Source organism: Pseudonocardia asaccharolytica DSM 44247 = NBRC 16224 (assembly GCF_000423625.1).
Lineage (GTDB): Bacteria > Actinomycetota > Actinomycetes > Mycobacteriales > Pseudonocardiaceae > Pseudonocardia > Pseudonocardia asaccharolytica.
Genome location: NZ_AUII01000020.1, coordinates 1 through 56,949 on the forward strand (window position 1 = coordinate 1; position 56,949 = coordinate 56,949).

Consider the following 56,949-nt stretch of genomic DNA (forward strand, 5'->3'; position numbering starts at 1 on the left):
GAGGACCAGGCCTGGATCGAGACCCTGTTCGGCCACGTCAAGGGCGAGTGGCCACACCTGGAGAAGATCAGAGACCCCGGCGAGCTCGAGCGCGAGCTCGACCGCCGCCGGGCCGAGTACAACTCCGTGCGGTTGCACGCCGGCGTCGGGTATGTCACGCCCGACGACGAACACGAAGGCCGCGGCGAAGGCATCCGCCAAGCCCGCCGCGACGGGCTCGCCGCGGCCCGCGAGGCACGGATCAACTACCGTCGAAACACGAGCAAGGACCACCGATGATCACTACCCGCTCGTGGTCGGGTATTCCATCGCCCGGCTGCTTCATTAACTCGGACACACCTCACCCTCAGACCGTAGAGGCTTGAACTTGGCGGAATTGTGGGGTAGATCGGGCCGTCGAGCGGGTCGGGATGGGTCATCGGGGGCGTCCGGGGTTCGCCGTGCGCCGGGTGTGGGTTTCATACATGCGTGTGGCCACGACGAGGCCGGAGGTGGCGCTGAGGGCGGCGGCGAGCCAGACCGCGGCACGCAGGCCCCACAGGTCGGCCACGATTCCGGCCATGAGTGCGCCGACGGCGTAGCCGGCGTCGCGCCAGACCCGGTAGACCCCGACGGCCCGGCCCCGCCATGCCGGATGGGCGACATCGCCGATCACGGCGAGCAGGGTCGGGTAGACCATGGCGGTGCCGGCGCCCAGCAGCATCGCCGCCGCCGCCCACAGCGCGAACGTGTCGGCGACCGCGATGATCGCGAGCGCGGTCGCCTGGGTGAGCATCCCGGCGGTGATGAGGTGCTTTCGGCCCCACCGATCGGACAACCCGCCGGTGAGCAGTTGCCCGATTCCCCACACGGCGGGGTAGAGGGCGAACAGGACACCGATCTGGTCCACGGCCAGGCCGGAGGTGGCGAACAGGAGGGGGAACAGTCCCCAGGACAGGCCGAAGTTGAGGTTGTTGACCAGCCCGGCCTGGCTCGCCGAGGACAGGGCGGGTTCCCGGAAGCTGGTGTGGGTGAGGATCTGCCGGGTGCTGAGGTCGGCGTGCAGGTGGTCGTGGCGCCCGTCGGCACGCCCGACGTGCTTGGCCGCTTCCAGGCGGGCGTGGTCGCGGGTCTCGCGCACGAGCAGGCCGGACAGGCCCAACCCGAGCGCGGCATAGGACAGGCCGAGCAGGAACGGGGCGGGCCGCAGCCCGTAGTGCGCCGCGAGGTAGCCGGCGAGCAGTGAGGTGAGCGCGACCGCGCCGTACCCGGCCGCCTCGTTGAGCCCCATGGCCAGACCGCGCTGCTTCGGCCCGACGAGGTCGATCTTCATGATGACGGTGGTGGACCAGGTCAGGCCCTGGTTGAGCCCGAGCAGCACGTTCGCCGCCACCACCCAGCCCCAGCTGGGCGCCCAGATCAGCAGCAGCGGCACCGGCACCGCGATCAGCCACCCGACGACCAGTACCGGCTTGCGCCCGAACCGATCCGACCAGGTGCCGGCGAAGTAGTTCGCGGCGGCCTTGGTGGCCCCGAAGGCGACCACGTAGGTGAACAGGAACGTGTATCCGGTCAGGCCGAACTCGCGCTCGGCCAGCAGCGGCAACACCGTCTGTTCCTGCCCGACCATGCCGCCGACCAGGGCGTTGACCGCGACGAGCAGGCTGAACTGGGCGAGGTTCGCACCCAGTCCCAGGGTGATCGGACGACCACCGGTGGACGGGCTCTCGCCGGCAGGGGAACTCATGAACCCACCTGCAGCTTCTCGCCGGTGGCCTGGGCCCAGTCGTCGGGACCGCCGGCCAGGACGGTGAGGTCGCGGTGCCCGGCCCGCTCGAGCAGGCTGGCTGCGCTCATCGCCCGCTCGCCGTGCCCGCACATCAGCACTGTCGGCTCATCCGGAAGGTCGCGGGCGGCCTGTGCCAGCGCGCCGAGTTCGATGTGCACGGCGCCAGGCAGGTGCCCCGTGGTGAACTCGGGGTCCTGACGGATGTCGAGCACGCGGCGGCGCTCGTCGATCTCACCGGGGCCGACCAGGCGGGTGCTGGCGGTGGGCTGCCCGGCGGCGGCCCAGGCGTCGATGCCGCCCGCCAGTTCGCCGACGAGGCGCTCGACGCCGATGTTCATCGCCTGCCAGGCCAGCTCGGCGAGGTCCTGGTCGGGGTTACCTACCACGACGATGGGGGCATCGGGCGGGACCAGCCAGCCGAGCCAGGTGGCGAACTGGGCGCGCAACGGGATCGACAGCGACCCCGGGATGTGGGTGCGGGCGTAGTCGGGCACCGGTCGGACGTCCACCAGGACCGCGCCGGCCTCGTGCAGTTCCCGCACCGCGGACACCCGCAGCTGCGCGAGCAGCCCGGTCGTGGCGGGGTCGAGCACCGCGGGCCCGCGCCGGTTCACCTCCGCCAGGCGCAGGAAGTAGGGCGGGTAGCTACCCAGCGAACCCAGCAGCCGCTCGACGAACCGGGTCTCGTCCTCGATGCCCAGCAGCGGGTTCGTGGTCAGCTCCTGGCCGATGGTCGAGGTGCGCGCCGCCCCGGGCGGCGCGGAACAGAACGAACCCGCCCCGTGGGTGGGCCACACCGCCGTCTCCGTGGGCAGCGCGGACAGCCGCCGCAGCGACGCGAACTGAGCGCGGGCCAGCTCCTCGGCGCGGTCAGCACCCAGGAGATCGGTCCGCGCCGCCGAGCCCACGATGAGCGACCCGCCGGTGAACACGCCGACCGAGCGGTCCCCGTCGCGCAGGAGGAACGACAGATGCTCATCGGTATGCCCGGGCGTGGCCAGCGCCGTCAACCTCAGCCCGCCGAGGTCAACCTCATCACCCTCGGCCAGGCCACGATGTTCGAACCGGCGGCGACCGGTAGCCGAGGCCAGCACCACCGCGCCGTCGTCGTGGGCCAACTGCGCCGCGCCGGAGAGGAAGTCAGCGTGCAGATGAGTGTCCGCGGCGAACCGAATCCGCAGACCGGCCTCCTCCGTCGCCGCGCGCACCGCGCGCAGGTCCCGCGGCGGGTCGACCAGCAGCGCCGACCCGTCACCGAGGTCGACCAGGTAGCAGGAGTTGCCCAGGCCCTCGTCCACGACCGCCGTCACCTCGACACCACCGCCCGCGCGGGCCGCCGCTGTCTCGCTCATGCCGTCCCTCCCACGCATACCTGGACTGGCGTCGTCACCAATCAGCTCCTACACTATTCCATGAAAGGTTGGAGGATGGCGATGGGTGATGCGCTACTGAAGGCCGAACTGTTCGAGCAACTGGCGCGGGTGGGCAAGGCGTTGGGCAGCGGCAAGCGGTTGGAGCTGCTAGACCTGCTCAGCCAGGGCCCGCGCAGCGTCGCCGACCTCGCTGCTACCGCTGGCCTCGGACTGACCACCGCATCCATGCACCTCAAGACGCTCCGCGAGGCTGGTCTGGTCGCCACCACACGGAAGGGCACCACGATCCGTTATCGGCTCGCCGGCGAGGACGTCGCCGCGCTGTTCGCGCAGCTGCGGGCCGTGGCCGCAGCGCATCTGGCCGACGTCGACGTCGCACGGACTCGCTACCTGAGAACGCAGGACGGCGAGGACACCGAGCAGATCGGGCGTGACGAGCTACTGCGTCGAGCCCAGGCCGGCGAGGCCGTCGTGCTGGACGTGCGGCCGGTCCCGGAGTTCGCGGCTGGGCACATCCCGGGGGCGGTCTCCATCCCCCTCGACGAGCTCCCCGACCGCCTGTCTGAGCTTCCGGCCGACGTCGAGATCGTGGCCTACTGTCGCGGCGCCTACTGCGTGCTCGCCCACGACGCGGTCCGGCTGCTCACCGCCCACGGCCGGCGCGCCGTGCGCCTGGCCGAGGGCATGCTCGAGTGGCGCCTGGCCAACCAGCCCGTCACCGCCACCGCGTCCTGACACCGCCGCGGCCGGGCAGACCCGCGAGAGGCTTACAGGGACAGAGAGCAAACGAAGGTCTGGCGGCAGATCTGGAGCAACGATCCCAGCGAGCGTACCGGGCGGGCGCCGCACTGTTGTGGGCCGCGGCGTAGCGCCCGGTGGCATCGATGGCCGCGTCGACCATCCGCCGTGTCCACCTGCAGGGGCGGCACGCGCACGGAGTCCGGGTGTGCACCGCGGCCGGTGCCGTGCGCGGTGTCGGCGACGAGCAGCACCGCCGGTTCACGTCCCTGCCGGCGGAGCAGGCTGCCGACGTGGTCGGCGCCAGAACGGCGGGCCGGAGACGTCGGTCATGGCCTGGGCAGCTCCGACCGCCCCGTTCCGCGCAGCCCCTCCGCTCGTCGCGGCGGGGCGATCGTCAGGTCCTGGCCTGGGTATCGGGACTGGCCGGGTTGCCCGGTTCGGCCGCCTCCGGAGCGGTCCCGGACCGCTGGCTGCGCACCCCCTGCTCGATCCGGTCGCCGAGGTCCTTGTCCACGTTGCGCCAGTACTCGAAGGCGCGGACCAGCACCGGCTCGCTGACTCCCTTGAGCAGGTGGCCGACGATGTTGCTCACCAGGCGGTCGCGGGCGGCGTCATCGAGCACGTGGCGGACCATCGTGCCGGCCTGTCCCCAGTCGTCGTCGTCTCGGCGCAGCGTGTACGCCGAGCGGACCATCTCGCCGTCGGCGTACCACAGCGGCTCGGCGACCCGGCTCGGATCGGCCTGCGGGCCGCCCTGGGAGTTCGGTGCATACACCGGGTCGGCGGCGTTGCGCACCCGCATCTCGCCGTCCTTGGAGTAGGCGTGCACCTCGACCGTGGGCGAGTTGACCGGGATCTGTTTGTAGTTCACTCCGAGCCGGGCGCGGTGCGCGTCGGCGTAGGAGAACCCGCGGGCCAGCAGCATCTTGTCCGGGGACAACCCGGTGCCGGGGACCAGGTTGTTCGGCTCGAACGCGGCCTGCTCCATCTCGGTGTGGTAGTCGGCGACGTTGCGGTTCAACGTCATCTTCCCCACCTCGTGCAGCGGGTAGTCGCCGTGCGGCCATACCTTGGTCAGGTCGAACGGGTTGAACCGATAGGTCTTCGCCTCCTCGAACGGCATGATCTGCACCTTCAGCGTCCAGCTCGGGTGCTCCCCACGCTCGATCGCCGAGTACAGGTCGCGCTGGTGGGCATCGCCGTCGATGCCAGCCATCTCGTCACCCTCGGCCTGGGTCAGGAACTCGATCCCCTGGTCGGTGAGGAAGTGGTATTTCACCCAGAAGATCTCCCCGGCGGCGTTGATCCAGCTGTAGGTGTGGCTGGAGTAGCCGTTCATGTGCCGCCAGTCCTTCGGGATGCCCCGGTCCCCCATCAGCCAGGTGACCTGGTGCGCCGACTCCGGCGAGAGCGTCCAGAAGTCCCACTGCATGTCGTGGTCGCGCAGGTTGTTGCTCAGCCGGCGCTTCTGGCTGCGGATGAAGTGCTGGAACTTCATCGGGTCCCGCATGAAGAAGATCGGCGTGTTGTTGCAGACCAGATCGAAGTTGCCCTCGGAGGTGTAGAACTTCAGCGCGAACCCGCGCGGGTCACGCCACGTGTCCGGGCTGCCCCGCTCGCCGGCGACGGTGGAGAACCGGGCCAGCATGTCCGTCCTCGTTCCGGGCCGGAACGCCGCGGCCCTGGTGTACGCGGTGACGTCCTGGGTCACCTCGAAGACGCCGAACGCGCCGCCGCCCTTGGCGTGCGGCTGGCGCTCCGGGATGCGCTCCCGGTTGAAATTGGCCATCTGCTCGATCAGGTAGTGGTCGTTCAGCACGATCGGGCCGTCGGGCCCGACGGTCAGCGATAGCTCGTCACTGGCAACCGGGATCCCTGCGTCCGTTGTCGTCGGCCGTGAGTGGGTGGTCATACCGTGCCTCCTGAGCGGGACAAGGAACGGGCTCGACCCGCTCCACTCTCGCCCTCGGCGGGGATGGCGTCCAGACCCTGGCGACGATCCGCAGCCCGCTTCCATTGCTGAAGCCGAACTCTTGATGGCGCTGGCTTGGTCACGGCATTTCGATGATCAGTCCGGTCTCGGCGAGGCAGCCGTCGAGCAGGTGCGGCCGGTGCCCGGGTTGGAAACACCGCACACCGGCCACCCGAGACCCGGCCCCGGCCGCCGCCACGCACGGGGATCACGGGTGTCTGGCCGCGCACCGCCCAGGTACGTCCCTTCGGCGGCCTGAGCTCCTGCCCCGCCTCGTCCTCGAAGCAGATGTAGGCGCCCCGGTCCGCCGCGGTGCTTTTATCCGCGGTCACACCTGCTCCTTCCACACCCGAGCGCCGCCTCGTCGCGCGCGACCGCCCGGTGGGCGAGCACCTGCGCGGACCAGCCATGGCGGCGCAGCAGTTTCCACACGCCCTACACGGTGTAGCCGATGTGGAACATTCGGTCGATCAACGTCTTGATCCGCACCAGGGTCCAGCCCTGGCCCTCCTCCCAGCCGTGCGCCGACGGCCCCGCCCAGCTCCCGTTTCAGGCGTTCCCACTGCGCGGGCGAGAGCCGCTCCACCGACACCGGCCCCTGGACCGCAACGCGTCCAGGCCGCCGTCGCGCCAGGCCCGCCGCCACTTCTCCACCTGCCGCCGGCCCATCCGCAGGCCAGCGGCGATCTCGGCGGTCGTCTGGCCCGCTCGGACCGCGCGCCGGCCTCCAACCGCACCCGCTCCCTGGCCTGCTGCTCCTTCGGTGTCAGCCCGCCGCCCTGCGCGTACCTCATCCACCGGGCATACCGCAGGGATCACGAAACGTCACGCCCACCGCCATCACGAGTTCAACTTCGGTAGTCGGGACCGTCGCCGCCTCCTCCAGCCCGAGCGCGCGGCGGCCACCTTTGCCGCACGCAGCAGCGCATCGTCGATGTACACCGTGGTCTTCTTCCGGGCCATAGCTGCCATCTTGACAAAGAACGGCAATATGGTGCCGTGTCGCGTTGGCCTCGCCGAGATGCTGGCCCAGCCGGACGTCCGGCCAGGGCGGAGAGCGAACTCGATGATCGTGGACCTGGCTGCCAAGGGAGCAATCGACCGGACGCCGACGGGGAACCGGGCGGGCCATCGGCCTCACGCTCACCGAGCACGGCCACACCCTGCTCGCCAAGGCCGAGCCGTAGGCCCTCGGCGTCGAGAAGGAGATCCTCGGGTCGCTCGACCCGGCGGAGGTCGCCGGAATGCAGGTCACCCTGCGCAAGATCCTCGATTCGGCGTGATGCCGGTTCCCTCGTTGCTGCAGGCGACATTTGTCCCCGATGACGCCGACTTCGCGCGGGCGTCTCCTGCGGTGGGGCGTCGATCCCTCGGCCCGGTGGCCGGCCCAGACGTTCGTGCGCCGGCTGGTGGAGGCCGCCAGGGTCTACGCGCCGATCCGGGCTGCGCTCCGCGAGCAGCGAACGACCTCGGTGCGGCTCACCGCCACCGAGGCGGCCGATTTCCTTGCCGCCGGCGCCGCCGCACTGGCGGAAGCGGGGGTCGAGGTCCGGCTCGCGGACGAACTCGTGGCACACCGCCTACGGGCGTCCGACGGCGCCGCATTCCGGTGCGAGGCCATGGCGGGCGAGCACAGCCTCACCCGGGAGGATGCGGAGCGGCTCGCCGCGGTGGGAAGGCCTCTCATGCGCTGGAACGGGGCGTGGATCCTGATCGATCCGGCCATCGCGCCGGGCATCGCCGCGATGGCCGAGAAAGAGGTGTCCCTGCCCGAGGCCCAGGTGTTTGCCGGTGCGTTGTCCGGTGAGCGGGAGACCCGGGAGCTGGGCGCGGTCGAGGTGATCGCGGAGGGTTGGACGGCCGCGGTCGCCGGCGAGCTGCGCCATGTGGGCCGCGACCGCGAACCTCAGCTGTGTGGGAGCGGAGGAAGGCGGCCTCGGCCGCGGCGCTGGCCCGGGTGGACAGGAAGTAGCAGACCTCGGTCACGACGAACGGTGTGATGAGCGCGGGTTCGCGCAGGCTGCCGAGCGCGGCTCGGCAGGTGGCGTGGTGGGTGTCGCGGGTGGAGGCGGCGGCGACGATCGGGCCGGTGTCGACCAGGATCACTGGTCGCCGAGCTCGGCTCTCATGACGGAGCGAGCGTTGGTGGCGAGGTTCTCGTCGGTGACGATCGACCCGACCCATGTCGGCGGCCAGGGTTCGTGCCGGGTGGGCTCGGTGTCGGTGGACCGGCCGCCGTCGATGACCTCGAAGCGGACGCGGTCACCCGCGTGCAGGGGGACGCCGAGTCGTTCGGCGACCTCGGCCAGCTCGGGCGCGACGACGAACTCGCGGGCACCCTCGGCGGGCACGCTCATTCGCAGGTCACCTCCCACGGCAGATCCTCCACCGTGAGAGTACCGGGCAAAGCGAGAGTGCCGGAGCCGTCGGTGGCCCGGGCTCGATCGTGAACGGCTCCGCCTCCGGCCCACAGGCCACAGATACCCGCCGGGTCCGGCGACGCACGGCCGTACTCATAGGAGCGAACGACCGTTCCCCGTCGTGGGCTCCGTTGCGATCGGGCAGGCGTCGGAAGTGCCAGGCTTGCACCGTATCGCCGGCGCACGATTGGTGCCTCGTCGATTCCCATGGTCCCGTGTCGGAGGCGTCTGGTAGCGCTGACTGCCATGATCCGTGAGTGGATGACGAGGTCCGCAGCGCAGCGACCGGCGATGCTCAGGCGTGGGGTCGTCATGGGTCGACGTTGACGACGTCGGAAGGTGCCGTGTTGCGGCGTGACGAGGTGCTCCGGATCCTTGCCGGGCATCCGGGCGGTCTGACCGACGCGCAAGTCGTCGGGGAGCCTCGGCGCGCTCATCCCGAAGGTCGTGCATCAGACGGTGAATGCGCTCTGCCGTGCCTCGCTGCGGACTGCTGGTCGTCCGAGACGCGGCGGGCGGGCGATCGTGAACCGGCTGGCCGGCGCCGTCGGTCCGGTCGAGGCGGCGGACGCCCCGGTGGCGACTTCGGTCCGGGCGTGGCTGTGGGAGAGCGCGGTCCAGCGTGCGGTCGTCGATGGCCTGATCTCGCGGGGCGCCCGCATCGAGTCGCAGGCCGACACCGCCCGTCGCGAGCGTGGGACGGACGTCGTCGCCGTGCTGGACGGGCGGCGCGTGCACGTGGAGGTCAAGGGCTGGCCGGGGCGGGAGTACGCGGATCCGCGTCAGCGGGGAAGACGAAGCGGGCCGCGCCGACGCTACAGGCCGCACCACAGGTCAGCGGTGGTGCCCCCGGCAGGATTCGAACCTGCGACACACGGTTTAGGAAACCGTTGCTCTATCCCCTGAGCTACGAGGGCGTGCCTGAGCGATCCTAGCTGCGTGGCAGGGGGTCCCCGCCTCGGCCTCCATGCCCTGGCGAGCCGCGGGCACGGAGGCCGTTTCACGATGGTTCCGCGTTGCCCGTGGTTCGCGGTCCCGCCGCCGCCCCGCACTTCCGCTGATCTCCGAGCGGTGCCGGGTCCGGGCGGAACCCGGGTCGTTCGTCGACCAGCGTGCTCGACAGCAGTAGTGTCATGCGGGCCATGGGTAGAGGGCGAGCGAAGGCGAAGGCACAGCGTGGAGACGGCCCAGATGACGGGCGCGCTGGTGTCCGTGAGCCGCGGGTTCCGCTGCCGTCTGATCTGAGCGGTGGCGGACACAGGTCGCTACCCGACGACGATGCCTCGAATCCCGATGATGGTGAGGCGTCGGCGTGAGGGCGCGACCGCCGTGCCCGCCGGCCGCGCGCCGCCGGAGGCGGCGCCTTGACTCGAGGCAGTGGCGGATCTGCAATGCTTCGTCCGTGAGAACCGCAGGTGGAGATGGCTGCGACCGCGGCACCGACGGCGTTGCCCTCAGGTCGGCGCGCTTGGCCCATGCCCACTGGTTCTTCGGGAACCTCTACGAGGAGATCGTGCGGATGCCGGATCGGCTGGCGGACGACCGGGAGGCCGGGCGGCGCGAGGGACTGCTGACCGGCGGCAGCCCGGTTCACTACTACCTTCCGGCCGCGCCGCTTCTGCTCGCGTCGACAGGTGCCGCCGTCGCCGGCAGGTGGCACAGGAGCGAGGCTCGTCGCGCGCTCCTTGCCGGCGCTGTCTGCTCGGCGGCCGGCGTCGTCATGACCGGCTACCTCATACCAACCGTGAACCACCGCCTCCTCGTCGGTCCGAAGCTGCCGGAACAGGAGCGACAGCAACTCGTCAAGCGGTGGCATCGGATCAATCGTGCTCGGCTCATGCTTGCCGCCGGTGCGTCCGTGGCGTTCCGGCTAGCGGCGCGCTGACGATCTTCCGACGGTTCGCGACGCTCTATTCCCTGAGCTACGAGAGCGTGCCTGGTCGCAGGCCTGCTCTACACGCTGGTGTCGCCGCAGGTGGCGTTCGGCTACCTGGCTGCCTGGATGGGTGTGGCGCTGGCAGCGCTGGTGTGGGCGGCGCCGGCCGCGACCCGCGCCCGGCCGGGCGCGGGTCGGGACAGGCCATGGGGGAGCGGACGCCGAGGCGCCTAGCGCGGAAGGTCGGACTTCTTCGTGCCGATGATCGCCTTGTAGTGCAGCGGCTCACCGGTGGTCGCGATGCGGTGCTGGTAGGTCTCCGACGCGTGCACCTCGAGGCGGCCATCGCTGATCGCGGACTTGATCAGGCCGCTGAAGCCGGACGGGTCCCGGTCGGAAAGGAAGCTGTCCTTGATCGTGAACGCGATCCAGCCGCCGTCCTCGACGAGGTTGAACGACTCACGGAACGCGTCCGGCGGGGCATCACCGAAGCCGAGCGCGGCGACCGAGGTCATTCCGGTGAACCGGTGCCGGGCAAGCGCGGCGTGCTCGGATTCGGTCAGCGCGGCCATGTCGACCACGTGGTAGTCCTGGTAGACGTCCGGGCGGTCACGCAGCGCCGCGTCGCGCGCCTCGGAGAGGATGTCCACGCCGACAACGCTGGACACACCCGCCTTGACTAGCTCCTCGGCCATGATGCCGTTGCCGCCACCGAAGTCCAGCACCCGCAACTGGCTGATGTCGGCGCCGGCGCGGTTCATCGCGCCGACGAGCAGCTCGCGGACGGTGGACGGCGAGGAGCACTGCAGTATCTCGTAGAACACCCGCTCGTAGAGGCCGGTGACCGTGTAGAGCTCGGCGTAGTCGTGGAAGCGGATCTCCCGCCAGCCGTCTTTCCCATCGACCAGACACCACTCCAGGTCTTGTTCATACCGCATCGAGTTCTCAGGGAGCGCGATGCGAATCCGATCGGTCGCAGCAGCGGTCACGAGAGGTCCTCCTCGGCGTTCAACTGCGCACCGGACCATCTGGTGCACAGGCGTTGGCGGTGGCACCGGCGACAGCCCAACCACCTTGAATCGGGCCGAATCTTGCGATCGCGACGCCACCCTTGGCGGACCAATGATCCCATGACCCACACCTCGTGGGCCGGTTCGGCGGGCTCGCCCGGCCCCGCGCAGGCGGTTTCGACCTGCCCCGGAATCCGGGCCCAATACCCAATTGACCAGCCAATATCCTCGGCCGACCGGGGGAAGGATCGGGTGGATCAGCGTTGCGGCATATTCCCCCGTCTGGAGCAACGTCGCGCGCGCGTATCAGGCCTCTCAGCCGACTCTCATACCCCCGGGCCAGACTGGCCGCATGCGAATCCTCGTCGTCGACGACGATCGGGCGGTGCGCGAGTCGCTTCGCCGCTCGCTCGCCTTCAACGGCTACCAGGTGGACCTGGCCAGTGACGGGCGGGCCGCGCTGGAGGCGGTCGCGACGTCGCGTCCCGACGCGATGGTGCTGGACGTGATGATGCCGCGGCTGGACGGCCTGGAGGTGTGTCGACGGCTGCGAGGCAGCGGCGACGAGCTGCCGATCCTCGTGCTCACCGCCCGCGATGCGGTGTCCGACCGGGTCGCGGGCCTCGACGCGGGCGCCGACGACTACCTGCCCAAACCGTTCGCCCTGGAGGAGCTGCTGGCCCGGCTGCGGGCGTTGCTGCGCAGGCGGACCCCCGAGGCCGGCTCGTCGACCGCGACGGGAGCCGGCAAGCCGCTGGTGTTCGCCGACCTCTCGCTGGACCCGGAGACCCGCGAGGTGCGCCGCGGGGATCGCGAGATCAGGCTGACCCGGACCGAGTTCTCGCTGCTGGAACTGCTGCTCGCGCATCCGCGCCGGGTGCTGACCCGGGCCCAGATCCTCGAACAGGTGTGGGGGTACGACTTCCCGACCACGGGCAACGCGCTCGAGGTCTACATCGGCTACCTGCGGCGCAAGACCGAGGCGGAGGGTGAGCCGCGACTGATCCACACCGTGCGCGGCGTCGGATACGTGCTGCGGGAATCCCCGCCGTGATCCGTCCAGGGGTCGCCCACCTGCCCGCTGCGAGGTCGCGGGGGGCTCCCGGGAGGCACGGTCACGACCAGGTGCTCGACCGCGTCTCGCTGCGCACCCGAATCGGGATCCTGGCCGCGCTGGTGGCGGCTGGCGCGGTCGTGCTCGTCTCGCTCGCGGCGTTCTTCACCGTGCGCACCAGCATTCTGGCCACCCTCGACGACAACCTGCTGCAGCGCGCCTACGCGGCGGCGCAGAGCCGGCTGGCCGATCCGGCGCAGCTGGCGACCATCCCGCCGGACGTGCTCGGGGCCGGGGACATCCGGATCGCGTTGCTGCAGGCCAACGCGGTGGCCCGGTCGGCGGAGGGCGCCGCGTCCGCACCCCCGCTCGGCGATGACGAGCTCGCCGTTGCCCGCGGCCTCGAGCCCTACTCGACGCGCACCGCGAGCTCCCCGGACGGCCCGTACCGCGTGGTCGCCGTGCAGGCCGGGTCCGGACGCGCGCTCGTCATCGGCCAGCGCCTCGAACCCACCCAGAAGGTGCTGACCACCCTCGGGACGGCGCTGCCGATCGTCGGCGGGATCGGGGTGCTGCTGGCGGCGCTGGCCGGGCTCGCGGTCGCACGCGCCGGGCTACGGCCGGTGCAGCGGCTCACGGCGGCCACCGAGCGGGTCGCGGCGACCGGTGACCTGCGTCCGATCCCGGTCAGCGGCTCCGACGAGCTGGCGCGGCTCACCCACAGCTTCAACGAGATGCTCGGCGCGCTGGCCACGTCGCAGGAACAGCAGCGACGCCTCGTCGCCGACGCCGGACACGAGTTGCGCACCCCGCTGACCTCGCTGCGGACCAACCTGGAGTTGCTCGCCGCCGCCGACCGGCCGGGTGCCCCGACGCTCCCCGAGTCCGATCGGGCCGAGATCCTCGACGACGTGCGGGCCCAGATCGCGGAGCTGTCCCAGCTCGTCGGAGACCTGGTCGAGCTGGCCCGCGACGACCCGCCGGTGGTGCTGCATGAACCGGTGGAGCTCACCGACGTCGTCGAGCGTGCGGCGGAGCGGGCGCGGCGCCGCACCGGAGACGTCGAGTTCGACGTGCGGCTCATCCCGTGGACGCTGATCGGCGATGCCACGGCGCTGGAACGGGCGGTGCTCAACCTGCTGGACAACGCCGCGAAGTGGAGCCCACCGGGGGGCACGGCGCGGGTGCAGATGATCCAGGTCGACGACTGGACGGTGGTGATCGAGGTGGCCGATACGGGGCCGGGTATCGCGGAGCAGGACCTGCCCCGGGTGTTCGACCGCTTCTACCGGGCGGACGGCGCTCGGACCATGCCCGGATCGGGGTTGGGGCTCGCGATCGTCAAGCAGGTCGCGGGGCGGCACGGCGGCGCGGTGTGGGCCGGCCGGGCGCCCGAGGGCGGCGCGCTGCTGGTTCTGCGGCTGCCCGGCAGGCGGCCCGTCGGCTGATCACGGGTGCCTGCATCCGTCGGCGCCGGACTCTTACGCTCGTAGGTGCAGCGATCCCTCGGACTCGGTGAGGTCATGGCGAACAACGATCCCGGCGACCCCGGTCAGCGCATGCCCGAGGGAACCGGTGGCGGGCCGACGAGCCCGTATCCCTTCCCGGGCCACCCGACGGGAGCGGGTCCGTACGGCGGCTACGCCTCACCGCAGATGCCCACGATCCCCGCCGGTCCGCCGCAACGGCGCCGCGGCACCGGCACCCTCGTCGCGCTCACCCTGCTCGCGGCGGTGCTCGGGGGTGGAGTCGGCGGCGGGGTCGGCTACTCGCTGGCCGACCGCGGCGGTAGCGGCGGATCCACCGGCGTGCTCAGCCGGCCGCTCCCCCCGGTCGACGAGGCCGCGACGCCGGTCGGCTCGGTCGAGGTCGTGGCGCAGAAGGTGCTGCCCAGCGTCGTGCAGCTGCGGGTCGCGGGCCAGCGGACGGCGGGGGAGGGCTCGGGCATGCTGCTCAGCTCGGACGGGCTGATCCTCACCAACAACCACGTCGTCGAGTCAGCGGCGAACGGCGGGAGCGTTGTCGCGGTCTTCCAGGACGGGATCACGGCCCAGGCCCGTATCGTCGGCCGAGACCCTTCCTCCGACCTGGCCGTGCTCCGCGCCCGGAATGTCTCGGAGCTCGTCCCGGTCGAGCTCGGCAACTCCGACAGCCTGCGGGTCGGCCAGCAGGTGGTGGCGTTCGGGTCCCCGCTGGGGCTGGGTGGCACGGTGACCACCGGCATCGTCAGTGCGCTCGACCGAGCGGTGAGCGTGGGCGGCGAGTCCGGCGCCAGCGAGGCGACCGTGCTGAACGCCGTGCAGACCGACGCCGCGATCAACCCGGGCAACTCGGGCGGCCCACTCGTCGACATGCAGGGCCGGGTCGTCGGCATCAACTCCGCGATCGCGACGACCGGCACCCGGGGCGGTTCGATCGGCGTCGGCTTCGCCATCCCGGTCACCCAGGCCAAGCGGATCGCCGAGGAGCTGGAACGAACCGGCAAGGCCAGCCGGGCCGTGCTGGGCGTCGGGGTGACCGACGATCCATCGGCCACCGGTGCCCGAATCCAGAGCGTGACACCCGGCGGGCCCGCGGAGACGGCGGGTATCAAGCAGGGAGATATCGTCGTCCGGCTCGGTGACCAGCGGGTGACCAGCGGCGTCGACCTCCAGGCCGCGGTCCGGTCGCAGGTCCCCGGCGAGGTCGTCAAGGTGGAGCTCAGCGACCGGACCGTCAAGGTCACGCTCGGGACGGCGACCGGCTAACGGCCCAGGGCATTCATCCACCGTCCATGGCGGCCGGTCGGCGATGTTTCGTTGACGCGATTCCTGGGTACATGCTGGTCTCTACGGTCTCGGCCCGCGGTGCCCCGCGACCGGGATGGAGGTCGCGCCGGCGCTTGCCCCCTCCCCGCGTCGGCGCGACCGCTCCCAAGGCAGTGCGCCGCCGACGAGCGTGGTCCCGCTACGGTGAGCGCATGGAGATGGCGCCACCCCAGATCGGCCGGGCCCTCGTGGTGATCGTGGACGATCGGGTGAGCCACGGTGAACGTGCAGATACAACGGGCCCGCTGGTCCGGGAGCTCCTCGAGGAGGCCCGCTTCGTCGTCGACGCGGTGGTCGTGGTCCCCGGCGAGTCCGTGGCGATCCGCAATGCGCTGAACACCGCCGTGATCGGCGGGGTCGATCTGGTCGTCACCGTCGGAGGTACCGGGGTGTCACCGCGCGACGTCACCGCCGACGCCACCGCGGGTGTTCTCGACCGCCCGATCCCCGGCATCGCCGAAGCCATCAGGGCATCCGGGCTCGCCGCGGGCGCGGTGGACGCCGGGCTGTCCCGCGGGCTCGTCGGGGTTTCCGGCAGCACGCTGGTGGTCAACCTCGCGTCGTCGCGTGCTGCCGTGCGCGACGGGATGGCGACGGTGACGCCCCTCGTCTCGCACGTCATCGCCGAGCTGTCCGGGCTGGGCTCGGCCTGAGCCCAGCCCAACCCGGCCGGTTCACCGGTTCTTCGGCTCGTCCTGCGGGGCGGCGCCGGTCGCCGGCGGTACCGTGCCGGTGGCGCGATCGCGTCCCAGAGCCCGCTCGGCCCGCTGCCGGGCCTTCTCCGCGTACGGGGTGGCCTTCTGCCTGGCCGTGTCCAGGTACGGGCCGGTCTTCTGCTTGGCCTTCTCGGCGTAGGGCGTCGCCTTCTGCTTGGCGACGCCGGCGAGCTCCTTGACCTTCTCCACGATGTCCACGTTCGCCCCCGCTCGTCGCCGGGCGCCCTCGTGGCGTCCGGTGAACGCCATCGTGGCACCGCGGGAACGGTCTTCGCAGCGTGGCACGATGGGGACGTGGCAGATCTCCCGTACGACGTGCGCCGTCGGCTCGACGAGATCTTCGGTGACGTGCTCCCCGCGGTGACCCGCGACGAGGTGCCCGAGGCGGAGCCTGCCGCGCACACCGACGGCACCCCGGCCGTCGAGCAGTGGCTGCGGGACAACCGGCCACCGCATCACGACCGGGGCTGACGGGCCTATCGCAGGGTGAGGGCGACCGGCTGGGCCAGCGACGCCGCGGCGACCCGGGTCGCGATCGGGTGCGGAAGCGCGACGAGCACCAGCCGTCCGCGGGCCGCGCCCGCCCCGATGCCCGGATCGGCGTCGGCGGGTAACACCGCGAGCACGACCGCACCGCTGGCCAGGACGAGCGGTTCGTCGGCCGTCGGGCCCGTGGTGACGACGTCGACCGCACGTCCCGGGGCGAGCAGCCCGGCGACGCCGGGATCGGCCAGGCGCACGGGGACGCTGACGGCGTCGGAGGTTCCGACCGCCCGCGCGGCCAGAGCGGGGCCGGCCAGGCGAAGATCGGTGAGCGGTTCGCCGGCGCGGGCGGCCCCGGCCAGCACGCGACCGTCGGCGGCGGCCGGGGCGCGCAGGGCGCCCGCGGGGACCAGGTCGGCCGGCCAGTTCCGGATGGCCAGGTCGGCGGGGGCGAGTGTCGCGCCAGGGCCGAGGTCGCGTGCGGCGACGAGGACCGTGGTCCCGCTCGGGGCGGCCCGTGGGATCAGGGCGAGAACCAGCGCGAACCCGGCGAGCACGGCCGCCGCGGCGCGGCGGAGCAGGAGCATGCGCCGCCAGCCCGGCCCGTGGACCAGGTCGGCGAGCCGGTGCCAGAGGCGAGGCCCGAGCGCGCGCGACCCGCGGGACGGTCCGTTGGTGTCCGCCATGCCCGCCTCCCGTCGCTCTGATGAGTTCCGGAAGCGACGGTAGGAGCCTCGGCCTGCCCGGGGGACCCGGTGACGTCAACCTGTGGACAACCGTGCGGACCTGTGGACAACCGGGGTCGTGGCGGGCCTTCTCGCGGAGCGGGTGTGCGAGTGTCGACCCGAGGCGTCAGGAGGCGGCGGCGGCCGGGGCGCTGCTCGACGAGCTCGTCGACGTGCTCGACCCCGAGTCGGCGGAGGTCGTCGAGGTGGACGCGGCCGCGGGCTCCTTGCTCCCGTTCGTCGACGTCGTGCCGCCGTTGGAAACCGAGTTGGAGCCGGACCGGCTGTCGGTCCGGTAGAAGCCGCTGCCCTTGAACACGATCCCGACCGAGGAGAAGACCTTGCGCAGCTTCCCCTGGCATTCCGGGCAGTCGGTCAGCGCCGCGTCGGAGAAGGACTGAACGGCGTCGAACCTGTGGTCGCAGGTGGTGCAGGCGTACTGGTAGGTCGGCAAGGGGTCCTCCGCGATTGGCACTCCGACACTCTGAGTGCCAGTTTAACGCGCAGCGTTCAGCGGGCGTTGCCCAGCAACGTCACACCGGTGGCCGGGCGAACCACGGCGCTGACCCGGACGTCGTGCGGCTCAGCGGGCAGCTCGTCGACGAGCTCGTCGTCATGCAGTATCGCGGCCAGCACGACACCGGCCCGGGCCAGGGGAAGTGTGCGGTCGTAGTAGCCGCCGCCGCGCCCCAGCCGCACGCCGCGCCGATCGACGGCCAGCGCCGGGATGAGCACCAAACGGGCCTTGGTGATTGCCATCACACCCTGTCGCTCTCCGGTGGGTTCGCGCAGCCCCAGCGGGCCGTCGGCCAGCGACCCCCGTCCCTCGTAGCGGGCCCAATCCAGCGGTCCGGCGACCGCCGGAACCACCGGGAGCAGTACCTCGTGGCCCGCGGCGCGCAGCGCGTCGAGCCCGGCGGCCGAACCCGGTTCGCTGCCGATGGGCAGGTAGGCGCAGACCGGTCCGCCGGTCTGTTCGGCGAGTCTCACCGTCGCCATGGCGAGCGCCGCGGCCCATTCGGCGCGTTGTTGCGGCGACACCGCTCTTCGCGCGGCGCTCAGCCGCCGTCGCAGCTCGCCCTTGGCTGCGGTCGCGGAAGAGCCGCTATCGTCCGAACGGGGGGGGTCCGCGGTAGCCGTCACACACGCACGCTACCGACGTCGTTAGGCTCGCCAACCATGAGCGTGCCTGCGAGCGAACCATCGGCGCGGCCTGGGCCGCTGCCGTTCCGCTCCGCCGTGGTGCCGGCCGCCGGCCTGGGCACTCGGTTCCTGCCGACGACCAAGACGGTGCCGAAAGAACTGCTTCCGGTGATCGACACCCCCGGCATCGAGCTGGTCGCCGCCGAGGCGGCGGCGGCCGGGGCCCGGCAGTTGCTCATCGTCACCTCCCCGGACAAGGACGCGGTGGCCGCGCATTTCGCGCCGCAGCCCGAGCTCGAGGCGACCCTGAAGGAGCGCGGCAAGGATGCGCTTCTGGCGAAGGTGCGCCGCGCCTCGGAGCTGATCGAGGTCCGGACCGTCACCCAGGCCGAGCCGAGGGGGCTCGGCCACGCCGTGGGCTGTGCTGCGGGTGCGCTCGCCGACGACGAGCAGGCCTTCGCCGTGCTGCTGCCCGACGACCTGGTGCTGCCCACCGGGGTGCTCTCCCGGATGGCCGAGGTTCGCGCCGAACACGGTGGCAGCGTGCTGTGCGCGTTCGACATCCCCGGTCCGGAGATCTCCGCCTACGGTGTGTTCGAGGTCGCCGACACCGACGATCCGGACGTCAAACGGGTACACGGGATGGTGGAGAAGCCGCCGCCCGACCAGGCGCCGTCCAGCTTCGCAGCCGCGGGGCGTTACATCCTCGACCGCGCGATCTTCGACGCGCTCGAGCGCGTCACCCCGGGCGCAGGCGGTGAGCTGCAGCTCACCGACGCCGTCGCGTTGTTGATCTCCGAGGGGCACCCGGTGCACGTGGTCGTGCACCGCGGCGAGCGTCACGACCTGGGTAACCCCGGGGGATATGTGCGCGCGTTCGTCGACTTCGCGCTGCGCGACCCCGATTACGGCGACGAGCTGCGCGCCTGGTTGGCCGCGCGGCTGGAGGGCTAGGCGGACGTGCGGTCGGTCGACGAGCAGCTGGGGCGCGTCCTGGAGGCAGCGGTTCGGCCGGCCCCGGTGCGGGTGGCCCTCTCCGATGCCCATGGTCTGCGCTCCGCCGAGGAGGTCATCGCGTCGCGCCCGCTGCCGGGCTTCGACCAGGCGGCGATCGACGGCTACGCGGTGCGTAGCGTCGACCTGCTGGGGGCGAGCGAGACCGAGCCGCTCTCGCTGCCGGTGGTCGGGGAGATCCCGGCCGGCTCCCGGCAGCCGCTGCGGCTACAGCCGGGTCAGGCGGTCCGGGTGGTGGCCGGGGCGCCGCTACCCACCCTCGCCGACGCCGTCGTGCCCGTCGATCACACCGACGGTGGCGCCGCCCGGCTGCAGGTCCATCGCGGGGTGCTCTCGGCGGCATTCGTGCGCCGGGTCGGTGAGGACGTGCAGCCCGGTGACGTCGCGTTGCGCTCCGAGGCAGTGATCGGCGCCGCCCAGGTCGGGCTGCTCGCCGCGGTCGGCCGGGACAAGGTGCTCGTGCACCCGCGCCCGCGGGTCTCGGTGGTGTCCGCGGGTGACGAGCTCGTCGACGTCTCCCGGGGCAGCGGCGCCGGGCAGGTCCCCGACGTCTGCACACACGCGCTGGCCGCCGCCGCCCGGGAAGCCGGCGCGGAGGCGTCACGGACCCGGCTGGTCCGCGCGGACGCGCGGGAACTGCGCGCGGCCGTCGAGGACCTGCTGCCGGTCAGCGAGGTCCTCGTGGTCTGCGGAGCGGTGACCGGCCGGGCCGGCGCCGAGATCCAGGCGGCGTTCACCGGCCTCGGCGAGCTAGACGCCACTCCCGTCGCGATGCATCCCGGTTCGACGCAGGCGTTCGGCAGGCTCGGTCCCGACGGCGTGCCGACCTTCGTGTTTCCCTCGCACCCCGGCACCGCGCTCATGCTGTTCGAGGTGCTCATCCGGCCCCTGATCCGGGTCGGGCTCGCCAGGCCCGACCCGTTCCGGCGGATGCTCGCCGCCCGGCTGACCTCACCGGTGTCCTCGGCCAAGGACCATCGCGGGTACATCCGGGGCCGGTTGCTGCGCGAACAGGCCACCGGCGATTTCCTGGTGCAGCCGCTCGGCACGTCCGGCACGCACCTGCTGTCCTCGATGACCGACGCAAACGGGATCATCGTGCTCCCGGAGGATGTCACCGACGCGACCGTCGACGAGCAGGTCTCGGTCGCGTTCTTGCCCACCCGTGCCTGACCGCGCCGCCGAGATGGCCCACGCCTATCCCGCGCGGGGCGGCCGTCGCCCCGGATGGCCCGCGCGGCTCGGGGCGCTGCGCGTGATCGTCGGCCGCGTCGAGCTGCGGCCGGTGCGGCTGCTCGACGGCGCGGCCTGGTCGAAGATCAGGATCCGGGACGAGTACCACCTCGCGCCGTGGGAGCCCAGCGCGCCGGGCACCTGGGCACAGCGGCACTCCGTCGCCGAATGGCCCGGACGGTGGGCGATGCTGCGCTCGGCTGCTCGTCGCGGGGCCGCGCTGCCGTTCGCGATCACCGTCGACGGCAGGCTGGCCGGACACGTGCTGGTCGGCAACGTCGTGCGCGAACCGCTGCTCTCGGCCTACGTCGGCTACTGGTGCGACTCCCGGATCAACGGGGCCGGGGTGACGACCGCCGCGGTCGCCCTGGTCCTCGACCACTGCTTCACCGCGGTGGGGCTGCATCGCATCGAGGCGACCGTCCGGCCGGAGAACGGGGCCAGCATGCGGGTGCTGGAGAAACTCGGGTTCCGCCGGGAGGGTCTGTTCACCCGGTACCTGGACGTCGACGGGGCGTGGCGGGACCACCTCTGCTACGCCCTGACCGTCGAGGAGCTTCCCGCGGGAGGCCTGGCCGCGCAGCTGGTGGCGCGCGGCCGCGCGGAGCGCGGCTGACCGCTCGCGGCGGCGAACACGAACGAACTACCCCGACACGGCGCGTCGCTTCGGGCATCCCCGGGCCTGGCTGACTACCTTGGACAGGCGGCGCGATCTTGGCTGGGGAGACCAGGACCGTGCCCGACTGCGCCGTACGGGGGAAGGAGCAGCCGTGCCGAGCTCGTTGATCTTCGCGGGCCTGGTGGCGATCTGGTTGCTGCTCCTCGTTCCTGCGGTCGCCCGGCGCCAGCAGGAGGTCGCGCGGCCGAGCGCCGCCGCGCTCTCCGGCCGGGTGCTCGAGCGGCCGAACCAGCGGCGCCGGATCCAGGAGGTGGGGCAGGTGGAACAGGCGGAACAGTCGCGGTCCGCGGCGATCCGGAGCGAGGATGCCGAGCCGGAGGTGCAGGTTCCGGCTGCACGGACGGCAGAGGCCCGTGCCGAGGAGCACGTGCCGGCCGGAGCCGACGACGCTCCCTGGGAACGGCCGCAGCCCCGGTACCGGCCGGGTCGCGGTGGGTTCGACCCGGAGGCGGCCGCGCTGGCCGCCAGGGCGCGCCACGTGGTCCGGCAGCGCGTCGTGCTCGCGCTCCTCGCCGCCATGGTGATCACCGCGCTCCTCGCCCTCCTCACGACCCCGGGGATGTGGTGGCTGCACGTCGCGATCGACCTGGGGCTCGTCGGTTACCTCGTCTACCTGCGCAGGCAGGTACGCCTGGAGGAGGCGATCCGGGAGCGGCGCGCCGCGCGGATGGCCGGCACCCGCCGTCCGCCCGCCGCCGAGGACCCCGAGCTGGACGAGTGGGCCCGCCGCGGACGCGATGCCGCCCTCGGCGATGCCGACCTGCCCCCGGCGGGAGATCCCGGCGAGGTCGATGAGGTCGAGGAGGCCGATGACGTCGGTGAACTCGACGACGAGGCCGGCCAGGATGACGGCGACCTCACCGCCGACGACGACGATCCGGAGCGGGTCAAAGGCACCGGTGAGCCACTGGGGGTGCTGCCTGCCAAATGCCGCACGGTGCGTCCGGCAGAAGACGAGGACGAGGCCGAGCCCGAGTCCGCGCTGCCTCGTCTGGAGCCGGCCCCGCCGCCCCCGTTGCCCGCGGGAACGACGCTGGTCGAGGTGGACGAGGAGGAACTCGAGCTGAGCGAGCTGGGCACGCCGGCCCGTCCCGCCTACCGGCGTGCAGCGGGCGAATAGTCGGCTGGTAGGGTGCCTCTGGTCCGCCTGGGACGGCGGTCTGGGGCTGTAGCGCAGTTGGTAGCGCGTCTCGTTCGCATCGAGAAGGTCAGGGGTTCGATTCCCCTCAGCTCCACTCCACGCGTCTTACTCGGACACCCGACATCGGAAACGGTGCCGGAGGTTGGAGTAAGGCGCGTGTTGACATGTACTGGCTCTCCGAGCCTCCGCCGCTGCGGACAACCTCCCGCCAGATGCCGATGTGCACAAGCTGTGTGAGCCCGGGGAACAAAGGCTCTGCGTGAGGCGATAAGGGCGGCGGCGTTGTCACCCTCACGATCACGTGCTGCGTTCACGGGCTTCCCGCCGACCCTCGCCGAGCAGTCGCTCGGTGACCTGGCGGTGCAGTTCGGGCTCCGGTTGCGGGAGACCGAGCAGCGCGGCGAGGAACAGCCCGTCGCCGACGAGACGCACGATCTCCGCCTGCACCGGGTCTGCGATCTCCCTGCGCAGACCCTCGTCCCAGGACCGCATCACCTCGATCAGGGCATGCTGCACCTCGGTGTGCCGGCCGTCGGCCGAGCGCAGCGCCGCGATCGCAGAACGGAACAAGGCAAAGCTCTCCTCGTCGGAGTCGTCGTAGGCCTGTAGATAGAAGTCCGCGACGCTGGTCCCGCCGACCATGGCGTCGGCGAGCTGGGCATCCGCCCGTTCCCCGAACCGGCGTACCAGGGCGGCGAGCAGAGCCTCCTTGCTCCGGAAGTGGTGTAGCAGACCGCCCTTCGACACCCCTGCTCGCGCGGCGACGCTCTCCAGCGAGATCTGCGCCGTACCGACGTCGGCCAGCAACTGCTCCAGCGCGTCGAGGATGCGGTCGCGGGTGGAGATCTCACTCATACTCCCACTGTACCGTCCGGACGGTCGGGCATAGTGGGCAAGGACCGTCCGGACGGTCGGTAGTGGAGGAGGGTAAGGGGAATGACCCGGGACACCACCCCCACACGTACCTCGCCGGCCCGCGCTGGTGTCCGCGAGTGGGCCGGTTTGGGCGTGCTGGCCATGGCCGTGTTGCTCATCGCGGTGGATGCGACGGTGCTCGACGTCGCGGTGCCGTTCATCAGCGAATCCCTGCGCCCCACCAGCAGCCAGCTGCTGTGGATCATCGACGTCTACTCGTTCGTGCTCGCCGGGCTGCTGGTGACCATGGGCACCCTCGGGGACCGGATCGGCCGCCGCCGGTTGCTGCTGCTCGGCGCCGCCGGTTTCGGGGCGGCCTCGGTACTGGCGGCATTCTCGACCGGCCCCGGCATGCTGATCGCCGCCCGGGTGCTGCAGGGCGTGGCGGGGGCGACACTGATGCCGGCGACCCTGGCCTCGATCCGGTCGATGTTCTGTGACACCCGGCAGCGCATGACCGCCATCGGGATCTGGGGCGCGATGTGGGGTGGTGGTGCCGCCGTCGGGCCGGTGCTCGGCGGTTGGCTCCTCGAGTACTTCTGGTGGGGCTCGGTCTTCCTGGTCAACGTCCCGATCATGCTGCTGCTGCTGGCGACCGCGCCGCAGGTGATTCCCGAGTCCCGGGATCCGCAGCCGGGCCGGTTCGACCTGGTCAGCGCCGGGCTGTCGATTCCGGCCGTACTGGCGGTGGTGTACGCCATCAAGGAATTGACCACGGATGGACCATCCTGGCGGCTGGCCGTTCTCGGAGTGCTGGGGGTTGTCGCGGGCTGGGTGTTCGTCCGGCGGCAGCGCACCTTGGACGATCCACTGATCGACGTGCGGTTGTTCCGGGTGCCGTCCTTCTCCACAGCGATCGTGGCCAACGCGCTGTCGGTATTCGCCCTGGCCGGGGTACTTTTCTTCGGCTCCCAGTTCATTCAGTTGGTACTGGGCTACCGGCCGCTGCCCACCGGGCTGCTGATGCTTCCCGGCACGCTGGCGAGCGTCGTGGGATCGTTGCTCGCGGCGCCGCTGGCGCGCTGGTGGGGGGTGCGGCTCGCGCTGGGGGTGCCGCTCATGGCGACCGCACTCGGCGCGGTGTCGATGGTCGGCCTCTCCACGGACGGCAGGGCCGTCCTGTACGCCGCAGCCTTCACGCTGATCGGGTTGGGCGCCGGGGTGGCGCTGACACTCACCTCGGCAATGGTCGTCGAGGCAGTGGAGCCCGAGCGTGCCGGTGCCGCCTCCGCCGTCTCGGAGACGTCCTATGAACTCGGCGGAGCCGCAGGGGTCGCGGTGCTGGGCAGCGTGCTGATGGCGGTGTTCCGCGGCCGGCTCGATACCGCGGCGCTCGCTGACGGCGATGCGCAGGCGGCACGCGAAACGCTCGGCGGTGCGATCGCCACCGCAGAACGGCTCGACCCGGGCGTCGGGGCCGACCTGGTTCGCTCGGCACACGAGGCATTCGTCACCGGAATCCACGTCGCCGCCACCGCGACCGCCGTCCTCCTCCTCGTGACGGCCATCCTGGCGATGATCCTGCTGCGGCCCACCCGGAGGTAGCCCTTTCGTGTGCTGAAACCCAGGGGAACGCTGCCATATCGTCACGTCATGACGGCCGTGACAGGCGTTCGGGAGCAGATCGTCGCGGCACTGACCCATGAGGTGATTGCGGCGTTGCGCGGCTCGGAGCCCGCCGCGTTCGTCGTCACCGACCCGGCCGGTATCGGTAAGACCTGGCTGCTCGGGAGAACCCACGATGCGGCGCTCGTGGCCAACGCGGAATGCGCGTGGGTGACGGCCGACAAGCTGTCCGGCCGGACCCCGCTGTCCACCGTGTCCCGCCTGCTCGGCGGGGACACCGCGGTATGCGTGCCGTGCGGCCATACCCACGGTGCTCGGCACCCCGCCGGTGCGGGTCCGTTCCGCGATGGGGAACGAACCCGCCCCCGTGACCCGGATGCCCGTAGCGTGGTCTGGCACCCTGACCTCGGGAGGACGACATGCCGTTGGTGGAGGTGACCCTTGTCGAGGGGCGCACCCCGGAGCAGATACGGGCGCTGATCAGTGAGCTGACCAAGGCGGTCGAACGCTCCGTGGCCGCTCCCCTGGAGAGCATCCGGGTCGTTGTCCGCGAGGTGCCCACGTCCCACTTTGCCGCCGGCGACGTGACGATCGCCGAACGCCGGGCTGGCCAGGACGAAGAAAGGCAAGGCTGATGGAGTTCATCGGGCACGTGATCGACGGGGCCGAGACCGAGGCCGCCGACGGTCGCCGGTTCGACAGCGTGGACCCGTGGACCCGCGAGCCGTGGGCGCAGGTGGCGCTGGGTGGGCAGGCCGACGCGGACCGGGCGGTGGCGGCCGCCCGGCAGGCGTTCGACGAGGGACCGTGGCCGCGGATGGGTTCGCCGAGCGCGGCGCGATCCTGCACTGGCTCGCCGACCTGATGATCGAGCACGCCGACGAACTGGCGATCGCGGACACCTGCGACATGGGCAAGCCGATATGGACACCGGGCACCACGCCTACACCCGGTTCGAGCCGGCCGGGGTCGCCGCGGCGATCGCCCCGTGGAACTTCCCGCTGATGCTCGAGACCTGGAAGATCGCCCCGGCGCTGGCCTGGGTAACACGGTGGTGCTCAAGCCCGCGGAGGACACGCCGGTTTCAGCGACCCTGCTGGCCCGGCTCGCGCTCGAGGCCGGCATGCCGGCGGGCGTGCTCAACGTGGTGCACGGCTATGGCCCCGACTCGGCGGGCCAGGCGCTCACCGAGCACGCAGGCGTCGACCGGATCACGTTCACCGGCGAGTCGGGCACCGGCAGGGTGATCTCCCGCGCCGCCTCGGCGAACCTCACCCCGGTGTCACTGGAGCTCGGCGGCAAGGGTGCCAACCTGGTGTTCGCCGCCGCCGCCCTGGACAACGCGGTCGACTGGTCGATCCGCGCGATCTTCACCAACGCCGGGCAGGTGTGCCTGGCGGGATCGCGGCTGTTCGTGCAGCGGGAGGTCTACGACGAGTTCCTGGCCCGGTTCGTCGCCGCGGCCGAGGCCATGCGGATCGGCGACCCGAAGGACCCGCCCACCGAGCTCGGCCCGCTGGCCTCCCAGGAGCACCACCGGAAGGTGCGGGGCTACCTCGACGGCGTCGAGGCCGACGGCGGGAAGATCCTCACCGGTGGCCTCGGCGACTCCGGCGTCGGCCGGGATGGCGGCAACTTCTCCCGCGAGTTCTTCACCGAGCCGAAGGCCGTGGTCATGCAGATCTCCTGATCGGGCCCTGCGACGATGGCGCCCGAGACCATGCCATCCGGGACGGGAGAGCGTCGTGCGCACACGGTTCGGAATCGGAGCCGTGCTGGTGTTGGTGATCGGTCTGTGGGTGGCCGTCGCCGGGATCGGCGGCCAGAAGATCGGTCAACTCTCCTCCGTCCAGACCAACGACGCGGCCTCCTACCTGCCCACCGGCGCGGAGTCCGTGCGGGCCGCCGAGGTGGCCGCGCAGTTCGACTCCGGCAATGCGCTGCCGGCTTTCGTGGTGTTCTCCGCTCCGCAGGTCGCGTCGCCGGAGCAGCTGAGGAACTGGTCGGAGTTCGCCGCGAGGGTCCCTTCGGTCGGCTTCACCGGCGACAGCGGGGCCACCGCCGTCGTCGGCGACTACCTCGCCGGCCCGGTGATCCCGGTCGGATCCGAGGACGGCAGGGCGACTCTGCTGGTGGTGAACCTCGACCTCGCCAAGGTCACCGCGATGACCGAGGCGGGGGAGTCGGTGCTCCCGGCGATCGTCGACGCGCTGCGTGGAGCGGCCGCGACGGCGGACGCGGGCGGCTCGTCCCACGTGGCAGGCCCGGCAGGTCTGGCCGCCGACCTCGTCGAGGCGTTCACCGGCATCGACGGCCTGCTGTTGCTGGTGGCGCTCGGCGTGGTGCTGGTGATCCTGCTGCTCGTCTACCGAGCCCTGGTGCTGCCCCTGATGGTGCTGTCCTCCTCGGTGTGCTGCCTGGCCCTGGCGGGTTGGCTGGTATACCTGCTGGCCGACGCCGGCAGCATCACCCTCAGCGGCCAGAGCCAGGGAATCCTGTTCATCCTCGTGATCGGCGCCGCCACGGACTATGGCCTGCTGCTCACGGCCCGCTATCGGGAGGAGCTGACCGGCACCGAGGACGCTGTGACGGCCATCCGGCGGGCCTGGCGGGCGTGCCTGGCACCGATCGCGGCCAGCGCCGGAACGGTGATCGCCGGGCTGCTCTGCCTGCTGCTGTCGGACCTGAACTCCAACAGCTCCCTCGGACCGATCGGGGCCATCGGCATCGGTGCGGCGTTCGTCGGGTCGCTGACCCTGCTTCCCGCCATGCTCGCCACCGGCCGGTGGATGTTCTGGCCCCGTCGCCCGCGGGTCGAGGTGGCCGGTACCGATATCGGGGCCGGCGGCGAGGACGCCGACGCCCGGGCCGAACGCGAGGCCAGACACCACCGGGTGTGGGGTGCGGTGGCCGCGATGGTCGGACGGCATCCACGGCGGGTCTGGGTCGTCACCGCGATCGCCCTGCTGGCGATGTGCGCCGGACTGCCGACGTTCAAGGCCTCGGGCACCAAGCAGACCGACGTGTTCCTCGGTGGCGCGGACTCGGTGGCGGGTCAGGCGGCGCTCGAGGAGCACTACCCCGGCGGCACCGGCAGCCCGGTCGTCGTGATCGTCCCGGAACGGGCGGCCGACCGGGTCGGCGCCGCGATCGCCGACGTGCCCGGCATCACCGGACGACCCGTCGTCCACGGCGAGCCCGGCGGGCCGGCGAAGGTCGTCGACGGCAACGTTCAGCTGCGGGCCACCCTGGCGGCGGCGTCCGACAGCGCCGAGGCGAAGTCGACGGTCCGGCAGGTCCGCGAGGTGGTGCACGGGATGGACCTCGACGGCACGGTGCTGGTGGGTGGGACGACCGCTGAGCAGGTGGACACCGCCGACACCTCCGACCGGGACCTGCGGGTGATCATCCCGAGCATTCTGCTGTCCGTGCTGCTCATCCTCATGGCGCTGCTGCGGTCGATCGTGGCGCCGCTGGTCCTGGTGGCCGCAACGGTGTTGTCCTTCGGAAGCGCGCTGGGTGTCTCGGCGCTGGTGTTCAATCATCTCTTCGACTTCCCGGGCGCCGACCCGGCGGTGCCGCTGTTCGCCTTCGTGTTCCTGGTGGCGCTCGGTGTCGACTACTCGATCTTCCTGATGTCCCGGGCCAGGGAGGAAGCCCTGCGGGTGGGGCCCACCCGGGGTATCGCCACTGCGCTGGTCTCGACCGGGGGTGTGATCACCAGCGCCGGGGTCGTGCTGGCGGCGACGTTTGCTGCCCTCGGTGTGCTCCCGATCCTGTTCCTGGCCCAGATCGCCTTCATCGTCGCCTTCGGTGTGCTGCTGGACACGCTCGTGGTACGCACCCTGCTGGTCCCCGGGATCGCCGAAGACCTCGGCCGCCGTGTGTGGTGGCCGAGCGGGCTCGGCGCGCCGACCCCGCCCGACCGGCGCCCGAGGAGTTCGTCCCGGCGAGCTGACGCGGGCCGCTCGGGCGGGGTCGGCGCGCCGCCGTGATCATGAACGATCATGAGGGCGGATCGTCCGGTACAGAGGAACGGGGGTGGCAGGTTGACCGGCGCCCTCGATGCCCTCGACCGCCGGATCGTCGGCGCGCTGCAGATCGACGGCCGGGCCTCGTGGGCGCGGATCGCACAGGTACTCGGCGAGCCCGAGGGCGTCGTCGCCCACCGGGGACAGGCCCTGCTCGCGGCCGGGACTGTCCGGGTCACCGGGCTGCCCGCGCCCACCGCGGGCACGATCGTCGCGCTGCGCTGCACACCCGGCCAGGAGCGGCTCGCCGCGCTGGCGCTGGCCAACCGGAGCGACACGCGCTACGCCCACGTGCTCGCCGGCCCGCTCAGCTGCCTCGCCGAGATCGACTGCGCGCCGTCGCGGCTGTCCGGCCTGCTCGCCGACGAGCTGCCGCGGCTGCCCGGGCTGGTCGAGGTCCACCCCTGGACGGTGCTGCGTTACGTGCGGACCTCGGTGCAGTGGCAGCCGGGGCTGCTCAGCGCCGAGGAGCGCGAGGCGCTCAGCGACTTCGACCCGCCGCCGCAGTACGCGCCGTTCGGCGAGGTCAAGCAGTCCAACCGGCTCGACCGGATGCTGCTCGTGGCGCTGGCCCGCGACGCCCGGCGCAGCGCGGCGGAACTGGCCGCGGTCACCGGTCTGTCGACCACCGCCGTGCACCGGCGGGTGGAGCGGCTGCGCCGGGAGGGCAGGCTGCTGGTCCGCGCGATCGTCGACCCCGCCCGGTTCGGCTTCGACGTGCGGGCGGTTGTGTCGGTGCGCTGCGCCCCCCACGACGTCGATGCCGTGGCCGCCGGGCTGCGCCGGGAGCCGTGGGTGCGCTACGCGAGCTGCGTGTCCGGCGACCGCCAGCTCGTCGTCGAGGTCGCGGCGCCCGGCGTCGACGCCCTGCACGACTTCCTCACTGCCGCCCCGTGGCTGGCCAAGGTCGCGGCGGTGGAGTCGGCGCTGATCGTCGGGACCGTCAAACGGGGCGGGCTGTTCACCCTCCCCGCGGAGCATTGATCAACGCCAGGACGGCAGCCAGAGCTGGGCCTGCCACTCGTCCTGAGTGATCGGCAGGCCATTGAGAATCGGCCACAACCAGGCGAAGTTGGCCACCACCAGCCCCACCCACAGGGCCACCACGAACAGCCCGGTCTGCCTGCGCTCCCGCGCCATCCCGGCCCGGCCGAGGACCTCGCCCATCACCAGCACGGTGGCCATCACCAGAAACGGCGCCACCGGCGTCATATAGAAGAAGTACATCTGGCGATCGACGTTGACGAACCACGGCAGCACGCCGGCGGCATAGCCGACCAGGACCGCCGCATAGCGCCAGTCGAACCGGGTGACGATCTGCCACAGTCCCCAGGCCAGCACCACGAGCGCAGGCCACCACAGCGCCGGGCTGCCGATGAGCATCACCGCGCTCACGCAGTCCGTCGAACCGCAGCCGGTGACGTTCTCGCCCGAGGTGTAGTAGTAGAGCATCGGGCGCAGCCCCATCGGCCACGTCCACGGTTTCGACTCCCATGGGTGCGGGCTGCCGGGCGGGGTGTTGAGGCCCTCGTGGAAGGCCAGCACCCGGCCGCTGTAGTACCAGAGCGAACGCAGCGCGTCCGGGAGGAACGACCACGGCCCGCCGGTGCCGACCGCGCTGCCCACGGCGTGCCGGTCGATCGCGGTCTCGCTGCCGAACCAGGCCCACCAGGCGGTGAGATAGGCCAGCACCGGCACCGCCGCGAGCGCCCAGAGCGCCGGGGCCACGTCGCGGCGCAGCGTCCCGGCCCACGGCCGCGCGACCCCGGCCGCGCGCCGGGCCGTGGCGTCCCAGACGAGCATGAGCAGGGCGAAGGCCACGAGCCAGTACACGCCCGACCACTTGACCGCGCAGCCGAGCCCGAGGATCACCCCGGTCGCGAGCCGCCACCAGCGCACGCCCAGCCTGGGACCGTAGGGGGTGTCGCCGATCCGGCCCTCGGCGATCACGAGGGCCATCCGTTCCCGGACGTCGTCGCGGTCGCGGACCATGGTGGCGAACGCGGCCAGCACGAACAGCGCGGAGAAGATGTCGAGCATGCCCATCCGCGACTGCACGTGGCTGAGCCCGTCACAGATGAGCAGTACCCCGGCGATGCCGCCCAGCAGCGTCGAGCGAGTCAGCCTGCGGGTGATGCGGACGACCAGCAGGATGCACAGGGTCCCGGCCAGCGCCGCCGCGGCGCGCCAGCCGACGCCGTCGTAGCCGAAGACGAGCTCGCCGAGCGCGATCAGCTGCTTGCCCAGCGGTGGATGGACGACGAGCTCGTATCCCGGGTTGTCCTCGACCCCGCCGTTGCGCAGCATCTGCCACGCCTGCGGCACGTAGTGCTTCTCGTCGAAGACCGGCGTGCCGCCGTCCGTCGGGTAGCCCAGCCCGGCGAAGCGCAACACCCCGCCGAGCAGGGTCAGCCCGATGGCCACGACCCAGCCGCGCAGCCGGTCGGTCGGCGCGGGCGGTCCGGTCACGGTGTCGGCCACCGGCGGGGCCGGCCGGACCGGGGGGCGGGTGCCGAGTGGTTCGGCGCCGATGACCGGAGCGTCGTCGATGTCCACCGGTCTGCTGGCCGTGCCCACGACCGTGCGATGCCCCACGACGGTCGATCGTAGGCTCGCGGTATGACGGGCGAATCTGCGATCGGCAGGCTGGTGCTCGCGGCGACGCCGCTGGGTGACGCCCGCGATGCCTCGATGCGGCTGCGCGACGCGCTCGCCGAGGCCGACGTGATCGCGGCCGAGGACACCCGGCGGCTGCGGGCGCTCGCCGCCGCGCTGGGCGTCACCGTCACCGGCCGGGTGCTCAGCCACTACGACGCCGTCGAGGAGACCCGGCTGCCCGGCCTGCTCGCTGACGTCCGCGCCGGACGTCAGGTGCTGGTCGTGACCGACGCCGGAATGCCCGCGGTGTCCGACCCCGGCTACCGGATCGTCGCGGCCGCAGCGGCCGCCGGGTTACCCGTGACCTGTCTGCCGGGGCCGTCGGCGGTGACGACGGCGCTGGTGCTGTCCGGGCTGCCGGGCGAGCGGTTCTGCTTCGAGGGCTTCGCGCCCCGCCGGGCCGGTGAGCGGCGGCGCTGGCTCGTCACGCTGGTGCCCGAGCCGCGCGCGGTGGTGTTCTTCGAGTCCCCGCACCGGCTGGGCGAGACCCTGGCGGAGGCGGCCGAGGTGCTGGGCGGCTCCCGGGCGGCGGCGGTGTGTCGCGAGCTGACCAAGAAGCACGAGGAGGTGCTGCGCGGCTCGCTGGCTTCGCTGGCCGAATGGGCGGCCGAGGGGCCGGTCCGCGGCGAGATCACCGTGGTGCTGGCGGGGGCGGGACCTGCCGACCGGCCGAGCGTCGAGTCGCTGGTGGGTGCCGTCGAGGAGCGGGTGGCCGACGGCGAGCGGCTCAAGGACGCCGTGGCCACGGTCGCGGAGGCCGCGGGCGTGCGCAAGCGCGAGCTCTACGCGGCCGCGCTCGCGGCTCGGGAGTAACCCGCACGATGGCTCCATAACACGCTGGAGTCCGGGCCGGTGAGCACGTTATGGAGCCATAACGTGGCTGGGGAGTCGTCCTCCAGCGCGTTATGGAGCCATGATGCTGTCGGGTTGGGGCTGGGCGGAGCGGGTGCGCTGCAGCCTCCGGGCGAGCGGTTCGACGAAGCGGGCCGCGATCGGCCCCAGCACCGCCATGATCAGAACATAGGCGGTGGCGAGGGCGGCGAGGTCCTCGGGCACGGCGGCGTAGCTCACCGCGAGTCCGGCGATCACGATCGAGAACTCCCCGCGGGCCACGAGAGCGGCGCCGGCCCGAGCCCGCCCGAGCCGCCCGATGCCCTGCCAGTGGGCGGCCCACCAGCCGGTGGCGATCTTGGTGAGCGCCGTGACGGCGGCGAGCAGCGCCGCATACAGCAGCACCGGCGGGATCGTGCGCGGATCGGTGTTGAGCCCGAACACCACGAAGAACACCGCCGCGAACAGGTCGCGCAGCGGTTCGAGCATCTTGGTGGCGTTCTCCGCGGTCGAGCCGGAGATCGCGATGCCGAGCAGGAACGCGCCCACCGCCGCCGAGACCTGCATCGCCGAGGCGAACCCCGCCACGAGCAGGGCGGCGCCGAACACTTTGAGCAGGAACACCTCGCGGTCCGGGCTGTCCACGATCGCGGAGACGAAACGTCCGTAGCGCAGCGCGATGACCAGCACCAGGGTGATCACCGTGAGCGAGATGCCGACCGCGGCGAGCCCGCCGAGAAAACTCACCCCGATCAGCAACGCGGCGAGGATCGGCAGGTAGAGCGCCATCACGAGGTCCTCGAACACGAGGATCGACAGCACCACCGGGGTCTCGCGGTTACCCAGCCTGCCGAGCTCGCCGAGCACCTTGGCCACGATCCCCGACGAGCTGATGTAGGTGACACCGGCCATCACCAGCGCACCGACCGGCCCCCAGCCGAGGATCAGCGCGACGGCGGCGCCGGGGGCGGCGTTCAGCACGACGTCGAGCAGGCCGGCGAGCCAGGACCGCCGCAGCCCGGTGAGCAGTTCGGCGGCGGTGTACTCCAGGCCGAGCAGAAGCAGCAGCAGCACGACGCCGACCTCGCCGGCCAGCGAGGTGAACTCGTCGATGTCGCCGAGCGGGAACAACCCGCCGCGGCCGAAGGCGAGTCCACCGAGCAGATACAGCGGGATCGGGGACATGCCGATCTTCCCCGCGAGCCTGCCGAGCAGGCCGAGACAGAAGAAGACAGCGCCGAGTTCGACCAGTTCGAGTGCAGGGTGATCCATCAGCCGTGCAGCAGGATCTTCTTGGCGTGCTCCAGGCCCTCGGCGGTTCCGACGGCGACGAGCAGGTCGCCGGCGGTGAGGGTGAAGTCCGGGGAGGGCGAGGCGTGGATCTGGCCGGCGCGCATCACGGCCACGACCGAGACACCGGTGCGGGTCCGCAACCCGGTGTCGCCGAGCGGGCGTCCGTCGAACACCGAATCGTCACGGACCGGGATCTGCCGGGTGTGGATGCCCGGCAGATCCCGGTGCTCCTCGGTGAGCTGGGCAACGAGCTGCGGTGCGCCGAGCAGGTTCGCCAGCGCGCTCGCCTCGTCGGCGGTCAGGTACAGCTCGGCCAGGCAGGCGTCCGGGTCGTCCGGCTTGGAGACGATCAGCCGGATCTTCCCGTCGCGCTGGGTGACAACCCCGACCCGACGCCCGTTGCGGAGCGCGAAGTCCTTGCGCACACCGATCCCGGGAAGGGGCGTAACCTCGACGTTCACCCGGGTAACGGTAGTCGCGCGGATCTCGATCTCGCATCGTCCCTCGTCGGACGCGGCGAAACTCGCTTTCGCCGGGGGCCTAGGCTGCAGGCCATGAGCTCCCACGTGCTGACCGCCGTGGCCTGGCCCTACGCCAATGGCCCGCGGCATATCGGCCACGTCTCCGGTTTCGGCGTGCCCTCCGACGTCTTCTCGCGCTACCGGCGGATGGCGGGCGACCGGGTGCTCATGGTCTCCGGCACCGACGAGCACGGCACCCCGATCCAGGTGCAGGCCGACGCCGAAAGGCTGAGCCCACGGGAGCTCGCGGACAAGTACAACAAGGTCATCACCACCGACCTGCAGGGCCTCGGCCTTTCCTACGACTTGTTCACCCGCACGACCACCTCGGTCCATTACGAGGTCGTACAGGACCTGTTCCTGGCCCTCTACAAGAACGGCTACGTGACGCCGCGCACCGCGATGGGCGCGATCAGCCCGTCGACCGGCCGTACGTTGCCCGACCGCTATGTGGAGGGGACCTGCCCCCTCTGCGGCTACGACGGCGCGCGGGGCGACCAGTGCGACAACTGCGGCAACCAGCTCGACCCCGCCGATCTGATCAATCCCCGGTCGAAGATCAACGGCGAGACGCCGCAGTTCGTCGAGACCGAGCATTTCTTCCTCGACCTGCCCGCGTTCGCGGATTCGCTCGGGACGTGGCTGTCCACCCGGACGGACTGGCGGCCCAACGTCCTGAAGTTCTCCACCAACCTGGTGAACGACCTCAAGCCACGGGCCATCACCCGCGATCTCGACTGGGGAGTACCGGTACCCCTGGACGGCTGGCGCGACCAGCCGATGAAGCGGCTCTACGTCTGGTTCGACGCGGTGATCGGATACCTGTCGGCGTCGGTCGAATGGGCCCGGCGCAGCCCGGACCGCGACGCCTGGAAGCAGTGGTGGACCGACCCGTCGGCCGAGGGCTACTACTTCATGGGCAAGGACAACATCGTCTTCCACTCGGTGATCTGGCCTGCCCTGCTGCTCGGGCAGAACGGTGCGGGTGACCGAGGTGGCGAGCCCGGCGTCTTCGGCACCTTGAACCTGCCGAGCGAGATCGTGTCCTCGGAGTACCTGACGATGAGCGGGTCGAAGTTCTCGACCTCCCGCGGCACGGTGATCTACGTCGGCGACTTCCTGCGTGAGTTCGGCCCGGACTCCCTGCGCTACTTCATCTCCGTCGCCGGGCCGGAGAACCAGGACACGGACTTCACCTGGGACGAGTTCGTGCGGCGGATCAACTTCGAGCTGGCGAACGAGTGGGGCAACCTGGTCAACCGCTCGATCTCGATGGCGCACAAGAACGTCGGGGCGATTCCGCGGCCGAGCGCACCCACCGAGGCGGACCACCAGCTGCTGGCGGTGTCGCGGGCGGCCTTCGACACGGTGGGCGACGCGCTCGGGCGCAGCCGGTTCAAGCAGGCCGTGACCGAGGCGATGCGGGTGGTGTCCGCAGCCAACCGGTACCTGTCGGACCAGGAGCCGTGGAAGCGTGCGGACGACCCGGATCGGCGCGACACGATCCTGCACACGGCGCTGCAGGTCGTGCAGGACGCGAACACGCTGCTCACGCCGTTCCTCCCGCACGCGGCGCAGCAGGTGCACGAGTCGATGGGCGGAACGGGCGTGTGGGCGGCGCAGCCCGAGATCCGGGAGGTCGACGAGCTCGCCGAGGGCCCGGCGTATCCGGTGTTGACGGGCGACTACGACGTCGAGCAGGCGCGCTGGGATTCGATCCCGATCGAGGTGGGTCGCCCGCTGGCCAAGCCGACTCCGATCTTCACCAAGCTCGACCCGGAGCTCGGTGAGACGGGCCCCGACTGGGCCCCCATCCGCCTGTGAGTGCGTAACAGTGTCAGAACACTGTTACGCACTCACAGGCGGGGCCTGCCTGCGGTTTTGCCGGTATCGGTGTCGGGGAGGGGCGGCGTGAGCGGTGCGCACGGGCGGCGGGAACGTCCCGACCCTCCGGAGCCGCTCCCCGCCCCGACCGTCGACGCCCACACCCACCTCGACGCCTGCGGCTGCGAGACGGCCGCCGACGTCGTCGCCGTGCTGGACCGCGCCGCCGCCGTCGGGGTCACCCGGGTCGTCACCATCGCCGACGACCTCGCCGCCGCCCGGTGGGTCGTGCGCGCCGCGCAGTGGGACGATCGGGTCGCCGCCGCCGTCGCGCTGCACCCGACACGTACCGCGGCCGTCACCGAGGACGAGTTCGCCGAGATCGAGCGGCTCGCGGCGTCCCCCCGGGTGGTCGCCGTGGGGGAGACCGGGCTGGACTACTACTGGGACCATTCGCCCCCGCAGGCCCAGCAGAACTGGTTCCGCCGGCATATCGATCTGGCCAAACGGCTCGGTAGGCCCCTGATGATTCACGACCGGGACGCGCACGACGACGTGCTGCGCATCCTGCGCGAGGAAGGCGCTCCGGAGACGGTCGTGTTCCACTGCTTCTCCGGCGACGCGGCGATGGCGCGGGAATGCGTCGACGCGGGTTACGTGCTCTCGTTCGCCGGTCCGGTGACCTTCCGCAACGCCAAGCCGCTGCAGGAGGCTGCGGCGCTCGTGCCCGACGACCACCTGCTCGTCGAGACCGACGCGCCGTTCCTCACCCCGCATCCGCACCGCGGCCGGGCCAACGAGCCGTACTGTCTCCCCTGGACCGTGCGCGCCGTGGCCGCGCTCCGCGGAGTGTCCGATGAGGAACTGGCCGAGACCACCCGGATCAACGCCGAGCGGGTGTTCGGACTCGACGAGCTGCCGCCCGCCGCAGCTGCGGCGACGCTGGCCCCCACCGACGTTCGCTCACCGTAGCGAGATAGCCACTCAGCGCTCACATTCCTGTCGCGGCTTCGACGCGGCTCCGCCTCCCGTTACGGTTCTGTGATCGCTAGCCGGGGTGGGGAACGCTCCCCAGCAGCGGGAACGGTGGTTCGGGGCGCTCCCCTGATCCTGCTCTCGGGCCACCGTCACCGTGTTTTCCTCCCCTGCCCGGTCCGACGAGGTCTGGATGCCAGTGGTCGACGTATCCGCGCGCGCGCAGCGCCGGGCCGCCAGGGCCCGGTTGGGGCTGGTCCGAACTCCGGATCCGGTGGCGGAGGCGGTCGCCGACCCCTATGCCGAGTGGTACGGCAATGCCGCGCTGGATGAGCCTCCGGCGCCGGACCCGGTTGTGCACACGGGCCGGACGCTGCTGCGGCGGGCACGGGTCGTCGAACCCGACGAGCTCGATCCCGCGACCGGCCCGATCCCCGTCGTCGAGCCCGAACCGATCACGCTCGCCCCCGACGACGCAACGCCCACCGGGCGGTTGCCGCGCATCGAATTCCCGGTCGAACCGCAGACCGAGCCGTTCTCCGCCGCGCCCGAGCCCGCCGTCGAGCAGCCGTCGACGCGGCCCACCCGCGACGGCCACCGCAGGCTTGCCAGGGCCGTGGCGCTCGCGACGCTACTCACCCTCACCGCGGGCAGCGCGACCGCATTGGCCATGGACAAGACCATCACGGTCACCGTCGACGGCGAGGACCGCACGCTGCACACCTTTGCCGACGACGTCGCCGGTGCGCTCGGTGCCGCCGGTCTGGCCGCCTCCGCGCGGGACCGGGTCGAGCCCGCGCTGGGCACCGACCTCTCCGACGGCGACCAGATCATTCTTCGCCGCGCCCGCACGCTGACCCTCGTCGAGGGCGGCCGGCAGCGGCAGATCTGGACGACCGCGGCCTCGGTCGACGAGGCGCTCGAGGGCATCGGCGTGCACGCCGAGCCGATCCAGATGTCGATGTCGCCGCGGGCGACGATCCCGCTCACCGGCCTCGCGCTGGAGCTGAGCATTCCGCGGACGGTCACGCTCGGCGACGGCACCGCCGCACCCGAGCAGCTGACGACGACGGCCGGCACGGTCGCCGGCCTGCTCGTGGAACGGGGCATCACGCTCGGCCCGGAGGACGTCGCGGTGCCCAGCGGCGACACCCAGCTGACCGACGGGATGGCGGTGCACGTCGTGCGCAACGGTGTGGGTGAAGTCGTCGAGGTCCGGGAGATCCCGCCGCCGGAACAGATCGTCGAGGATCCGGACCTGCCACGCGGCCAGCGGCGCGTCGTCGCCCCCGGCAAACCGGGTGAGCAGACCGCGGTCATGCGGGTCTACGTGCGGGATGGCCAGGAGGTTCGGCGCGAGCAGGTCCGGGCCGGGTCGAGCACCCCACCGACCCCGCGCGTGGTCAAGGTCGGCACCAACGACGAGAAGCCGCAGCCGCCCGCCGTGTCCGACGGCCGGGTCTGGGATCAGCTCGCCAAATGCGAGGCGGGGGGCAACTGGGCGATCAACACCGGCAACGGCTACTACGGCGGCCTGCAGTTCGACGCCCAGACCTGGCGCGCCAACGGCGGCACCCAGTACGCCCCGCTGCCGCACCAGGCCAGCCGGGAGGAGCAGATCGCCGTGGCCACCAAGCTCCGCGACAGCCGTGGCGGATACGGTTCCTGGCCCGCCTGCGCGCGCAAGCTAGGACTGCCCCGGTGAGGCCCAGCCCACCGCGGGCGACGTTCTCCCTCGCTCGCGTGCCGACCGCGCGCACGCGCCGCTCGGTGCGGCCTTGCCTACGGGGACCTGGATCCCCACCGACATGATGGACGGGTGAACGATTCGCGGTTGCTGGGTCCCGCCGAGGTCCGATCCCTGGCCGAGGGGCTTGGCCTGCGGCCCACCAAGCGGCTCGGGCAGAACTTCGTGCACGACCCGAACACGGTGCGGCGCATCGTGCGCGCCGCGGACCTCACCGACAACGACGTCGTCGTCGAGGTCGGTCCCGGCCTCGGTTCGCTGACGCTGGCGCTGCTGCCCGCTGTCGCGGCGGTGCACGCGATCGAGGTCGACCCGGCGCTGGCCCGGCAGCTGTCGAGCACCGTCGACGACCGGGCCCCGGCGCTGGCCGATCGGCTCTCGGTGACCGCCGCGGATGCGCTGCGGGTGCGGGCGGCCGACCTGGGTTCCCCGGCACCCACCGCGATCGTCGCCAACCTGCCCTACAACGTAGGGGTCCCCGTGCTGCTGCATCTGCTCACCGAGCTGCCCGCGGTGCGCCACGGGCTGGTCATGATGCAGTCCGAGGTCGTCGAGCGGCTCGCCGCCGAACCCGGTAGCCGCGCCTACGGGGTGCCGAGTGCGAAGCTGGCCTGGTTCGCGCGGGCCCGCCGGGCCGGATCGGTGCCGCGTGCGGTGTTCTGGCCAGTGCCCAATGTCGACTCCGGGTTGCTCGCCTTCACCCGCCGCGAACCGCCGGCCGGCGCGCACCGGGAGGAGGTGTTCGCCGTCGTCGATGCGGCGTTCGCGCAGCGGCGCAAGGCGTTGCGATCGGCGCTGTCCGGCTGGGCCGGCTCACCCGCGGCCGCCGAACAGGCGCTGCGCGCTGCCGGTATCGACCCGCTGGCCCGGGCAGAGCGGCTCGGCATCGCCGAGTTCTCGCGGCTCGCCGCGGCCCGGCCGGCCCGTGCCCCCGAGGGCCCGCCGGGCGGCGTGGGCCAGAGGCCGAGGCGGGCCCACCCACGACGCACGTAGGGTTGGGTACGTGCTCACCGCCGTCCCGCCCCCGGTCACCGTGCGTGTCCCGGGAAAGATCAACCTGCACCTGGCCGTGGGCGCGCTGCGGAGCGACGGTTTTCACGAGCTCGTGACGGTGTTCCACGCGGTGAGCCTGTTCGACGAAGTCACCGTGGCGACCTCCGATGCGCCCGGTGTCGAGGTGCACGGTGAGGGCATCGTCGAGGTTCCGGAGGACGAGACCAACCTGGCCTGGCGCGCCGTGGCGATGCTCGCCGCGCACGTCGGTCGCCCGGCGGAGGTGCGGGTGACGCTGCGCAAGGGCATCCCGGTGGCGGGCGGCATGGCGGGTGGCAGCGCGGACGCGGCCGGGGCGCTGCTCGGGCTGTCCACGCTGTGGAAGCTCGACCTCACCCGCGACGAGCTGTCCAGGATGGCTGCCCAGCTCGGCAGCGACGTCACGTTCGCCCTGCACGGGGGGACCGCGCTGGGCACCGGGCGCGGCGAACGTGTCGTCCCGGTGCTCTCCCGGCATTCGCAGCACTGGGTGATCGCCCTGCACCGGCAGGGGCTTTCCACGCCTGCGGTGTACCGCGAGCTCGACCGGCTGCGTCTCGCGGCGGCAGGGCCGGACGGACCGTCGCCGCCCGAACGGCCCGTCGAGCCGGTGCTGGAAGCGCTGGCGGGTGGGGACCCGCGGCAGCTCGCGCTGTCGCTGGGCAACGACCTGCAGGCCGCCGCGGTGAGCCTCGCGCCCGATCTGCGGCGCACCTTGCGTGCCGGGGTGTCCGCCGGGGCGTTGGCCGGGATCGTGTCGGGGTCCGGGCCGAGCTGCGCCTTCCTGTGCGCGAACGCCGACGCCGCCGTCGAGGTGGCCGCCGAACTGGCCGGGGCGGGGGTGTGCCGGACGGTGCGGGTGGCGCGCGGTCCGGTGCCCGGCGCCCGCGTGATCGACGCGCCCGACCCGCCGTCCGGCCCGTGGCCACCGGTGCACGCCTGATGGCCCAGAACCTGGTCAACCTCGAGGCGGTGACCGCGCATGTTCCTGGCGATGCCTCACGGGTGCTGCTCGACGAGGTGTCGCTCGGCGTGGACCGCGACGAGCGGATCGGCGTCGTCGGGCTCAACGGCGGCGGCAAGTCCACGCTGCTGGACATCCTCGTCGGGTGCCGAGAGTCGCAGAGCGGGCGGGTCAGCAGGCTCGGCGGGCTGCGGCTCGCCCACCTCGTGCAGGGGGATGAGCTGCCGGCCGGCGCCCGGATCCGCGACGTCGTGCTCGCGCGCTACGACGCCGACCACGAGTGGGCATCCGATCCGCGCGTCCGGGAGGTGCTCGACGGTCTCGGCATCACCGAGCTCGACCGCACCGTCGAGGGCCTTTCCGGCGGGGAGAAACGCCGGGTGGCGTTGGCCGCGACGCTGGTCGGTGACCCCGACCTCGTCGTCCTCGACGAGCCCACCAACCACCTCGATGTCGAGGGCGTCGGCTGGCTCGCGCGGCATCTGCTGTCGCGGCGCTGCGCCGTGGTGGTCGTGACGCATGACCGCTGGTTTCTCGACGCCGTCTGCACCCGGACGTGGGAGGTCGCGAACGGCCAGGTGGAAAGCTACCTCGGCGGCTACGCCGACTGGGTCTATGCCCGCGCCGAGCGGGCCCGGCAGGCCGATGCCGCCGAGGCCCGCCGCCGCAACCTCGCCCGCAAGGAGCTGGCCTGGCTACGCCGCGGCGCACCGGCGCGCACCTCGAAGCCGCGCTTCCGGATCGAGGCCGCCGAGGCATTGATCACCGATGTCCCGCCACCGCGCGACACCGTGGAGCTGCTCGGGTTCGCGACGAACCGGCTGGGCAAGACGGTCCTCGAACTGGAGGACGCGACGGTGCGGATCGGCTCCCGGGTGCTGCTGGACCGGGTGACCTGGCGGCTCGGGCCGGGCGACCGGGTGGGAATCGTCGGGATCAACGGTTCGGGCAAGACGACGCTGCTGCGCTCGCTCACCGGGGTGCACCCCGTCGACGGTGGCCGGCGGGTGCAGGGCAGCACCGTGCAGCTCGCGCAGCTGTCCCAGGAGCTCGCCGACGTGCCGCGCGACCAGCGGGTGCTGGAGGCCACCGAGGCGGTGGCGAAGTATGTGCGGCTCGGCAAGCAGGAGCTGACGGCGTCCGCGGTGCTGGAGCGGCTCGGTTTCCCCGCGTCGCGGCAGTGGACGCCGGTGGGGCAGCTCTCCGGCGGCGAACGGCGCAGGCTGCAGCTCACCCGGCTGCTCATGGCCGAGCCCAACGTGCTGCTGCTCGACGAGCCGACCAACGACCTCGACGTCGACACCCTGGCCAACCTCGAGGACCTGCTCGACGGCTGGCCGGGCACGCTCGTCGTGGTCAGCCACGACCGGTACCTGGTCGAGCGAGTGTGCGACACCGTCGTCGCCCTCTTCGGGGACGGGAAGATCACGCATCTGCCCGGCGGGATCGAGGAGTACCTGGCGCGGCGGGCCGCGGCGGGCCACGCGCCCGTGGCGAAGGCCGCGCGCGCCCAGGTGCCGACCCCGGCGCGGGCCTCGGCCGCGCAGCAGCGAGCGGCCCAGAAGGAGGCCGCCCGGCTGGAGCGCCGGATGGAGACGCTGGCGGTCCAGGAGGAGCAGCTGCATCTGCGGCTGGTGGAGGCCGCGACCGATCCCGAGCGGCTGCTGGGGCTCGACGCCGAGCTCAGGGCCGTCGTGGCCGAGCGGGAGAAGATCGAGCTGGACTGGCTGGCCGCCGCCGAGCTGGCCGAGTCCTGACCCCACCCGCGCGAGTCGCGGTATTTCCGAGCGCGAGTCGGGGTGTCTCCGCGACCGCGTCGGGGTACGTCCGCGCTGCCAGCGGGGTGCCAGCGCGGTACCAGCGTCGGAGCAGCCCGCCCGCGCAGGCTGCTCGGCATGAACTCCGTCATCGACGTCGAGGGTCTGGTGAAGACCTTCGGCTCGACCACCGCGCTGGCCGGCGTCGATCTGACTGCCCGTCGCGGCGCCGTGCTCGGCCTGCTCGGGCCCAACGGCTCGGGCAAGACGACGACCGTCCGCGTGCTCGCCACCCTGCTGCGACCCGACGGCGGGCGGGCGCACGTACTGGGCCACGACGTCGTCGCCGAGCCGGCAGCGGTGCGCTCGCGCATCGGGCTGACCGGGCAGTACGCGGCCGTCGACGAAGCCCTGTCCGGTACCGACAACCTCATGCTCATCGCGCGGCTGCTCGACCTGCCGCGCCGCACCGCCCGTCGGCGCAGCGCCGAACTGATCGAGCAGTTCGGGCTGACCGAGGCCGCCTCTCGCCGGGTGCGCACCTACTCCGGTGGCATGCGGCGCCGTCTCGACCTGGCCGCCAGCCTGATCGGACGCCCCGAGGTCCTGTTCCTCGACGAGCCGACGACCGGACTGGACCCGCGGCACCGCAACGAGGTGTGGGAGCAGGTTCGGACGCTCGCCGGCGAGGGCGTCACCGTGCTGCTGACCACCCAGTACCTGGAGGAGGCCGACCAGCTCGCCGACGATCTCGTCGTCCTCGACCGGGGACGGGTGATCGCCGCCGGTACCCCCGCGACGCTCAAGACGGAGATCGGCGGCCAGCGGTTGCACGTGCGGCCGCTGCATCGTGCCGACCTGGCCGCCGTGACCGCGCTCGTCGCCGAGCTGACCCCGGACGCGCCGATCGTCGACGCCACCGGGGGACTCACCGCGCCGGCCGTCGAGCCGGGGCTGCTGCACCGGGTCGGCGCGCGGCTCGACGAGGCCGGGCTCACCGTCGCCGAGCTGGGGTTGCGGCTGCCCAGCCTCGACGACGTCTTCCTGACGCTGACCGGGCATTCGGCCGAGGACGCCGAGGCCACGACAGAGGAGGCGGCCGCATGACGACCGCGTCGAGGACCGAGACCGCGATCCGGCCCGTCACCTCGACGCCGGGCGTGCCCGCCCCGGTGCACGGCAGGCGCGGCCCCTCGGCGCTGCGCCACGGCGCCACCCTGGCCTGGCGCGGGATCGTCAAGACGATCCACTCGCCCGAGGCGCTGGTCGACGTGACGCTGCAGCCGGTGATCTTCCTGCTGCTGTTCGTCTACGTCTTCGGCGGCGCGATCGCCGGCGACACCACCTCCTACCTGCAGTTCGCGCTGCCGGGTGTGCTCGTGCAGACGGTCATCTTCGCCTCGGCGGGTACCGGGGTCGGGCTCTCCGAGGACCTGCACACCGGGATCTTCGACCGTTTCCGGAGCCTGCCGATCTCGCGCGGCGCCCCGCTGTTCGGGGCGATCGGGGCGGATCTGGTGCGCTATCTGACCTCCGGCGTGATCATGCTGGTGTTCGGGGTGATCCTCGGCTTCCGGTTCGGCACCGGGCCGCTGGCCGTCGTGACGGCGCTGGGCCTGGTGATGGTGTTCGCCTTCGCGTTGTGCTGGGTGTTCACCGCACTGGCGATGGTCGTGAACCATCCGCGCTCGGTGCAGGGCCTCGGGTTTCTGATCATGATGCCGTTGACGTTCGGCAGCAACGTGTTCGTGCCGGCCGAGACGATGCCGGCCTGGCTGCGGGGCTGGGTGGAGATCAACCCGGTTTCGAAGACGGCTGACGCGATTCGCGGCCTGCTCGTCGGCGGTCCGGTCGCGGGTCCCGCGGTGCAGGCGCTGATCTGGGCAGCGGGGATCTTCGCGGTGTTCGCGCCGATGGCGGTGACGCTGTACCGGCGCCGGACCTGAGGCGCGGAATCACCCCGACTCGGTCGCGGAAACACCCCGACTCGCGCTCGGAAATACCGCGACTCGCGGGATGAAGGCTTGGAGAAGGGCCAGGCCTTCGGTGCGTGGCAGGGCTCGGCCCCGCTCGACGGCCTCGTCGGCCGCGGCGGGGCCGAGCGCGTCCCGGACCTCGTCGAGCGCGGCCAGCACCTCGGGGTTGCCCCGGTCGAGGGTGCCGCGCTGGGCGGCCGCCACTCCCAGCAGCAGCCCGGCCGTGGCGGCGTCTGTTTCGCGCAGCGCGAACCGGGCGGCGAGCTCGGCGACCATGGCGGTGACCGGACCGTCGCGGCTCTCGACCGCGGCGGCCACCGCCTCGGCGAGACGCGCCCGCCCGGCGGCGATGTCGCGGGCCGTCAGCTCGACGGCGGCGTGCGCCGCGGCGAGGTATGCCCGCCGCTGCGGCACCCCGAGCCCGCTCTCGGCGAGATCGGTGGCGGCCAGTTCGAGCTGGGCCCGTGCGGCCTCGAACCGGCCGGCGAGCCGCTCCACCTCCGCCAGCATCACCGGCACGGCGCCGGCGTTCCCGAACGGGCCGGAGCCGACGGCCGCGGCCGCGGTCAGCTCGGCGCGTGCGGCGTCGAGGTCCCCGCGGCGCGCCGCCAGCCGGGCCCGGTGGACGAGGAACTGAGGCAGATCGTCGTCGTTGCCCAGCTCGGTCGCGAGCGCGATCGCCTCGTCATAGGCGCGGGCGGCGGCATCCAGGTCGCCCGCGATGTCCTCCAGCTCGCCGAGCGAGCCGAGCGTCAGGCCGAGGCCGAAGCGGTCGCCGACCGCCGCGAACCGCGTGTGCGCGGCCCTGATCAGAGAACGCTGGGCCTCGATGTCGCCGCGGTTCTCGGCGACCTGGGCGCGCGTGAGCAGCGCCATCCCCCGCAGCCACGGGTCGTCGGCCTCCTCGGAAAGGCGGCTGACCGGGCCCTCGTCCTGCTCGGCGTACAGCGCGGTGATCGGTTCGATCAGGTCCAGCACCGGATGCCGGGGTGCGGGCAGGTTCGCCGCGAGCCCCGTGGCGGTCTCGACGCATCGGAGCGCCGCCGGGAGGTCGCCCCGTGCCGCGCACGTCAGGGCCAGGTAGGCGGTGTTGCGCGCGCGCACGTCGGCGGGGGCGGCGCCGGGCAGCGCGCAGACCGCCTCGACCCACCGCATGGCCTCGTCGAACAACCCGCGGATCAGCCACGACCACCACATCGCCGCGGTCAGCCGGTGCGCGGTCGGCGCGTCGCCCGCCTCGACCGCGTGCTGCAGCGCTTCGGTGATGTTGTCGGACTCGACGCGCAGCTGCGCCAGCCATTCGAGCTGGCCGGCGCCGCGCAGTTGCGGTTCGACCTGTTCCACCAGCTCGACCAGGAACGCCGCGTGCGCCGCCGCGACCGCGTCCCGTTCCCCGGCCGTGTCGAGCTGCTCCCGGGCGTACTCCCGGATCGTCTCCAGCATCCGGTACCGCGTCGGTGTCCCGCCCGGTTGCGGCACCGCGACCACCAGCGATTTGTCGACCAGTGCGGCGAGCAGGTCGAGTACCTCGCCGAGCGCCGGGCCGTCCGGGCCGGTGCACACCCGCTCCACCGCCGCCTCGGTCGCCCCGCCGGTGAACACCGCGAGCCGCCGCGCCAGCACCCGTTCGGGTTTGCTCAGTAGCTCCCAGCTCCAGTCGACGACCGCGCGCAGCGTCTGGTGCCGCGGCAGCGCGGTGCGGGCACCTGCGGTGAGCAGCCGGAACCGGTCGTCGAGCCGGGTGGCGATCTCGTGCGGGGACAAGGTGCGCAGCCGGGCCGCCGCGAGCTCGATCGGGAGTGGCTGTCCGTCGAGGCGCCGGCAGATCTCGGCGACGGCGGGTCGCACCGCATCATCGAGCGCGAAGCCGGGCGCGACGGCGGCGGCGCGGTCGGCGAACAGCCGCCTCGCGGCGGCGGGCGCCAGCGCGTCGACGGGATGCAGCATCTCGCCGGGGATGGCCAGCGGCTCGCGGCTGGTGGCCAGCACGCGCAGCCGGGGGCTCGTCTCCAGCAGCGTCTGGGTGAGCGTGGCGACGGCGTCGACCAGGTGCTCGCAGTTGTCCAGGACGAGGACGAGGTCGCGCCCGGCGACCGCGGCGCGCAGCCGTTCGGTGGTGTCCGGCCCGATCTCCTCCTGGCTGTGGATCACCAGCTCCGGGCCGCCGAGGGCGGCGAGCAGGGTGGCGGGCAGCTGGTCGGGTCCGGTGAGCGCGGCCAGCTCGGCCAGCCGGGTCTCGCCCCCGAGGTCGGCCGCAACCTCCCTGGCCAGCCGGGTCTTGCCCGCCCCGCCGGGCCCGGTGAGCGTCACGAGCCGGGCGGACGTCAGCAGCCCGCGGACCCGGGAGACGTCGTCGTCGCGGCCGACGAAACTGGTCAGCGCCGCCCTGCCGGGGCGGGCGACGGCGGGCGGGCGCGGCGGTGGGGCGGGCGGGGTCCCGCGCAGCACGTCGAGCCGGGTCTGCGCCAGCTCCGGGCCGGGGTCGACGCCGAGCTGCTCGGCAAGCAGCTCGCGGGTGTGGTCCAGCACGGCGAGCGCGTCGGCCTGCCGCCCGGCGGCGTGCAGCCCGCGCGCCAGCGCCACCGCGGCGCTCTCCCGCAGCGGCTGGCCGGCAAGCAGCTCGCTCAGCACGTCGAGCCCCACCGTGGGTTCACCGAGGCTCAGGCTCAGCGCCGCTAGTCGTTCGGCGGCGGTGGCCCGCTGCTCGGCGAGCCGATCGGCGGCCGGGTCGGCGAACGGGAGCCGGCGCAGGTCCGCCAGCGCGGGGCCGCGCCACAGCCCGAGCGCCGCGGTGAGGAGCTCGCGGCCGCGGCGCGGATCGGGTTCGGCTGCGGCGGAACCGATGAGCCGGACGAACCGGACGGCGTCGACGTCCTCGGGGGCGACCTGCAGCCGGTATCCGCCGGGCACCGTCGCGACGAGTTCGGTGCCCAGCGCGCGACGCAGCCGCGACACCAGCGACTGCAGCGCGTTCCCCACGGAGTCCGGGGGCTGTTCGCCCCACAGGTCGTCGATCAGGCTCTCGGCGGTGACGGGGCGTCCGCTGTCCAGCGCGAGCTGCGCGAGCAGCCCACGCAGCCGCAGCCCGCCGGGCAGGATCTCCGCGGGGGCGCAACCGTCAGCGGCCCGCCAGACCTCGACCGTGCCCAGCAGACTGACGCTCGTGCGCGTTGAGTACTGCTCTGGCACTACTTACCGCGCACGGGCGAGCGCAGCGAGCAGATAGGCCTCTGCGAGCACCCCTCGACCGAACATCACCAGGTGCAGGCTCTCGTCGATACCGTGCCAACGGCTGGCCGGGTCGCCGACCCCGGTGACGAGCACCTCGGCGCCGGGGAACGTGCGCGCGAACTCGGGGATGAACGGGATCGACCCGCCGATACCCATCTCGACCGCGGGGTTGCCGTAGGCCGCCGCGAACGCGCGGCGCGCCGCGTCGTAGGCGGTCCCGGTGCTCTCCAGGCTCACCGGCTCGGCGACCCCGGTGCCCGGGGTGACCGTCACCTGTGCGCCCCAGGGCACGTGGGCCTTCAGATGCTCGCTCAGCGCCCGCTGTGCCGCCGCCGTGTCCTCACCGGGCGCCAGCCGCAGGCTCACCATCGCCCGGGCCCTCGGGAGCAGGACGTTCGCCGCCTCGTCGACCCGCGGTGCGTCGATACCCAGCACCGCAACGGCCGGCCGGTAGCAGACGCGGTCGGGGACCGTGCCGGTGCCGAGCAGCTCGACCCCGTTGAGCAGGCCGACGTCGGCGCGGAAGGTGGTCTCGTCCACGTCCGGCGCGTCGGAACCGGAGCGCACCAGCCCGGGGATGGCGACTTCGCCCTTCTCGTCGTGCAGCGACCCCAGCGCGACGCACAGGGCGGTGAGGGCGTCGCCGACCGGTCCGCCGTAGACGCCGGAGTGCACCGGCCGCTCCAGCATCGCGACCTCGACGACCACGTCGACCAGCCCGCGCAGGCTGGTCGTCAGCGCCGGGACGTCGACCGCGGGGTTGGCGGCATCGGCGATCACGATGACATCGCAGGCCAGCTCCGCGTGGTGTTCACGCAGCAGCGCCGTCAGCGTCGGGGAACCGGATTCCTCCTCGCCCTCGATGAACAGCGTGACCCCGACCGGCGGGCGGCCGCCGTAGGCGCGCAGCACCGCGAGATGGGTCATCACGCCCGCCTTGTCGTCGGCGGCGCCGCGACCGTAGAGCCGCCCGTCGCGCTCGGTGGGCTCGAAGGGAGGGCTGGTCCAGCGCTCGTCGCCGCCGGTGGGCTGGACGTCGTGGTGCGCATACAGCAGCACGGTCGGCCGGCCCTCCGGCGCGGGCCAGCGCGCGATAACCGCCGGTGCGCCGCCATCGGCGGCTACGACCCGGACGGAGGCTGCACCGGCCGCCCGCGCGAGTTCGGCGACGGCCTCCGCGCTGCGCCGGGTGTTCTGCGCATGCGCCGGATCGGCCCAGATGCTGGGGATGCGCACCAGGTGCTCCAGGTCCGCCCGGGCGGCGGGCAATTCCGCCGCGACAGCGGCCGCGATCTGCTGGTCCGACACGCCGTCCGATGCTACGCGCGGGCCGTAGGCTCTGCGCCATGTCCCGGTTCCTCGCGATGTTGCTGGACGCTGCCTCCCGATCCGATCGCGGTATGACCACCGGTGAACCCCGGGAGCCGGTGCGCCGCACGTGGCCCCAGGTGCACGAGACGGCGCTGCGGATGGCGGCCACCCTGCGGGCCGGCGCGGCCGGGGTTCCGCCGCTGCGCCCGGGCGGCGCCGTCGCGGTGCTGGCCGGCGAACCCGCCGCGATCGCCCCGGCGGCGCAGGCCGTCTGGCTCAGCGCTGGAAGCGTGACGATGCTGCACCAGCCCACCGCGCGCACCGACCTCGCGGGCTGGGCCGCGGACACCGTCACCGTGCTGGAGATGATCGGGGCCGAACTGGTGCTGCTCGGTGCCCCGTTCGAGGCGCTCGCCCCGGTGCTGCGCGAACGCGGAATCGCCTTCCGGTTGATCGACGAACTGGCCGCGGCCGAGCCGATCGCTTGGCCCTCCGCCGACGTCGCGGACGAGGACGACACCGCGCTGCTCCAGCTCACCAGCGGCTCGACCGCGAAACCCAAGGCCGTCCGGATCACGCACCGCAACCTGTTCGCCAACATCACCGCGATGGTCGAGGCGTCGCGCCTCGACGTGCGGCGCGACGTGATGGTGTCGTGGCTGCCGCTGTTCCACGACATGGGGATGGTCGGGTTCCTGACCGTTCCGATGGTGACCGGACTGGAGCTCGTCACCGTCACCCCGGCCGACTTCCTGACCCGCCCGTTGCTGTGGGCGCAGCTGATCTCGTCCTACGGCGGGACGGTCACCGCGGCGCCGAACTTCGCCTACGCCGTGTTGGGCAGGCAGCTCGCCAGGGCCGAGGAGGGTTCCCTCGACCTCTCGACCCTGCGGTTCGCGCTCAACGGCGCCGAACCCGTCGACCCGGACGCAGTCGAGGCGTTCACCGGTGCGGGTGCCCGGTTCGGGCTGCGCCGGGAGGCGGTGGTGGCCGCCTACGGGATGGCCGAGACGGCGCTGGGGGTCTCGTTCGCTCCCTGCGACACCGGGTTGGAGATCGATCGCGTCGACGCCGAGGAGCTCGAGGCAGGTCGTCGGGCCGTCCCGACCGACGCCGAGGGCGCCGCGGTGGCCCGCCGGTTTCCGCGGCTCGGCCCGCCGCTGTCCGGTATCGAGGTCCGCGTCGTCGGCGACGACGGCACCGTGCTCGGTGAACGCGAGGTCGGGTTGCTGCAGCTGCGCGGGGAGTCGGTGACGCCGGGCTACCTGACCGTGGAGGGCCCGAAGTGCGCGCAGGACGCCGAGGGGTGGCTCGACACGGGAGACGAGGGCTATCTCGCCGACGGTGCCGTCGTCGTCTGCGGGCGACGCAAGGACATGATCATCATGGCCGGCCGCAACATCTACCCGACCGATATCGAGCGTGCGGCTGCAGCGGCCGACGGGGTGCGCGCCGGAAACGTGGTCGCGGTGCGGCTGGTGGCCGACGACACCCGGCATCGCGAGTCGTTCCTGGTGGTGGTGGAGTCGCGGCGGGCGGGTGACGCCGAGGCCGAGCGGCCGATCCGTAAGGACGTGATATCGCGCGTGGTGTCGGCGACCGGGGTGCGCCCCGCCGACGTCGTCGTGCTGGCTCCGGGCAGCCTGCCCAAGACACCCTCCGGCAAGCTGCGCCGGGCCGCCACCGGCGCTCTGCTGACCTCTCGCGCATGACCCCGCGAGTCGCGGTATTTCCGCGACCGAGTCGCTGGATCCGGGTGACGCGGGTCAGCCCGAGAGGGCGTGGAACCGGTTCTGCGCCGGTTCCAGACCGTCGGCCAGCAGCGCCTCGACGGCGTCGGCGGCCAGGTCGACCGCCAGCTCCAGCTCCTTGCGCTCGGTCGCAGAGAAGCGTTTGAGCACGAAGTCGGCCGGGTCCTGGCGGCCGGACGGGCGGCCGATCCCGAACCGGACGCGCAGGTAGTCGCGCGTCCCGATGGAGCCGCTGATCGACCGCAGCCCGTTGTGCCCGCCCTCGCCGCCGCCACGCTTGAGCCGGACGACGCCGAAGCCGAGGTCCAGGTCGTCGTGCACGACGACGAGTTCCTCGGCGGGCACCGAGAAGTACTTCAGCAGCCCGGCGACCGGGCCACCGGACAGGTTCATGAAGGTGCGTGGCTTGGCGAGGACAACCCTTCGCCCGCCCAGCCGTCCCTCCAGCACGTCGGCGTTCGACCGGTGTTTGCCGAATCGGCCGCCACCGGCCCGGGTCGCGAGCGACTCGACGACCCGGAAGCCGACGTTGTGCCGGGTTTCGGCGTAGCCGGGTCCGGGGTTGCCGAGCCCGACCACCAGGGCGGGGCCCGGCGCCACGATCAGCTCTCCGCGGCGGGGGTCGCGATCTCCGCGGGCTCGGCCCCCTCGGCGGCCGCGGGAGCCTCGCCCTCGAGCTGCTCGGCGGTCGGCGCGGCCACCACGTTGATGACGAGCTGCTCGGGGTCGGTGCGCAGCTCGACGCCGTCCGGCAGGGCCAGCTCGCCGGCCAGGAACTGGGTTCCCGCCTCGACGCCCTCGACCGAGATCTCGAGGTTCTCGGGGATGTTCAGCGCGTCCGCCTCGACCTCGACGGTGCTGACCTCCTGGGTGATCAGAGTGCCGGGCGCGGCGTCGCCGGTGATGATGACCTGAACCTCGACGACGACCTTCTCACCGTGCTTGACCACCAGCAGGTCGACGTGCTCGATGTAGGGCCGGATCGGGTGCACGACCACGGTCTTGGTCAGCGCCAGCTGCGGTGCGGAACCGTCGACGTTGAGCTCGATCACGGCGTTGCGGCCCTGCTCGCGGACGACGCGGGCGAACTCGAGCGACGGGAGTGCCAGATGCTGCGGGTCGGTGCCGTGCCCGTAGAGCACGGCGGGGATCTTGCCGGCGCGGCGGGTCCGGCGGGCTGCGCCCTTGCCGAACTCGGTCCGGGTCTCGGCGTCGATGCGGGCGTCGGCCACGGTGGTTCTCCTCGATCTTGCGTAGCGCGGATGGAACGCGCGGCGAGGAACCGGGAAGCCGGCTCAGCGTCGATCACGGCGGGCCATGAACACCGCCCGCCCTCGCCGCGGAACGGAGAGAAGGATACGCGTGTCGCAAACGCCGCCCGGAAACGGGCCGTCGGAGTGCCGAGCTCTGCGCCGATGTTCGCTCCGCGCGCTCCGCTCAGTCCCCGATCGGGGCCGCGAACGTCCTGGCCATGGCTGCCAGCAGGCCGGAGCGCTGCTCCCCGGGAACGGCCGGGCCGGACCGGTAGCCGAGGTAGCCGTCGGGGCGGACGAGGACGATGCCGGGTCCGTACGCGGCGCGGAACTCACCGTCGGCGTCGCGCACCGCGGGCAGCAGCAGCCCGGAGGGGTCGGCCTCCGGCGCGAGGACGGCGTAGGCGTCGAGCCTGCCGTGCGCGTGCCGCCGGGCGGTCTCGGCCAGCTCGTCGAGACCAGCCGCGTCGTCGGCGGTCCCGGCGTAGCACAGCAGGGTGTGCCGCGGGCCGCGCAACAGCTCGAACAGCCGCAGCCCGAACTCCACGCCCGGCCGGCACAGGCCGCGCACGTCCGGAGCGCGGTCGCCGGCCCGCAGGGCCTTCTCCGCCGAGTCGAGGTCGTACCCCAGCGGCCCCCCGCGGTAGTTCACCAGCAGCTGTGCCTCGCGCAGCAGGATCGTCCTCGGGTCATCGGGGTCGGCGTCGATGCCGGTGCGGGCGTGCCGCACCGTGCGCCCGACGACCTCCTCGCCGATCGGCCTGCGTTCGGCGTCGTAGCTGTCGAGCAGCCCGTCGGCGCCGATCCCGGCGACCGCGAGAGCCAGCTTCCAGCCCAGGTTGTAGGCGTCCTGGATGCCGGTGTTCATCCCCTGCGCGCCGGTGGGCGGATGGATGTGCGCGGCATCGCCCGCGACGAAGACCCGGCCCTCGCGGTAGCGGTCGACGATCCGGTGGCTGATCCGGAACACCGACGACCAGCGCAGGTTCGACGCGGTCGTCGGCTCGGGGGCGAGCCGGTCGAGGACCCGCTGCAGGTCGGCCAGCTGCGGGGCCCGGCCGCCCTCCAGCCCGTGCGCGACCTCGTCGCCGCCCGCAGCGGGGGTGGCCAGCTCGGGCGGGGCCAGCATCGACATCCGGTACCGGCCGCGCCCGGGCAGCGGGATGCAGACCAGCACGTCGTCGACGCGGCCGCCGGTGGTGTGGGTGGCCCGGATGCTGAAGCCGGGCGGCAGCTTCCAGCCCACCTCGACGTCGCCGAGCATGTACTCCTCGACGAAGGCGTCGCCGGTGAAGGCGAGTCCCGCCCCCTTGCGGACGATGCTGTGCGCCCCGTCACAGCCCACCAGGTAGCGCGCCCGCACCGGCCACTCGCCGGACGGCCCGGTGAGCGTGGCCGTCACCCCGTCGGCGTCGGCCTCGAACCCGGTGAGCTCGACTCCTCGCTCGACGCTCACTCCGAGGCCGTCCAGATGCTCGGTCAGGACCCGTTCGGTCGCGTACTGCGGGAGCGCGACGAACCCGAAGGGCACCTCGGGCGGCACCTCGAGGACGATCCGGCCGACCTGCTCACCGTTGACGAAAATGAGCTGGCCCAGCAGCGGTGTCGCGGCGTCCAGGGCCTCGCGCAGCAGCCCCATCGACTCCCAGATCTCCAGGGTGCGGGGCTGGATGCCGATGGCCTTCGCGTAGGGCAGCGGCGCGGCCAGCCGGTCGATGATGCGGCAGTTCACCCCGCGACGGCGCAGCTCGGCGGCCAGCGTGAGGCCGATCGGCCCCGCGCCGACGACCAGGACATCGGTCTCCACCATCGGCCTCCCCCTTCGTCTGTGCGCAGGCACGCCCGCGGAGGCGGGATGCGACGAGGGCCGGAAGGCCAGTCTGGAGGGCGACGGCCTTGAGGACCAGCCCCGCGGGGCTGGTCCTCATCGCGGGGGTGGGTCAGGCGTTGCCGTTGAACAGGCTCGTCACCGAGCCGTCGTCGAACACCTCGTGAATCGCGCGGGCCAGCAGCGGCGCGATGGGCAGCACCGTCATGCGCGGGAACCGCTTCTCGTCGGGGATCGGCAAGGTGTCGGTGAAGATCACCTCACGGGCTCCGCTGCCGGCCAGCCGCTCGGCGGCCGAACCGGAGAGCACGCCGTGGGTCGCCGCGACGATCACCTCGGCCGCGCCGTCCTTGAGCAGGACCTCGGCCGTCTTCACCACGGTGCCACCGGTGTCGATCATGTCGTCGATCACGACGCACGTCCGGCCCTCGATCTCGCCGACGACGCGGTTGGCCTTGGCCTCGTTCGGTTGCTTCGGGTCGCGCGTCTTGTGGATGAACGCCAGCGGCGTGCCACCGAGCGTCTCGGCCCAGCGTTCGGCGAGCCGCACCCGGCCCGAGTCGGGGGAGACGACCGCGAGCTCGCGGTCGGCGTAGGTCTTCTTGACGTAGTCGGCGATGACCGGCAGGGCGAACAGGTGGTCCACCGGCCCGTCGAAGAAGCCCTGGATCTGCGCGGTGTGCAGGTCGACGGTCATGATTCGGTTGGCGCCCGCGACCTTGAACATGTCGGCGACGAGCCGGGCGGAGATCGGTTCCCGGCCGCGGTGTTTCTTGTCCTGCCGGGCATAGCCCCAGAACGGCATGACCACGGTGATCCGCTTGGCCGACGCCCGTTTCAGCGCGTCGACCATGATCAGATGCTCCATGATCGCGTCGTTGATCGGGGCGGAGTGCGACTGCAGCACGAACGCGTCGCAGCCGCGTACCGACTCCTCGAAGCGCACGAAGATCTCGCCGTTGGCGAACGAGTACGCCGACTGCGGGGTGATCGTGACGTCGAGCTCCTTGGCCACCTGCTCGGCCAGTTCCGGATGGGCCCGCCCGGAGAAGAGCATGAGGTTCTTCTTGGGGGTGGCCGACATCGAGCTCACCGTGTTCCTCCTCGACCGGCGTCGCCGGTCTCGTCCGCGGCGACCGCGTCCGGAGCGTCGGGCGCCGCACCGTTGGCCGCCGACGCCCTGGCTGCGTCGGCGCGTTCGGCAGCTTCCGCCGCCGGTGTGCCCGGCCGCTTACGCCGAACCCACCCGACGATGGTGCGCTGTGGCCCAGCTGACACTGCGAGCGCCCCCGGTGGAACGTCCTCACGGACGACGGTGCCCGCGCCGGTGTACGCCCCGTCGCCGACCTGTACCGGCGCGATGAACATCGTGTCCGATCCGGTGCGGACGTGGGAGCCGATCACCGTCCGGCGCTTGGTGACCCCGTCGTAGTTCACGAACACCGAGGAGGCCCCGATGTTGCTCATCTCGCCGATCGAGGCGTCGCCGACGTAGGTCAGATGCGGAACCTTGCTGCCGGTGCCGATGTCGGAGTTCTTCACCTCGACGAACGTGCCGATCTTGCCGCGCTCACCGAGCCGCACCCCGGGCCGTAGGTAGGCGAACGGGCCGACCGAGGCGCCGGGGCCGATCACCGAGACGCTGCCGTGGGTCCGCACGACGGTGGCACCGGCCCCGACCTGGCAGTCGGTGAGCGTCGTGTCGGGCCCGATCTCGGCGCCCCCCGCGACGGTGGTGGCGCCGTGCAGCTGGGTCCCCGGGTGCAGGACGGTGTCGGGCTCGAGCCGGACCTGGACGTCGACCCAGGTCGTCGCGGGATCGACCACGGTGACCCCGGCGAGCATCCAGCGCTCCAGTACGCGGCGGTTGAGCTCGGCCCGGATCGCGGCGAGCTGCACCCGGTCGTTGACGCCGCGGACCAGCCAGGGGTCCGGGCAGCCGACCGTGCCGATGCGGGCGCCCTCGGCGGCGGCCATCCCGACCAGGTCGGTCAGGTAGAGCTCCTGTTGCGCGTTGTGCGTGCGGAGCCGTCCGATGGCCGAGCCAAGGAAGGTGGCGTCGGCGGCGTACACCCCCGCGTTGACCTCGGTGATCGCGCGCTGCTGCGGTGTTGCGTCGCTCTCCTCCATGATCGCGTGGACCCCGCCGCCGGACCGGAGGATGCGCCCGTAGCCGGTCGGGTCGGTGAGCTCGGTGGTCAGCACGGTCAGGCTCGCGCCGGTGTGGGTGTGCTCGATGAGCAGCGCCTGGAGCGTGCCCCGGTCGAGCAGCGGGACGTCGCCGTAGGTGATGAGCACCGTTCCGGTCAGCCCGGCGGGCAGGGCGGCGAGCCCGCAGCGGACCGCGTCCCCAGTGCCGCGGCGCTGTTCCTGCACGGCCGTGGTGATCGGGTGGGCCAGCTCCTCGCCGAGGCCGCGGATGGCGTCGTCGACCTGTTCGCGGGCGTGCCCGACGACCACGACGAGGTGTTCCGGTTCCAGCGCCGCGACGGCGTGGACGGAATGACCGAGCAGGCTGCGCCCGCCGATCGGGTGGAGCACCTTCGGGATGGCCGATCGCATCCTGGTTCCCTCGCCCGCGGCGAGCACCACGGCTGCCGCGGGTCGGGTCGTCGCGTTCGGATCCGCCGGGCCGACGGGCTCGCGGGCCCCGTCGGGTCGATCGGGCCCGTCGGGACGATCGGACATGGGCCGCACTCCTCAGGTCGTTGCGTCCGCACATCGACACCGGTCCGGACGGCGGGTGACCGCTCGTCCAGCGATGCTCTCGGCGGAACTCGGCGTCCGGACGCAAGGATCCTACGGCGTCGGGTCGACTGTGGCCTCCCCGTGCGTCGAGGTCCGGATCGCGTCGTAACCGTCGCGTGGGTCGATCGTTGAGCCTCGTGGTCGACCGTTGCTGATCAAGGGACGTTGATGGGTAAGCACAGCACGTCACGGCGTTCTCGGACGCGCGCGATGCGCGCTGTCGCGGCGGCGGGGCTGGTGGGCGTCGGCACGCTCGGGCCGGTCGGTGTCGGCCACGCCGCGGCGGAGCAGGCGCTCGTCGAGGGCACACCGTGCACCGCTACCGCGCGCGCGTGTGTATCCCTCGCCACGAAGCAGGCGTGGTTGATCGAGGACGGGGCGGTCGTCCGCGGCCCGGTCCCGATCAGCCCTGGCGGCCCCGGGCACGAGACGCCGGTCGGTGACTTCCTGGTGGAGTGGAAGCACAAGGACCATCGCAGCGCGGAGTTCAACAACGCGCCGATGCCGTGGGCGGTGTTCTTCGCTCCGGGCGGCATCGCCTTCCACGAGGGCAACCTGACGACGCCGTCCGCGGGCTGCGTC

Annotated in this window: 52 protein-coding genes, 2 tRNA genes and 1 pseudogene (1 of these 55 only partly in view); 32 read left to right on the plus strand and 23 right to left on the minus strand. The window is 72.4% G+C overall.

Features of this window, described 5'->3' with window-relative positions; genetic code table 11:
* Positions 1-279, plus strand: a 279-nt coding sequence (locus G567_RS29645; protein ID WP_037057604.1) for an integrase core domain-containing protein, incomplete at its 5' end; no start/stop codon positions are given.
* 136 nt (positions 280-415) lie between these two features.
* Here G567_RS29645 and G567_RS0117770 read toward each other — a convergent pair.
* Together G567_RS0117770 and G567_RS0117775 are read right to left on the minus strand one after the other, a co-directional pair.
* Positions 416-1,726, minus strand: coding sequence for an MFS transporter (locus G567_RS0117770; protein WP_028931041.1), 1,311 nt, complete (start codon positions 1,724-1,726; stop codon positions 416-418).
* Complete coding sequence (locus tag G567_RS0117775; RefSeq protein ID WP_037057605.1) at positions 1,723-3,120, minus strand: MBL fold metallo-hydrolase; 1,398 nt, start codon at positions 3,118-3,120, stop codon at positions 1,723-1,725. Before G567_RS0117775 ends, G567_RS0117770 begins: the two co-directional genes overlap by 4 nt.
* 81 nt (positions 3,121-3,201) lie before the next feature.
* Between G567_RS0117775 and G567_RS0117780 the strand changes: the two genes are divergently transcribed.
* A complete protein-coding gene (locus G567_RS0117780) occupies positions 3,202-3,876 on the plus strand; it encodes an ArsR/SmtB family transcription factor (RefSeq protein WP_028931043.1) in 675 nt (224 codons plus the stop codon).
* A gap of 400 nt (positions 3,877-4,276) precedes the next feature.
* On the opposite strand, the gene G567_RS0117785 is transcribed toward G567_RS0117780, so the two are convergent.
* The 3 genes from G567_RS0117785 to G567_RS37250 form a co-directional block, all read right to left on the minus strand.
* A complete protein-coding gene (locus tag G567_RS0117785) occupies positions 4,277-5,794 on the minus strand; it encodes a catalase (protein ID WP_028931044.1) in 1,518 nt (505 codons plus the stop codon).
* A gap of 378 nt (positions 5,795-6,172) precedes the next feature.
* Positions 6,173-6,286: a winged helix-turn-helix domain-containing protein gene (locus tag G567_RS37245; RefSeq protein WP_211223961.1), complete on the minus strand. Its 114-nt coding sequence runs from the start codon at positions 6,284-6,286 to the stop codon at positions 6,173-6,175.
* A 117-nt stretch (positions 6,287-6,403) separates the two neighbouring features.
* Positions 6,404-6,523, minus strand: coding sequence for a hypothetical protein (locus G567_RS37250; RefSeq protein ID WP_425414264.1), 120 nt, complete (start codon positions 6,521-6,523; stop codon positions 6,404-6,406).
* A 653-nt stretch (positions 6,524-7,176) separates the two neighbouring features.
* Between G567_RS37250 and G567_RS0117795 the strand changes: the two genes are divergently transcribed.
* Positions 7,177-7,854 (plus strand): SNF2 helicase-associated domain-containing protein, encoded by a 678-nt coding sequence (locus tag G567_RS0117795; RefSeq protein ID WP_084796223.1) that lies wholly within the window; start codon positions 7,177-7,179, stop codon positions 7,852-7,854.
* A 102-nt stretch (positions 7,855-7,956) separates the two neighbouring features.
* On the opposite strand, the gene G567_RS0117800 is transcribed toward G567_RS0117795, so the two are convergent.
* Positions 7,957-8,211: a hypothetical protein gene (locus G567_RS0117800; RefSeq protein ID WP_028931046.1), complete on the minus strand. Its 255-nt coding sequence runs from the start codon at positions 8,209-8,211 to the stop codon at positions 7,957-7,959.
* 904 nt (positions 8,212-9,115) lie between these two features.
* Positions 9,116-9,191, minus strand: a tRNA-Arg gene (locus tag G567_RS0117810).
* Between the two features lie 551 nt (positions 9,192-9,742).
* On the opposite strand from G567_RS0117810, the gene G567_RS29655 reads away from it, so the two are divergent.
* Positions 9,743-10,159 carry an anthrone oxygenase family protein gene (locus tag G567_RS29655; RefSeq protein WP_051233248.1) on the plus strand — a complete coding sequence of 139 codons (417 nt, stop codon included), beginning with the start codon at positions 9,743-9,745 and terminating at the stop codon, positions 10,157-10,159.
* 221 nt (positions 10,160-10,380) lie between these two features.
* Here G567_RS29655 and G567_RS0117820 read toward each other — a convergent pair whose 3' ends face one another.
* Positions 10,381-11,139: a class I SAM-dependent DNA methyltransferase gene (locus G567_RS0117820; protein ID WP_028931048.1), complete on the minus strand. Its 759-nt coding sequence runs from the start codon at positions 11,137-11,139 to the stop codon at positions 10,381-10,383.
* A gap of 373 nt (positions 11,140-11,512) precedes the next feature.
* On the opposite strand from G567_RS0117820, the gene G567_RS0117825 reads away from it, so the two are divergent.
* The 4 genes from G567_RS0117825 (at position 11,513) to G567_RS29660 (ending at position 15,674) form a co-directional block, all read left to right on the plus strand.
* Positions 11,513-12,214, plus strand: coding sequence for a response regulator transcription factor (locus G567_RS0117825; protein WP_028931049.1), 702 nt, complete (start codon positions 11,513-11,515; stop codon positions 12,212-12,214).
* A 71-nt stretch (positions 12,215-12,285) separates the two neighbouring features.
* Positions 12,286-13,662 (plus strand): HAMP domain-containing sensor histidine kinase, encoded by a 1,377-nt coding sequence (locus tag G567_RS0117830; protein ID WP_307724147.1) that lies wholly within the window; start codon positions 12,286-12,288, stop codon positions 13,660-13,662.
* Between the two features lie 45 nt (positions 13,663-13,707).
* On the plus strand, positions 13,708-14,961 hold the full coding sequence (locus tag G567_RS0117835; protein WP_147201097.1) for a S1C family serine protease: 1,254 nt from the start codon (positions 13,708-13,710) through the stop codon (positions 14,959-14,961).
* Positions 14,962-15,179: 218 nt separating this feature from the next.
* Positions 15,180-15,674 carry a MogA/MoaB family molybdenum cofactor biosynthesis protein gene (locus G567_RS29660; RefSeq protein ID WP_373865899.1) on the plus strand — a complete coding sequence of 165 codons (495 nt, stop codon included), beginning with the start codon at positions 15,180-15,182 and terminating at the stop codon, positions 15,672-15,674.
* A 21-nt stretch (positions 15,675-15,695) separates the two neighbouring features.
* On the opposite strand, the gene G567_RS0117845 is transcribed toward G567_RS29660, so the two are convergent.
* Entirely contained in the window at positions 15,696-15,986 is a 291-nt protein-coding gene (locus tag G567_RS0117845; RefSeq protein WP_147201098.1) for a hypothetical protein, read from the minus strand.
* 45 nt (positions 15,987-16,031) lie between these two features.
* On the opposite strand from G567_RS0117845, the gene G567_RS35210 reads away from it, so the two are divergent.
* Complete coding sequence (locus G567_RS35210) at positions 16,032-16,208, plus strand: hypothetical protein (RefSeq protein WP_169338723.1); 177 nt, start codon at positions 16,032-16,034, stop codon at positions 16,206-16,208.
* A gap of 5 nt (positions 16,209-16,213) precedes the next feature.
* Here the strand turns inward: G567_RS35210 and G567_RS0117855 are convergent, their stop codons facing one another.
* From G567_RS0117855 to G567_RS29665, 3 genes are all read right to left on the minus strand, one after another.
* Positions 16,214-16,906 (minus strand): SAF domain-containing protein, encoded by a 693-nt coding sequence (locus tag G567_RS0117855; RefSeq protein WP_028931053.1) that lies wholly within the window; start codon positions 16,904-16,906, stop codon positions 16,214-16,216.
* Between the two features lie 166 nt (positions 16,907-17,072).
* The gene (locus tag G567_RS0117860; RefSeq protein ID WP_028931054.1) at positions 17,073-17,399 is read right to left on the minus strand and encodes an FmdB family zinc ribbon protein; all 327 of its coding nucleotides are present in this window, start codon (positions 17,397-17,399) and stop codon (positions 17,073-17,075) included.
* A 56-nt stretch (positions 17,400-17,455) separates the two neighbouring features.
* Positions 17,456-18,088: a 5-formyltetrahydrofolate cyclo-ligase gene (locus G567_RS29665; RefSeq protein ID WP_084796224.1), complete on the minus strand. Its 633-nt coding sequence runs from the start codon at positions 18,086-18,088 to the stop codon at positions 17,456-17,458.
* Positions 18,089-18,124: 36 nt separating this feature from the next.
* On the opposite strand from G567_RS29665, the gene G567_RS0117870 reads away from it, so the two are divergent.
* The 5 genes from G567_RS0117870 (at position 18,125) to G567_RS0117890 (ending at position 22,249) form a co-directional block, all read left to right on the plus strand.
* The gene (locus G567_RS0117870) at positions 18,125-19,042 is read left to right on the plus strand and encodes a UTP--glucose-1-phosphate uridylyltransferase (RefSeq protein ID WP_051233249.1); all 918 of its coding nucleotides are present in this window, start codon (positions 18,125-18,127) and stop codon (positions 19,040-19,042) included.
* 6 nt (positions 19,043-19,048) lie between these two features.
* On the plus strand, positions 19,049-20,275 hold the full coding sequence (glp, locus tag G567_RS0117875) for a molybdotransferase-like divisome protein Glp (protein ID WP_028931056.1): 1,227 nt from the start codon (positions 19,049-19,051) through the stop codon (positions 20,273-20,275).
* A gap of 13 nt (positions 20,276-20,288) precedes the next feature.
* Positions 20,289-20,951 carry a GNAT family N-acetyltransferase gene (locus G567_RS0117880; protein WP_028931057.1) on the plus strand — a complete coding sequence of 221 codons (663 nt, stop codon included), beginning with the start codon at positions 20,289-20,291 and terminating at the stop codon, positions 20,949-20,951.
* Positions 20,952-21,105: 154 nt separating this feature from the next.
* Positions 21,106-22,134 carry a gephyrin-like molybdotransferase receptor GlpR gene (locus G567_RS29670; RefSeq protein WP_051233250.1) on the plus strand — a complete coding sequence of 343 codons (1,029 nt, stop codon included), beginning with the start codon at positions 21,106-21,108 and terminating at the stop codon, positions 22,132-22,134.
* Positions 22,135-22,176: 42 nt separating this feature from the next.
* Positions 22,177-22,249 (plus strand) — tRNA-Ala (locus G567_RS0117890).
* A gap of 203 nt (positions 22,250-22,452) precedes the next feature.
* Here G567_RS0117890 and G567_RS0117895 read toward each other — a convergent pair.
* Positions 22,453-23,010 carry a TetR/AcrR family transcriptional regulator gene (locus G567_RS0117895; RefSeq protein ID WP_028931058.1) on the minus strand — a complete coding sequence of 186 codons (558 nt, stop codon included), beginning with the start codon at positions 23,008-23,010 and terminating at the stop codon, positions 22,453-22,455.
* 81 nt (positions 23,011-23,091) lie between these two features.
* Between G567_RS0117895 and G567_RS0117900 the strand changes: the two genes are divergently transcribed.
* From G567_RS0117900 to G567_RS0117925, 7 genes and pseudogenes are all read left to right on the plus strand, one after another.
* Positions 23,092-24,615: an MFS transporter gene (locus G567_RS0117900; protein ID WP_028931059.1), complete on the plus strand. Its 1,524-nt coding sequence runs from the start codon at positions 23,092-23,094 to the stop codon at positions 24,613-24,615.
* 48 nt (positions 24,616-24,663) lie between these two features.
* Positions 24,664-25,074: a hypothetical protein gene (locus G567_RS0117905; protein WP_028931060.1), complete on the plus strand. Its 411-nt coding sequence runs from the start codon at positions 24,664-24,666 to the stop codon at positions 25,072-25,074.
* Entirely contained in the window at positions 25,056-25,271 is a 216-nt protein-coding gene (locus tag G567_RS0117910) for a 2-hydroxymuconate tautomerase (protein WP_028931061.1), read from the plus strand. Before G567_RS0117905 ends, G567_RS0117910 begins: the two co-directional genes overlap by 19 nt.
* Complete coding sequence (locus tag G567_RS36290; RefSeq protein WP_245585692.1) at positions 25,271-25,501, plus strand: aldehyde dehydrogenase family protein; 231 nt, start codon at positions 25,271-25,273, stop codon at positions 25,499-25,501. Before G567_RS0117910 ends, G567_RS36290 begins: the two co-directional genes overlap by 1 nt.
* A gap of 58 nt (positions 25,502-25,559) precedes the next feature.
* Positions 25,560-26,326, plus strand: a pseudogene (locus G567_RS29675) (aldehyde dehydrogenase family protein).
* A gap of 55 nt (positions 26,327-26,381) precedes the next feature.
* The gene (locus G567_RS29680) at positions 26,382-28,631 is read left to right on the plus strand and encodes an MMPL family transporter (protein ID WP_051233251.1); all 2,250 of its coding nucleotides are present in this window, start codon (positions 26,382-26,384) and stop codon (positions 28,629-28,631) included.
* 54 nt (positions 28,632-28,685) lie between these two features.
* Complete coding sequence (locus G567_RS0117925) at positions 28,686-29,651, plus strand: Lrp/AsnC family transcriptional regulator (RefSeq protein ID WP_028931062.1); 966 nt, start codon at positions 28,686-28,688, stop codon at positions 29,649-29,651.
* Here G567_RS0117925 and G567_RS0117930 read toward each other — a convergent pair whose 3' ends face one another.
* A complete protein-coding gene (locus G567_RS0117930) occupies positions 29,652-31,223 on the minus strand; it encodes a dolichyl-phosphate-mannose--protein mannosyltransferase (protein WP_084796232.1) in 1,572 nt (523 codons plus the stop codon). It lies immediately after the preceding gene.
* A 63-nt stretch (positions 31,224-31,286) separates the two neighbouring features.
* Between G567_RS0117930 and rsmI the strand changes: the two genes are divergently transcribed.
* On the plus strand, positions 31,287-32,138 hold the full coding sequence (rsmI, locus tag G567_RS0117935) for a 16S rRNA (cytidine(1402)-2'-O)-methyltransferase (protein WP_028931064.1): 852 nt from the start codon (positions 31,287-31,289) through the stop codon (positions 32,136-32,138).
* Positions 32,139-32,228: 90 nt separating this feature from the next.
* Here the strand turns inward: rsmI and G567_RS0117940 are convergent, their stop codons facing one another.
* A complete protein-coding gene (locus G567_RS0117940; protein WP_028931065.1) occupies positions 32,229-33,428 on the minus strand; it encodes a cation:proton antiporter in 1,200 nt (399 codons plus the stop codon).
* Positions 33,428-33,910 (minus strand): cation:proton antiporter regulatory subunit, encoded by a 483-nt coding sequence (locus tag G567_RS0117945; protein WP_028931066.1) that lies wholly within the window; start codon positions 33,908-33,910, stop codon positions 33,428-33,430. Before G567_RS0117945 ends, G567_RS0117940 begins: the two co-directional genes overlap by 1 nt.
* Positions 33,911-34,003: 93 nt before the next feature.
* Here G567_RS0117945 and metG point away from each other — a divergent pair, with 93 nt between their 5' ends.
* The 8 genes from metG (at position 34,004) to G567_RS0117985 (ending at position 44,215) form a co-directional block, all read left to right on the plus strand.
* A complete protein-coding gene (gene metG, locus G567_RS0117950) occupies positions 34,004-35,794 on the plus strand; it encodes a methionine--tRNA ligase (RefSeq protein ID WP_028931067.1) in 1,791 nt (596 codons plus the stop codon).
* An 87-nt stretch (positions 35,795-35,881) separates the two neighbouring features.
* Positions 35,882-36,766 (plus strand): TatD family hydrolase, encoded by an 885-nt coding sequence (locus G567_RS29685; RefSeq protein ID WP_037057608.1) that lies wholly within the window; start codon positions 35,882-35,884, stop codon positions 36,764-36,766.
* A gap of 196 nt (positions 36,767-36,962) precedes the next feature.
* A complete protein-coding gene (locus G567_RS36690) occupies positions 36,963-38,474 on the plus strand; it encodes a resuscitation-promoting factor (protein WP_147201099.1) in 1,512 nt (503 codons plus the stop codon).
* A gap of 114 nt (positions 38,475-38,588) precedes the next feature.
* Positions 38,589-39,509, plus strand: coding sequence for a 16S rRNA (adenine(1518)-N(6)/adenine(1519)-N(6))-dimethyltransferase RsmA (rsmA, locus tag G567_RS29695; protein ID WP_186814215.1), 921 nt, complete (start codon positions 38,589-38,591; stop codon positions 39,507-39,509).
* Positions 39,510-39,519: 10 nt separating this feature from the next.
* Positions 39,520-40,491 (plus strand): 4-(cytidine 5'-diphospho)-2-C-methyl-D-erythritol kinase, encoded by a 972-nt coding sequence (locus G567_RS0117970; RefSeq protein WP_028931068.1) that lies wholly within the window; start codon positions 39,520-39,522, stop codon positions 40,489-40,491.
* Positions 40,491-42,269, plus strand: a complete 1,779-nt coding sequence (locus tag G567_RS0117975; protein ID WP_028931069.1) for an ABC-F family ATP-binding cassette domain-containing protein — start codon at positions 40,491-40,493, stop codon at positions 42,267-42,269. Before G567_RS0117970 ends, G567_RS0117975 begins: the two co-directional genes overlap by 1 nt.
* Positions 42,270-42,407: 138 nt before the next feature.
* Positions 42,408-43,376: a daunorubicin resistance protein DrrA family ABC transporter ATP-binding protein gene (locus tag G567_RS0117980; RefSeq protein WP_028931070.1), complete on the plus strand. Its 969-nt coding sequence runs from the start codon at positions 42,408-42,410 to the stop codon at positions 43,374-43,376.
* The gene (locus tag G567_RS0117985) at positions 43,373-44,215 is read left to right on the plus strand and encodes an ABC transporter permease (RefSeq protein WP_084796227.1); all 843 of its coding nucleotides are present in this window, start codon (positions 43,373-43,375) and stop codon (positions 44,213-44,215) included. Before G567_RS0117980 ends, G567_RS0117985 begins: the two co-directional genes overlap by 4 nt.
* Before the next feature lie 9 nt (positions 44,216-44,224).
* Here the strand turns inward: G567_RS0117985 and G567_RS29700 are convergent, their stop codons facing one another.
* Entirely contained in the window at positions 44,225-47,434 is a 3,210-nt protein-coding gene (locus G567_RS29700) for an AfsR/SARP family transcriptional regulator (protein ID WP_051233253.1), read from the minus strand.
* A gap of 3 nt (positions 47,435-47,437) precedes the next feature.
* Positions 47,438-48,784, minus strand: coding sequence for a M20/M25/M40 family metallo-hydrolase (locus G567_RS0117995; protein ID WP_051233254.1), 1,347 nt, complete (start codon positions 48,782-48,784; stop codon positions 47,438-47,440).
* 38 nt (positions 48,785-48,822) lie between these two features.
* Between G567_RS0117995 and G567_RS0118000 the strand changes: the two genes are divergently transcribed.
* Positions 48,823-50,499, plus strand: a complete 1,677-nt coding sequence (locus G567_RS0118000; RefSeq protein ID WP_028931073.1) for a fatty acyl-AMP ligase — start codon at positions 48,823-48,825, stop codon at positions 50,497-50,499.
* A gap of 54 nt (positions 50,500-50,553) precedes the next feature.
* Here G567_RS0118000 and pth read toward each other — a convergent pair whose 3' ends face one another.
* From pth to glmU, 5 genes are all read right to left on the minus strand, one after another.
* Positions 50,554-51,144: an aminoacyl-tRNA hydrolase gene (gene pth, locus G567_RS0118005; protein ID WP_373865900.1), complete on the minus strand. Its 591-nt coding sequence runs from the start codon at positions 51,142-51,144 to the stop codon at positions 50,554-50,556.
* Positions 51,141-51,770 carry a 50S ribosomal protein L25/general stress protein Ctc gene (locus tag G567_RS0118010; RefSeq protein WP_028931075.1) on the minus strand — a complete coding sequence of 210 codons (630 nt, stop codon included), beginning with the start codon at positions 51,768-51,770 and terminating at the stop codon, positions 51,141-51,143. Before G567_RS0118010 ends, pth begins: the two co-directional genes overlap by 4 nt.
* Positions 51,771-51,975: 205 nt before the next feature.
* Positions 51,976-53,601, minus strand: coding sequence for an FAD-dependent monooxygenase (locus G567_RS0118015; protein ID WP_028931076.1), 1,626 nt, complete (start codon positions 53,599-53,601; stop codon positions 51,976-51,978).
* A gap of 130 nt (positions 53,602-53,731) precedes the next feature.
* Entirely contained in the window at positions 53,732-54,703 is a 972-nt protein-coding gene (locus G567_RS0118020; RefSeq protein WP_037057626.1) for a ribose-phosphate diphosphokinase, read from the minus strand.
* A gap of 5 nt (positions 54,704-54,708) precedes the next feature.
* Positions 54,709-56,307, minus strand: a complete 1,599-nt coding sequence (glmU, locus tag G567_RS0118025; protein ID WP_028931078.1) for a bifunctional UDP-N-acetylglucosamine diphosphorylase/glucosamine-1-phosphate N-acetyltransferase GlmU — start codon at positions 56,305-56,307, stop codon at positions 54,709-54,711.
* A 270-nt stretch (positions 56,308-56,577) separates the two neighbouring features.
* Here glmU and G567_RS0118030 point away from each other — a divergent pair, with 270 nt between their 5' ends.
* Positions 56,578-56,949, plus strand: partial view of a L,D-transpeptidase gene (locus G567_RS0118030; protein WP_028931079.1) — the 5' portion only. It continues 72 nt past the right edge of the window; the window shows 372 of its 444 coding nt (coding positions 1-372); its start codon is at positions 56,578-56,580; its stop codon lies off the right edge, out of view.

What these genes read in the sequence shown, in the direction of transcription:
- G567_RS36690 (WP_147201099.1), top strand. Translation starts at nt 36,963, where the DNA reads ATGCCAGTGGTCGACGTATCCGCGCGCGCGCAGCGCCGGGCCGCCAGG.
- G567_RS0117900 (WP_028931059.1), top strand. Translation starts at nt 23,092, where the DNA reads ATGACCCGGGACACCACCCCCACACGTACCTCGCCGGCCCGCGCTGGT.
- rsmI (WP_028931064.1), top strand. Translation starts at nt 31,287, where the DNA reads ATGACGGGCGAATCTGCGATCGGCAGGCTGGTGCTCGCGGCGACGCCG.
- G567_RS0117985 (WP_084796227.1), top strand. Translation starts at nt 43,373, where the DNA reads ATGACGACCGCGTCGAGGACCGAGACCGCGATCCGGCCCGTCACCTCG.
- G567_RS0117775 (WP_037057605.1), bottom strand. Translation starts at nt 3,120, where the DNA reads ATGAGCGAGACAGCGGCGGCCCGCGCGGGCGGTGGTGTCGAGGTGACG.
- G567_RS36290 (WP_245585692.1), top strand. Translation starts at nt 25,271, where the DNA reads ATGGAGTTCATCGGGCACGTGATCGACGGGGCCGAGACCGAGGCCGCC.
- G567_RS0117780 (WP_028931043.1), top strand. Translation starts at nt 3,202, where the DNA reads ATGGGTGATGCGCTACTGAAGGCCGAACTGTTCGAGCAACTGGCGCGG.
- G567_RS29660 (WP_373865899.1), top strand. Translation starts at nt 15,180, where the DNA reads ATGGCGCCACCCCAGATCGGCCGGGCCCTCGTGGTGATCGTGGACGAT.
- G567_RS0118000 (WP_028931073.1), top strand. Translation starts at nt 48,823, where the DNA reads ATGTCCCGGTTCCTCGCGATGTTGCTGGACGCTGCCTCCCGATCCGAT.
- G567_RS0117845 (WP_147201098.1), bottom strand. Translation starts at nt 15,986, where the DNA reads ATGGCGTTCACCGGACGCCACGAGGGCGCCCGGCGACGAGCGGGGGCG.
- G567_RS0117910 (WP_028931061.1), top strand. Translation starts at nt 25,056, where the DNA reads ATGCCGTTGGTGGAGGTGACCCTTGTCGAGGGGCGCACCCCGGAGCAG.
- G567_RS0117800 (WP_028931046.1), bottom strand. Translation starts at nt 8,211, where the DNA reads ATGAGCGTGCCCGCCGAGGGTGCCCGCGAGTTCGTCGTCGCGCCCGAG.
- G567_RS0117905 (WP_028931060.1), top strand. Translation starts at nt 24,664, where the DNA reads ATGACGGCCGTGACAGGCGTTCGGGAGCAGATCGTCGCGGCACTGACC.
- G567_RS0117940 (WP_028931065.1), bottom strand. Translation starts at nt 33,428, where the DNA reads ATGGATCACCCTGCACTCGAACTGGTCGAACTCGGCGCTGTCTTCTTC.
- G567_RS0117855 (WP_028931053.1), bottom strand. Translation starts at nt 16,906, where the DNA reads ATGGCGGACACCAACGGACCGTCCCGCGGGTCGCGCGCGCTCGGGCCT.
- G567_RS0117870 (WP_051233249.1), top strand. Translation starts at nt 18,125, where the DNA reads ATGAGCGTGCCTGCGAGCGAACCATCGGCGCGGCCTGGGCCGCTGCCG.
- G567_RS0118020 (WP_037057626.1), bottom strand. Translation starts at nt 54,703, where the DNA reads ATGTCGGCCACCCCCAAGAAGAACCTCATGCTCTTCTCCGGGCGGGCC.
- G567_RS0118015 (WP_028931076.1), bottom strand. Translation starts at nt 53,601, where the DNA reads ATGGTGGAGACCGATGTCCTGGTCGTCGGCGCGGGGCCGATCGGCCTC.
- metG (WP_028931067.1), top strand. Translation starts at nt 34,004, where the DNA reads ATGAGCTCCCACGTGCTGACCGCCGTGGCCTGGCCCTACGCCAATGGC.
- G567_RS0117980 (WP_028931070.1), top strand. Translation starts at nt 42,408, where the DNA reads ATGAACTCCGTCATCGACGTCGAGGGTCTGGTGAAGACCTTCGGCTCG.
- G567_RS0117795 (WP_084796223.1), top strand. Translation starts at nt 7,177, where the DNA reads ATGACGCCGACTTCGCGCGGGCGTCTCCTGCGGTGGGGCGTCGATCCC.
- G567_RS0117770 (WP_028931041.1), bottom strand. Translation starts at nt 1,726, where the DNA reads ATGAGTTCCCCTGCCGGCGAGAGCCCGTCCACCGGTGGTCGTCCGATC.
- glmU (WP_028931078.1), bottom strand. Translation starts at nt 56,307, where the DNA reads ATGTCCGATCGTCCCGACGGGCCCGATCGACCCGACGGGGCCCGCGAG.
- G567_RS0117975 (WP_028931069.1), top strand. Translation starts at nt 40,491, where the DNA reads ATGGCCCAGAACCTGGTCAACCTCGAGGCGGTGACCGCGCATGTTCCT.
- G567_RS0117895 (WP_028931058.1), bottom strand. Translation starts at nt 23,010, where the DNA reads ATGAGTGAGATCTCCACCCGCGACCGCATCCTCGACGCGCTGGAGCAG.
- G567_RS0117785 (WP_028931044.1), bottom strand. Translation starts at nt 5,794, where the DNA reads ATGACCACCCACTCACGGCCGACGACAACGGACGCAGGGATCCCGGTT.
- G567_RS0117880 (WP_028931057.1), top strand. Translation starts at nt 20,289, where the DNA reads ATGGCCCACGCCTATCCCGCGCGGGGCGGCCGTCGCCCCGGATGGCCC.
- G567_RS37250 (WP_425414264.1), bottom strand. Translation starts at nt 6,523, where the DNA reads ATGGGCCGGCGGCAGGTGGAGAAGTGGCGGCGGGCCTGGCGCGACGGC.
- G567_RS0117825 (WP_028931049.1), top strand. Translation starts at nt 11,513, where the DNA reads ATGCGAATCCTCGTCGTCGACGACGATCGGGCGGTGCGCGAGTCGCTT.